Annotated in this window: 43 protein-coding genes and 7 tRNA genes (2 of these 50 cut by a window edge); 13 read left to right on the top strand and 37 right to left on the bottom strand. The window is 42.3% G+C overall.

The genetic code is table 11. The features are described 5' to 3' along the window. From DWY07_RS11990 to DWY07_RS11935, 12 genes are all read right to left on the bottom strand, one after another. Window positions 1-245, bottom strand: partial view of a hypothetical protein gene (locus DWY07_RS11990; protein WP_117808807.1) — the 5' end (the start) only. Its footprint begins 532 nt before the window's first position; 245 of the gene's 777 nt are visible here — the first part of the coding sequence; its start codon is at window positions 243-245; its stop codon lies beyond the left edge, outside the window. A gap of 493 nt (window positions 246-738) precedes the next feature. Then, complete coding sequence (locus DWY07_RS11985) at window positions 739-3294, bottom strand: ComEC/Rec2 family competence protein (RefSeq protein ID WP_242997371.1); 2556 nt, start codon at window positions 3292-3294, stop codon at window positions 739-741. Window positions 3295-3416: 122 nt separating this feature from the next. Beyond that, window positions 3417-4358, bottom strand: a complete 942-nt coding sequence (locus DWY07_RS11980; RefSeq protein WP_117823350.1) for a GerMN domain-containing protein — start codon at window positions 4356-4358, stop codon at window positions 3417-3419. Between the two features lie 11 nt (window positions 4359-4369). Then, entirely contained in the window at window positions 4370-5830 is a 1461-nt protein-coding gene (locus DWY07_RS11975) for an ATP-binding protein (protein WP_117823348.1), read from the bottom strand. A gap of 49 nt (window positions 5831-5879) precedes the next feature. After that, window positions 5880-6566 (bottom strand): response regulator transcription factor, encoded by a 687-nt coding sequence (locus DWY07_RS11970; protein ID WP_117808803.1) that lies wholly within the window; start codon window positions 6564-6566, stop codon window positions 5880-5882. A gap of 34 nt (window positions 6567-6600) precedes the next feature. Beyond that, entirely contained in the window at window positions 6601-7281 is a 681-nt protein-coding gene (locus tag DWY07_RS11965; RefSeq protein WP_117808802.1) for a helix-hairpin-helix domain-containing protein, read from the bottom strand. A 181-nt stretch (window positions 7282-7462) separates the two neighbouring features. Further along, window positions 7463-8353, bottom strand: a complete 891-nt coding sequence (argB, locus tag DWY07_RS11960) for an acetylglutamate kinase (RefSeq protein WP_044945251.1) — start codon at window positions 8351-8353, stop codon at window positions 7463-7465. A gap of 13 nt (window positions 8354-8366) precedes the next feature. Next, window positions 8367-9593 (bottom strand): bifunctional glutamate N-acetyltransferase/amino-acid acetyltransferase ArgJ, encoded by a 1227-nt coding sequence (gene argJ, locus DWY07_RS11955; RefSeq protein WP_117823346.1) that lies wholly within the window; start codon window positions 9591-9593, stop codon window positions 8367-8369. A 55-nt stretch (window positions 9594-9648) separates the two neighbouring features. Then, on the bottom strand, window positions 9649-10689 hold the full coding sequence (gene argC, locus DWY07_RS11950) for an N-acetyl-gamma-glutamyl-phosphate reductase (protein WP_008401314.1): 1041 nt from the start codon (window positions 10687-10689) through the stop codon (window positions 9649-9651). A gap of 398 nt (window positions 10690-11087) precedes the next feature. Continuing rightward, window positions 11088-12629, bottom strand: coding sequence for a sodium:solute symporter family protein (locus tag DWY07_RS11945; protein WP_117808799.1), 1542 nt, complete (start codon window positions 12627-12629; stop codon window positions 11088-11090). A 375-nt stretch (window positions 12630-13004) separates the two neighbouring features. Then, window positions 13005-13517 (bottom strand): shikimate kinase, encoded by a 513-nt coding sequence (locus DWY07_RS11940; protein ID WP_021943667.1) that lies wholly within the window; start codon window positions 13515-13517, stop codon window positions 13005-13007. A 126-nt stretch (window positions 13518-13643) separates the two neighbouring features. Then, window positions 13644-14588 carry an AEC family transporter gene (locus tag DWY07_RS11935; RefSeq protein ID WP_021943668.1) on the bottom strand — a complete coding sequence of 315 codons (945 nt, stop codon included), beginning with the start codon at window positions 14586-14588 and terminating at the stop codon, window positions 13644-13646. Window positions 14589-14939: 351 nt separating this feature from the next. Here DWY07_RS11935 and DWY07_RS11930 point away from each other — a divergent pair. The 7 genes from DWY07_RS11930 (at window position 14940) to DWY07_RS11900 (ending at window position 15731) form a co-directional block, all read left to right on the top strand. Next, window positions 14940-15014, top strand: a tRNA-Pro gene (locus tag DWY07_RS11930). A 39-nt stretch (window positions 15015-15053) separates the two neighbouring features. Then, window positions 15054-15124, top strand: a tRNA-Gly gene (locus tag DWY07_RS11925). 38 nt (window positions 15125-15162) lie between these two features. Then, a tRNA-Arg gene (locus DWY07_RS11920) sits at window positions 15163-15236 on the top strand. Window positions 15237-15294: 58 nt separating this feature from the next. Further along, window positions 15295-15368 (top strand) — tRNA-His (locus tag DWY07_RS11915). A gap of 31 nt (window positions 15369-15399) precedes the next feature. Further along, a tRNA-Gln gene (locus DWY07_RS11910) sits at window positions 15400-15471 on the top strand. A 19-nt stretch (window positions 15472-15490) separates the two neighbouring features. Continuing rightward, window positions 15491-15563: transfer RNA gene (locus tag DWY07_RS11905), tRNA-Lys, on the top strand. Window positions 15564-15649: 86 nt separating this feature from the next. Then, window positions 15650-15731: transfer RNA gene (locus DWY07_RS11900), tRNA-Leu, on the top strand. A 54-nt stretch (window positions 15732-15785) separates the two neighbouring features. Here the strand turns inward: DWY07_RS11900 and DWY07_RS11895 are convergent. From DWY07_RS11895 to DWY07_RS11830, 14 genes are all read right to left on the bottom strand, one after another. Then, window positions 15786-17774: a TIM-barrel domain-containing protein gene (locus DWY07_RS11895; protein WP_117823344.1), complete on the bottom strand. Its 1989-nt coding sequence runs from the start codon at window positions 17772-17774 to the stop codon at window positions 15786-15788. 151 nt (window positions 17775-17925) lie between these two features. Next, a complete protein-coding gene (locus DWY07_RS11890) occupies window positions 17926-18474 on the bottom strand; it encodes a transcription repressor NadR (protein WP_044945249.1) in 549 nt (182 codons plus the stop codon). Window positions 18475-18572: 98 nt separating this feature from the next. Continuing rightward, window positions 18573-19427 (bottom strand): carboxylating nicotinate-nucleotide diphosphorylase, encoded by an 855-nt coding sequence (nadC, locus tag DWY07_RS11885; RefSeq protein ID WP_117823343.1) that lies wholly within the window; start codon window positions 19425-19427, stop codon window positions 18573-18575. Between the two features lie 22 nt (window positions 19428-19449). Further along, window positions 19450-20751, bottom strand: a complete 1302-nt coding sequence (locus DWY07_RS11880; RefSeq protein ID WP_117823341.1) for an L-aspartate oxidase — start codon at window positions 20749-20751, stop codon at window positions 19450-19452. Between the two features lie 339 nt (window positions 20752-21090). Next, complete coding sequence (locus DWY07_RS11875; RefSeq protein WP_021943996.1) at window positions 21091-21387, bottom strand: hypothetical protein; 297 nt, start codon at window positions 21385-21387, stop codon at window positions 21091-21093. A 96-nt stretch (window positions 21388-21483) separates the two neighbouring features. Next, on the bottom strand, window positions 21484-23829 hold the full coding sequence (locus DWY07_RS11870; RefSeq protein ID WP_117823339.1) for a UvrD-helicase domain-containing protein: 2346 nt from the start codon (window positions 23827-23829) through the stop codon (window positions 21484-21486). Window positions 23830-23844: 15 nt separating this feature from the next. Then, complete coding sequence (locus DWY07_RS11865; protein WP_117785144.1) at window positions 23845-24831, bottom strand: SPFH domain-containing protein; 987 nt, start codon at window positions 24829-24831, stop codon at window positions 23845-23847. Window positions 24832-24841: 10 nt separating this feature from the next. Further along, complete coding sequence (locus DWY07_RS11860) at window positions 24842-25522, bottom strand: PspA/IM30 family protein (RefSeq protein WP_117808793.1); 681 nt, start codon at window positions 25520-25522, stop codon at window positions 24842-24844. A 146-nt stretch (window positions 25523-25668) separates the two neighbouring features. Beyond that, window positions 25669-26631, bottom strand: a complete 963-nt coding sequence (locus DWY07_RS11855; RefSeq protein ID WP_117808792.1) for a hypothetical protein — start codon at window positions 26629-26631, stop codon at window positions 25669-25671. A 40-nt stretch (window positions 26632-26671) separates the two neighbouring features. After that, window positions 26672-27352, bottom strand: coding sequence for a gamma-glutamyl-gamma-aminobutyrate hydrolase family protein (locus tag DWY07_RS11850; RefSeq protein ID WP_117808791.1), 681 nt, complete (start codon window positions 27350-27352; stop codon window positions 26672-26674). Window positions 27353-27356: 4 nt separating this feature from the next. Next, window positions 27357-29765, bottom strand: a complete 2409-nt coding sequence (locus DWY07_RS11845; RefSeq protein ID WP_117823337.1) for a PEP-utilizing enzyme — start codon at window positions 29763-29765, stop codon at window positions 27357-27359. A 179-nt stretch (window positions 29766-29944) separates the two neighbouring features. Next, window positions 29945-30487: a nitroreductase family protein gene (locus DWY07_RS11840; RefSeq protein ID WP_117823335.1), complete on the bottom strand. Its 543-nt coding sequence runs from the start codon at window positions 30485-30487 to the stop codon at window positions 29945-29947. Window positions 30488-30594: 107 nt separating this feature from the next. Beyond that, entirely contained in the window at window positions 30595-31680 is a 1086-nt protein-coding gene (locus DWY07_RS11835) for an N-acetylmuramoyl-L-alanine amidase (RefSeq protein ID WP_117823332.1), read from the bottom strand. A gap of 58 nt (window positions 31681-31738) precedes the next feature. Continuing rightward, on the bottom strand, window positions 31739-33118 hold the full coding sequence (locus DWY07_RS11830) for a M18 family aminopeptidase (protein ID WP_117823330.1): 1380 nt from the start codon (window positions 33116-33118) through the stop codon (window positions 31739-31741). Between the two features lie 134 nt (window positions 33119-33252). Here DWY07_RS11830 and DWY07_RS11825 point away from each other — a divergent pair, with 134 nt between their 5' ends. After that, window positions 33253-34347 carry a prephenate dehydrogenase gene (locus DWY07_RS11825; RefSeq protein WP_117808787.1) on the top strand — a complete coding sequence of 365 codons (1095 nt, stop codon included), beginning with the start codon at window positions 33253-33255 and terminating at the stop codon, window positions 34345-34347. Window positions 34348-34398: 51 nt separating this feature from the next. Further along, the gene (gene aroA, locus DWY07_RS11820; RefSeq protein ID WP_117823328.1) at window positions 34399-35670 is read left to right on the top strand and encodes a 3-phosphoshikimate 1-carboxyvinyltransferase; all 1272 of its coding nucleotides are present in this window, start codon (window positions 34399-34401) and stop codon (window positions 35668-35670) included. Window positions 35671-36293: 623 nt separating this feature from the next. Here aroA and queA read toward each other — a convergent pair. The 3 genes from queA to DWY07_RS11805 all read right to left on the bottom strand — a co-directional run bounded on the left by queA (window position 36294) and on the right by DWY07_RS11805 (window position 39654). Beyond that, window positions 36294-37319, bottom strand: coding sequence for a tRNA preQ1(34) S-adenosylmethionine ribosyltransferase-isomerase QueA (queA, locus tag DWY07_RS11815; protein ID WP_117823326.1), 1026 nt, complete (start codon window positions 37317-37319; stop codon window positions 36294-36296). 210 nt (window positions 37320-37529) lie between these two features. Further along, complete coding sequence (locus DWY07_RS11810) at window positions 37530-38522, bottom strand: hypothetical protein (RefSeq protein WP_117823324.1); 993 nt, start codon at window positions 38520-38522, stop codon at window positions 37530-37532. Between the two features lie 115 nt (window positions 38523-38637). Then, on the bottom strand, window positions 38638-39654 hold the full coding sequence (locus DWY07_RS11805; RefSeq protein WP_117823322.1) for a leucine-rich repeat domain-containing protein: 1017 nt from the start codon (window positions 39652-39654) through the stop codon (window positions 38638-38640). A gap of 349 nt (window positions 39655-40003) precedes the next feature. On the opposite strand from DWY07_RS11805, the gene DWY07_RS11800 reads away from it, so the two are divergent. Beyond that, on the top strand, window positions 40004-41056 hold the full coding sequence (locus DWY07_RS11800; protein ID WP_242997356.1) for a PD-(D/E)XK nuclease family transposase: 1053 nt from the start codon (window positions 40004-40006) through the stop codon (window positions 41054-41056). A 12-nt stretch (window positions 41057-41068) separates the two neighbouring features. On the opposite strand, the gene DWY07_RS11795 is transcribed toward DWY07_RS11800, so the two are convergent. The 6 genes from DWY07_RS11795 to DWY07_RS11770 all read right to left on the bottom strand — a co-directional run bounded on the left by DWY07_RS11795 (window position 41069) and on the right by DWY07_RS11770 (window position 48536). Next, window positions 41069-41398: a hypothetical protein gene (locus tag DWY07_RS11795; protein ID WP_117808746.1), complete on the bottom strand. Its 330-nt coding sequence runs from the start codon at window positions 41396-41398 to the stop codon at window positions 41069-41071. Between the two features lie 120 nt (window positions 41399-41518). Then, on the bottom strand, window positions 41519-43948 hold the full coding sequence (gene pheT / locus DWY07_RS11790) for a phenylalanine--tRNA ligase subunit beta (protein ID WP_117823320.1): 2430 nt from the start codon (window positions 43946-43948) through the stop codon (window positions 41519-41521). Window positions 43949-43972: 24 nt separating this feature from the next. Next, window positions 43973-44992 carry a phenylalanine--tRNA ligase subunit alpha gene (gene pheS / locus DWY07_RS11785; protein ID WP_117808748.1) on the bottom strand — a complete coding sequence of 340 codons (1020 nt, stop codon included), beginning with the start codon at window positions 44990-44992 and terminating at the stop codon, window positions 43973-43975. A 430-nt stretch (window positions 44993-45422) separates the two neighbouring features. Next, window positions 45423-45974, bottom strand: coding sequence for a prepilin-type N-terminal cleavage/methylation domain-containing protein (locus DWY07_RS11780; RefSeq protein ID WP_117823318.1), 552 nt, complete (start codon window positions 45972-45974; stop codon window positions 45423-45425). Between the two features lie 98 nt (window positions 45975-46072). Continuing rightward, complete coding sequence (locus DWY07_RS11775) at window positions 46073-46990, bottom strand: YihY/virulence factor BrkB family protein (protein ID WP_117785156.1); 918 nt, start codon at window positions 46988-46990, stop codon at window positions 46073-46075. Next, window positions 46980-48536: a SpoIID/LytB domain-containing protein gene (locus DWY07_RS11770; protein ID WP_117823316.1), complete on the bottom strand. Its 1557-nt coding sequence runs from the start codon at window positions 48534-48536 to the stop codon at window positions 46980-46982. The genes DWY07_RS11775 and DWY07_RS11770 overlap by 11 nt, the downstream gene beginning before the upstream one ends. Before the next feature lie 460 nt (window positions 48537-48996). On the opposite strand from DWY07_RS11770, the gene DWY07_RS11765 reads away from it, so the two are divergent. The 3 genes from DWY07_RS11765 to DWY07_RS11755 are packed head-to-tail and all read left to right on the top strand — an operon-like array spanning window position 48997 to window position 51871. Beyond that, complete coding sequence (locus tag DWY07_RS11765) at window positions 48997-49602, top strand: hypothetical protein (RefSeq protein WP_117823314.1); 606 nt, start codon at window positions 48997-48999, stop codon at window positions 49600-49602. Between the two features lie 39 nt (window positions 49603-49641). Continuing rightward, entirely contained in the window at window positions 49642-50589 is a 948-nt protein-coding gene (locus DWY07_RS11760; RefSeq protein ID WP_117808751.1) for a phosphatidylglycerol lysyltransferase domain-containing protein, read from the top strand. 46 nt (window positions 50590-50635) lie between these two features. Beyond that, window positions 50636-51871, top strand: a complete 1236-nt coding sequence (locus DWY07_RS11755) for a 6-phosphofructokinase (RefSeq protein ID WP_021944724.1) — start codon at window positions 50636-50638, stop codon at window positions 51869-51871. Between the two features lie 486 nt (window positions 51872-52357). Here DWY07_RS11755 and DWY07_RS11750 read toward each other — a convergent pair whose 3' ends face one another. Continuing rightward, window positions 52358-56560 carry an Ig-like domain-containing protein gene (locus DWY07_RS11750; protein WP_117823312.1) on the bottom strand — a complete coding sequence of 1401 codons (4203 nt, stop codon included), beginning with the start codon at window positions 56558-56560 and terminating at the stop codon, window positions 52358-52360. Window positions 56561-56790: 230 nt separating this feature from the next. Continuing rightward, on the bottom strand, window positions 56791-57671 hold the 3' portion of the coding sequence (locus tag DWY07_RS11745) for a glutamate synthase subunit beta (protein ID WP_117823311.1). The gene runs 688 nt beyond the window's last position; only the last 881 of its 1569 coding nucleotides appear in the window; the start codon falls outside the window, past its right edge; it ends in the stop codon at window positions 56791-56793.

Raw genomic sequence — 57671 nt, 5'->3', positions numbered from 1 at the left:
AGCTCGCACATTAAATCCTGTTTTCTTAACATATAATACTTTTTCATAGCAAGTTTTTCAGCCAAGAGTCTCTCTTTCTTTGGCAGATATATTGGCTTTCCTGCACTCTTCAAATACCACTTATATCCTTTTCCATTTTTGGCACATATTAATTCTTCTTTCGGAAATGTTTTCTCTAATATCTCTATCTTCTGTATTTCTTTTTTCAATTTGACGATTCTCTTTATTATTATATCTTTAATCATACGCATTCTCCTCGTTTCTTTTATGTTCTTTTTCTGCAATATTTTTATTGGTATAATTTCCATTTTTATTTGTTAATACCCCCTGAAAACACTTCTCCCATGGTATCAGGCTATTTCCCCACTTTGCATACCCTTCTGCTCATCCTGTTTGTGGTATATTGTCTAATTTTCTTTATCCATACCCTTGTTCAATCCGCTGTAGCGGGTATTATATTAGCTTGCTTTCTTCCATACCCTCGCCAATCTATTGTAGCGGGTATTATATTAGCTTGCTTTCTTCCATACCCCTTGCACCGCCATTAGCCTTGGTATAACAGTCCATTTTCTTGAATAATACCCAAAATTCTTCTTTCATCGATGGTATTATCCAAATCTTTTCTCTCATATACCCATTATTTCATTTGGGGCTTGGTATCAATCCTTAATTTTATCCTCCGTACCCTGAAATCTTCATGAACCGTTCCAGATGTGCGTTTGGTATCAATGCTTAATTTTATCCTCCGTACCCATGAAGCATAATTTTCCCTGCCCGTATCTGCAAAATTACAGCGCCGCTGCTGTCGGTGCGGTAAACCTCCGCACCAGCAGCCTGAAGTCTTGTCAATGTTTCTTCATGCGGATGTCCATACCGGTTCTTTTTCCCACAACTGATCACCGCATACTGTGGCTTTATGTATTGAAGAAACGCCTCCGAGGTTGCATATCTGGATCCATGATGTCCTACCTTTAAAATATCAACTGCGTCCAGTCTGCCAGTCTCTGCCATCTGCTGTTCTGCTATTTCCCCTGCATCGCCTGTAAACAGAAGATGAAAGGAATCGATACTTGCCTGCAGCACAAGAGAGGCTTCATTTGCATCTGCGTGAACATCCGATTCTCTCGGATATATACACGAGATCCGGAATGTCCCGGAAGCTCCTGTCTCCGGTTCAAAAAGTATGTCACCAGCATCCATATATATAACCTCCGTTCCATGTTGTGCTGCCAGCTCGATCAGTTCCTGCAGTCCTTCTCGGTCACCATACTTCGCCACAACAAGGTTTCGGATCCGGATTCCGGTATGCTCAAGTTCATATAGATCCAGAAGTCCGGATATATGATCCTGATCCCCATGTGTTACAAAGACATAATCCAGATCCACCATCCCGTAATACCGGAGAGCCGGAAGCAGAACATATTCTCCCACCTTTTCATTATCCGAAGATCCGCCATCGATCATAATATTGGTTCCCTGTTCCGTCCGGATCAGTATGCCATCCCCCTGCCCGACATCCAGAAAGGTAACCGTAAACGGACGATCCAGAGTACATCCTGCATACATACCAAACGCCAGCATGACAAGCATCCCTGCTACCCCATACCGGATTTTCCTGTGTTTCCATTCTTTTATCGTTTGTTGATTACAATCTTTCCATGCTGTCTGCTTTCTACGAATCCGGCATTTTATTTTTCTTACTGTCTTCTGACTCTGTGTGCTGTCAGAGCTGGAATCTCTATCTGTTCTCACCTCGACCATAAAATACAGGCCTAGTAGCAATGCAATATAATAAACTACGACCAGTTTCACCGGAATATGCCCGATATTGATATAGGCTCCTGGAAGTCGTTCCATTCCCTGACATAACATTTCATATAACCACAAAATCCCCTTCACCGGAATCGTAAGCCATCCAGCCGCCTGAAGTGAAATACAGCCACAGATAACGGTACCGATTCCTCCTGTCAGAACAATCGATACACACGGAACAACGATCAGATTTAATAAAATACCATACAATGGAAACTGGTAATAATAGTAGACGATCACCGGCAAGGTCGCCAGAAAGGTTGCCATGCTGACAGTAAGCGACTGCCGGATTTTCTCCCCTGCGCCAAATATGTGTTGTAACACCGTCCCTGCACCAAGCTTATTGATTAGGTCGGCACTTCCCCTTTTGCTAAATACCCGTTGTAACACCGGCACGATCACAGCTATCCCGATTATTGCTGCAAATGAAAGCTGAAATCCGGCATCTAATACAACATAAGGATTTATCACCGACATCCATACCCCGGCAATTCCTGTTGAGGTCAGAAGATCCACCGAACGCCCAATGGCTTTCCCAAATAACAGGAGCCCCATCATAATGATCGCCCGCATCGTTGATCCTGCAAGTCCGGTCATCTGTCCATACAGAATAACCAGAATACTGCATCCAATTCCCGCACTCCAGTAGGAAACTCCCCATTTTCGCATACGCCGATACAAGGTCATACCAATGATCGCAATATGTAATGCCGATATTGCAAGAATATGTGCAATACCATTCAACTGATACATCCGTTTCACATCACCGTCCATCCCCTGCCGTTCACCCAGAAGCATCGCCCGGATCACAGATGCATCCTCCTCGCCGTATAAGTTACCAATTACATCTGATATCCGTTTTCGGAGCTTCCGAAGCCCCGCCCGTATATGCGAGTACTGTTTTCCTGTTTTCTGCAGCTCTGCATCTGAAAGTATAAGAAAGATCCCCTGGCTCCTGTAGTATCGATATGCATCAAAGGCCCCCGGATTTCCCGCATGCCCCGGCTGTTCAAATCTGCCGGCAAATACTGCCTCCTGTCCCGGATACAAGGTTATACCTTTCTCCACATACACAAACAGCTTCATATTTTCATGAAACCCAGTCCATTCTTCACCGGACATTCCTCTTGCATCCACGATCTTAATAAAGACCTGCTGCCTGTTTTCCGTTTCCTTTATCTCGTATATCGTTCCGGAAATTGTTCCGGAACAACCGTTCAGCCGGGAAGCATATTGTTCCTGCTCATGCAATATGTTGATATTCATATACCCCATTCCGGCAAACAGCACATATATGAGAATTCCGACAGTTACTCTTACTGTTCGTTTTACATCCACACTCCGCTTTGTCTGTCTTCGCCTGTCCGACATCCGTATTTTTTCATCCCGGCCGGACTCTTCTTTCTGTTTTTGCTGTTTTTGCCTTTTTCCCTGTTTTTGCCCTTTTTCTCCCGTAAACAGAAAAAAGGCTGCAACTATCATTGCAGCCAAAGTAAACCACCTGCTGCCAGCAATCGCCTCCGCCTCTCCAAGCATAAATGCACATGCGGCCCAAAATAGTGGTCTTTTTATTTTCTTTTCCTCCGCTATCTGTCAGTACCTGTCTAATTACACATTGAATAATTCGCTGTGTATGTCTCTGAGAAATCCAAATTCTCTCCATATACTAGATCCTGACTGCCTTCTACCTCAAATACAACACCATCCACATCTGACAGCTCTGTCAGAGAATCAACCAGCGAATAAATGATCACTTTGTCATCATAATCACCGACATGATCCAAAAAGGTCTTGCTGAAATTAACATAACACACCCGATCCAACACATAGATATCAAGAATATCTACATCTTTATCGATCGGACTCTTCCATTCCTGGGAATTCCGAAGTGCTTCCATGATCTGTTCCTCCGGTGCTTTGTAAGACAACGCATCAATCTCCGTCGTCTGCTTATCCAGCCGTTTTCCGGTATTATCCGGCGTATAGATCGTCACAGAATAAGAAGCCTCCATAAAATTATCACCGATCGTTGAAAATGATTCCGCATTGTAAACACTTGTATCTACCTTCTTCTCTCCAATCAGATCCGACAATTCAAATGAAACCCCTGAAATACCATTTACCTGACACAGGGTTTTTGTAAATGCCATTTTACACAACAGGATCTGATAATTCTCTGCGGTATCATAATCCAGATTGAACATGATCGTTACCAGTCCTTTTCCATCATAAGAATATCGCTGATAGGTCATTCCATCTGCAACCGGAATCTTATAAAGCTGCTCGTCTTCTGTTGATATCAACAGATTCATCAGCTTATCTATCACATTTTCCGTTGATTCCAACTGATCGATCTTCGTATCATAGACAGAAAACTCTGTCCATTTCTGATTCATATAATATACGGAATATGTCTGCATCCCGGCATCCGTACCGGTATCTGTTCTCTGAATCTCCGCATGTCCACTTTTCCCACATCCGGTCATAGACAGCAGCGCCACAACTAACAGCATCCCGCTTATAATATGCATGATCCGTTTCTCCATCTTCTGCTCCTTTATTTCACATAGTTCATCGGAACACGTACTGTAAATGTAGTTCCCTTTCCAGGCTCACTGTACACATTTATAATACCCTTATGCATAACGATAATATTCTTTGAGATTGCAAGTCCAAGACCGGTCCCTCCGGTATCCCTGCTTCTCGCCTTATCTACTCTGTAGAAACGTTCGAATATATGCTCTACACAATCCTCCGGAATACCAACACCGGAATCGGCAACCTTAATATACAGATTCTTATGATCGGCATTCAGGGATACGCGGATCCATCCGCCATCCACATTATATTTGATTCCATTTTCGATCAGATTGGAGATTGCCAGCGTAAACTTCACCTTATCAATATCAGCTTCCACTTCCCGGAAGCTTTCAAATGTGATCTCAATGCTTCTCTTTTCTGCCAGAGGCGTCAACCGTTTCAGAATAACCTCCATCAGCTCATTGATATCCACCCGCTCGATATTCAGGCTGTCTGATCCCTTATCTGTCTTGACCAGCGTCAGCAGATCACTGATGATCTGCGCTTCACGGTCAATCTCTAAAACAATATCGTTCATGAATTCCCGGTACATCTCAACCGGAACATTATCCTGCATCAAGATCGATTCTGATAAAACCTTCATTGAAGTAATCGGTGTTTTCAGCTCATGTGATACATTTGATACAAATTCCTGCCGGGATTCCTCCAACAACTGCGATTTGGCAAATATCCCATTCATATTGTCAACAACGCTCCCAGCTTCTCGCCATAAACCATCCGATGAAATCTGTCCCAGAAATCCATCCTTCATATTTACAAGTTGACTCTTGATCTTTCTGGTATCACGAACCGCCATATAAGAAATGAAAAATGCTGTCAGCACCCCGATCACCATAAAAATACAGATCAAGATATTGGCACGGTATGACAAATATCCTCTTTCGTTTTCCATGCTTTCCAGACTGACTGCGATCACAGCTACATCATCAATATAACCTTCCCGGTTCACCACAGGAAACATATACTCAATGTAGGACTGTTCCCGTACCAGCCGTTCGTCTCTGTCTCCCTTCATGATCTCATAGATATCATTATTCATGATATAGGTATCCTTCAACAGACGAAAGCTGTCATAGGCTACCCTGTAATCAGTATCTACGATCATAACTCTGGCAGACAGGCTGTACGCCAGAGTGTTCATACCATGAAAAGTCTTGCTTGTACCTTCTGTTTCCGAATTAATATCATTGATCAGATATTCCAGATTTTTTGCGTTTTCCTGCAACAGTGTTTCACAATCACTATATCTCTGATTCAACATCAACTGCAGCAGAACCGTTTTCATACTGATTGAGATCAGATAAAAACCTGCCATGATCATTACAAAGATAACAACCTGAAGACTGATCCTCCGCCTGCTGTTTTTCCAGATATTTTTATTCTTATTTTCTACATTTTCATCTTTACTTTTTTCCATTCCAAAAAAATCCAGTAAGATAGGAATGCTTTACGCATTCCCTGTCTCATCATCCTTTAAAATAGTAGCCAACGCCCCATTTTGTATGAATATACACCGGCTCACCCGGATTCTCCTCAATCTTCTCACGAAGTCTTCTTACATGAACATCCACAGTTCTGGCATCTCCCGGATATGTACTGCCCCAGATCGTATCTAACAGTTCATTTCTGGAATAAACCTTATTCGGATGCGCCATCAGAAGCTCCAGCAAATCGAATTCTTTTGCTGTCAGATTCAGTTCCTTTCCATGAACAAATACACGGCGGCTATCCAATTCTACCTTCATGCCATTGATTTCTAAAATATTTACCGGTTTTACAGGCTCTGCCTTTTTTCCGCTTCTTCTTAAGATAGCTTTGATCCTTGCCTTTACCTCCAGTATGTTAAATGGTTTGGTGATATAATCATCTGCACCATATTCAAGACCCATGATCTTATCCATATCCTCACCCTTGGCCGTCAGCATAATGATCGGAACATTGGAAAATTCACGCACCATCTGACATACTTCAATTCCGGTATAAACCGGGATCATGATGTCTAACAGAACGATATCATAATCATTGTTTTTGATCTTCTCAAACGCCTCTCCGCCATCATATGCCACGTCTACTTCCATATCATCCTGTTCCAGACTGAATTTCAGGCCTTTCACGATCAGTTTCTCATCATCTACGACCAATACCTTTTTCATACCAGATTTCCACCTTTCCTTTGTTTCTATATCTCTACCGACCCACGCAAATATCGTTTTTTATCTTCTGAAATAAATTCTCTCCGATACCATTCACATTCATAATATCTTCTGTTTTTTCAAATGCACCCTGTGTCTCTCTGTAAGTTATGATATTCTCCGCCTTTGCTTCACCAATCCCGGACAATGACATCAGTTCCTCTTTCCCGGCAGTATTGATATTCACTGCTCCCGCTTCCATTGTCTGTCCGTTCGTTTCTGTTTCCGGATCCTGCCAGCGTTCCGGCTGCTCCTGCACCTCTTTCTCCGTCGGAAAATAAATCCTCTGTCCATCCTCGATAAAGTCTGCAAGATTTACCACCTGCTCCGCAGCATTCTCTGCAAATCCGCCTGCTGCAAGAAGTGCATCATTGATCCTTGCACCTATCGGGAGTTCATATACTCCTTCTTGTTTTACTGCCCCACAGACAAATACACAGATTCCTGTGTCTTTTATAGCTTCTGTGTCTATTATGGCTTCTGTGTCTTCCTGATCTCTTTCTGTAACAGTACCTGCCACGGCGTCTTCGGCATATGCCGTATCATTCTGTGAACCGGTATTCTGCTCTGTCGTCTCAAGTATCATGCCATTTTTCCGGCATCCGACCAGAGTAATCCCGGACAACAACATCCATCCGGCAAGTCCTGCATATAACAGTTTTTTCTTTATTATCATACCTGCATACCTCCTTGATATGCCGGTACACTCATGCACACCCCCATTTTAACGAACTTCGATTCCTTTTACAATAGCAAAATAGAAAAAGACCAGTCCTGCGGCATCCGATTTTCTCGTTATCGGTGCACAGCTCCGGTCTTTTTCTGTTTTACTTTTAACTTTTCATTGAATGTGCTTCTTAGAATAATGGCTCTTTTAAGATTGCAGTACCAATACCCTTCTGAGTAAAGAACTCAAGAAGCAGGCAATGCTTCAGGCGGCCATCCAAAATATGAACTCTTGATACACCATTTTCCATGGCTGTGATACAGTTATTAAGCTTTGGAAGCATACCACCGCCGACAACACCTTTCTCAATGATATCCTTTGCCTCGTGGATGTCCATTTCTGAGATCAGGGTAGACTTATCTGTCGGATCGATAAATACACCTTCAATATCTGTTAAGAATACCAGCTTTTCCGCCTTTAATGCTGTTGCAACAGCACATGCAGCATCATCAGCATTAATATTATAATCCTCATATTCTTCACTGACACCGATAGGAGCGATAACAGGTATAAAATCCTGATCGACCAGTGCATCGATCACCTCTGTATCAACCTTTGTGATCTCGCCTACATAACCGATATCTTTTCCGCCCGGCAGACGCTTCTTAACGGTGAACAATCCACCATCCTTTCCACTGATACCCACAGCCTTTAAACCAACCTTCTGCATCATGCTGACAAGACTCTTATTTACCTTGGATAATACCATCTCAGCAATCTCCATTGTCTCACCGTCTGTTACACGAAGTCCATTGATAAATTCAGGCTCTTTTCCAATCTTCTCTACCCATTTGCTGATCTCCTTACCGCCACCATGCACGATAACCGGTTTCAGTCCAACCAGCTTTAATAATGCAACATCTTCAATCACATTATATTTCAGATTCTCATCCAACATAGCACTTCCGCCATATTTTACAACAATTGTTTTCCCCTGAAATTTCTTGATATAAGGCAAAGCCTCGATCAGTGTCTGTGCTTTTGATATTACCTGATCTACTGTATAATCTCCCTTTACCATCTTATTTACTTCCTCACTTTCTATACTCTGCATTTATCTTGATATATTCATATGTAAGGTCACAGCCCCACGCGGAAGCTGTCTCTGTACCGGCATGCATATCCGCATGAAAACATACCTGATCCGGCGACAGGATCTCCGTCGCTCTTTCTTCATCATAATCGGTACAGACCCCGTTTTCAACTATTTTTAAGGAACCGGCCTCACTGGATATTATGATATCTACCTTATATGGGTCAAATGCGATCCCGCTCTGTCCCATCGCGCACACCAGACGTCCCCAGTTCGCATCCGAGCCGTATACGGCGCATTTTACAAGGTTTGAGGTCACCACGGATTTTGCAAGCTTCCTTGCGCCCTCCTTGGATTCCGCCCCTGCTACCTGTACCTGAAACATCCTCGTCGTTCCCTCTCCGTCCGCTGCGATCAGCTTCACGAAGTAGGTGTTGATATATCGAAGCGCCTCCACAAATGCCGGATAATCCGCATCCGTTTCAAGCAGCTCATCATTTTCTGCCATGCCATTTGCAAATATCATAACAGTGTCATTCGTTGAAGTATCCCCATCGACAGATAACATATTATAAGTGTCTATGACATCATTTCTCAGTGTTTTCTGCAATAACTCCTGACTGATATTCAGATCCGTTGTCAGGAATCCAAGCACCGTTCCAAGATTCGGATTAATCATACCGGAACCTTTGCACATGCCTCCGACGGTAATTGTCTTCCCTTTGATCTGCAGCTTTACCGCGATCTCTTTCTTATATACATCGGTCGTCATAATGGCTTCCGCCGCATGACTTCCACTTTCCAAATCATCGGAAAGCATCCCTGAAAGTTCGCGGATTCCATGCGCGATCGTCTCCATCGGAAGCCTTATACCTATTACTCCGGTCGAAGCAACCGCAACCTGATCAACCGGTACCTGAAGTTCTGCTGCCACAAGCTCTGCCATATGCGCCACATCAACATCTCCTGCTTCTCCGGTACACGCATTTGCCACTCCACTGTTTACAACCAGTGCCTGACATAAGCCGATATCGTCACATAATGCTTTGTCCCACATAACAGGTGCAGCCTTGACTACATTCTGTGTAAATACTCCAGCTGTCTTCGCCGGACACTTGCTGACTAGTAATGCCATGTCTTTTTTCTTTTTATTTTTTCTTACTCCAGCGTGCATACCTGCTGCCAGAAATCCGATTGGAGCTGTCACTCCGCCGGAAATGATCTCCATACCGATCACCGCCTTATATCATCTGTTCTTCCACGATATCCGATGCCGTTACTCTTTATGGGAATACCGGAGCCATCAGCAGTCCTTCTTCTTCCGGAAGTCCAAACATAATATTCATATTCTGAACTGCCTGACCGGCTGCTCCCTTTACCAGATTATCAAGTGCTCCCATTGCAATGATACGTCCGGTTCTTTCATCAATCTTAAAGTTGACATCTACATAATTGCTGCCCTCTACCCAACGTGTCTCCGGACATACATCCTTGTCAAGAACACGGACAAATCTCTCGTTTGCATAATATTTGTCATATGCAGCACGAACAGTATCGTAATCTACCTTTTCTTTTAATGAAGCATATGCCGTAACCAGAATACCACGATTCATCGGAACCAGATGTGGTGTGAAATTGATCATGATCGGACTGCCGTATGCATATCCCAGCTGTTCTTCGATCTCCGGTGTATGGCGATGAGTCGTTACTCCATATGCCTTAATGCTTTCATTTACCTCACAGAACAGGTTCGGGATCTTTGCTCCTCGTCCTGCTCCTGATGTACCGGACTTAGCATCTACAATGATCGTATTCGGATCGATCAGCTTCTCTTTTACAAGCGGATATAAGGAAAGAATGGAGCAGGTTGTATAACAGCCCGGATTTGCCAGAAGTCTGCATCCCTTTACCTTATCTCTGTTGATCTCACACAGACCATATACGGCCTCGTCGATAAATTCCGGACTCTTATGCTCGATCTTGTACCACTTCTCGTAAGTAGCAACATCCTTAATTCTGAAATCCGCACTCAGATCAATGATCTTAACCTTTGATAAAATATCCTCATTTACAAGAGAAGAACATAAGCCCTGTGGAGTTGCCGTGAAAATAACATCTACCTTCTCAGCCAGCTCATCCATATTCTCGCCCAGACAGGTTGCATCCACGATCTGAAACATATTTCCAAATACTTCGTAATATTTCTTATCTATAAAACTTCTGGAACCATACCAGACAATTTCCACATCCTTATGTCCAAGAAGAATTCTTACTATTTCCTGACCGGCATATCCGGTTGAACCAATAATTCCTGCCTTTATCATATCTTACTCCAATCTGCTGCAACCGGTCATTTTCCGTTACAGCCATCGTCCTATTTGTATTTCTACACATTCACTTATCTTACTCTCTGCATTTTCTTCCGTCAACCGCTTTCATAGGAAAATACAGTTCGTATAATCTTCCATGATTATACAGTTATTATGCATAATATTCAAGCATTAATTAATAAATATACAAAAAATTATTTTGATATTTATTTTTTTATTCCATTTTTAATATGTCCGTATACTTTCTTTCTGTTTTGAAAACTGATTTTACATTCAAAAAACTCTTGTACAAACACATTTTTACGCATTTCACACAAATGTTAAAGCCGGCAGGACAGAATGTTTTTCTGTCTGCCGGCTTTATGCATATTATGTATATTTTATGTATAATATTAATCCAATGCTTCCTTCTGAGGTACGGTTACTGTCGCTTCATAGCAGGAGAAGACCTCCTCTACGCGCTCCTGATCCGGTTTCTTTGTGATCAGACTGACGATCGGAACAAGGATCAATCCACCGATCATCGCTGCTGCACCACAGTTTACAGGTGACTGTAACGCCTGTGGAAAACTAAATAACTGCCATGTATTACTGATAAAGTTCAGTGTCATGATGCCTACGCCCCAGATAAAACTAACAAGGCAGGCTGCCACTGTCGTGCGTTTCCAGTACAGACCATATAAAAACGGAGCTAGACAGGCACCTGCGATCGCACCCCATGAAATACCCATAAGCTGTGCGATAAATGCCACCTTGCTGGAATACTGAATGACTGCAATGACCGCCGATAATGCGATAAATACTACCAGCATGATCCGCATTGTAAGGACCTGCTTCTTCTCTGACATTTTCGGTGCGATCGATGCTTTGATAAAGTCGATCGTAAGTGTGGAGCTTGAGGTCAGAACCAATGAAGATAAGGTAGACATCGAAGCAGATAATACAAGGATAACCACCAGTCCCATCAATACTTCCGGAAGATTCTCAAGCAGGTGTGGAATGATCGCATCAAATCCTTCTGTTGCTACATCCGTCTCGGTCAGACGTCCAAAACCACCAAGGAAATAACATCCTCCGGCTACGATCGTTGCAAATAAAGTAGATACGATCGTTCCAGTCTTGATTGATTTCTCATCTTTGATCGCATAAAATTTTTGGATCATCTGAGGAAGGCCCCATGTTCCAAGTGAGGTTAATATGACAACACATACCAGATTGAAGATATCCGGTCCAAGGAAGGATGCAAATACACCCGGTGTATCCGAAACCGCCGGATCATTTACACGAGCCAGCTTGTCTAACGCACCTGTAAGTCCGCCTCTCTCGTTTAATACTGCATAGATAACTGCTACTATACCAACCAGCATGATCAGTCCCTGAATAAAGTCATTGATCGCTGTCGCCATATACCCGCCAACAATTACATAGATACCGGTAAGAACTGCCATAGCAACAACACAGATCTTGTAATCAATGTCGAACGCCATTCCAAACAATCTGGAAAGACCGTTATACAATGAAGCCGTATATGGGATCAAGAATATGAATATGATCCAGGAAGAAATGATCTTCATGGATTTGCTGTTATATCTTCTCTCAAAGAATTCCGGCATTGTTCTGGAATCCAGCTTCTGCGTGATCAGTCTGGTTCTTCTGCCAAGCACTACCCATGCAAGCAGAGACCCAAGGATTGCATTTCCAATTCCGATCCATGTGGATGCAATTCCGTATTTCCATCCAAACTGTCCTGCATATCCAATAAAAATAACTGCCGAAAAATAGGACGTACCATATGCAAATGCTGTAAGCCATGGGCCTACGCTTCTTCCTCCCAGTACAAATCCGTTCACATCTGTGGCCTGTTTTCTTGCATAAAATCCTACACCGATCATTATGCCAAAGAATACAACAAGCATAATCACTTTAATAACCATGTCGACCTCCCGTCACTTCTCATTTTTGTATTCGCAGAATTTTACAGTCAACTTTCCACCAACAATAGCGCATCTTATAATTTCTGATTTTCGAATTCTGACATAATCCGGCTCATTTTGCTTTATTGCGTTGAAGTCAAGCGACTTTAAAGTTCTACGTTTTAAACCACAAAATAGATTATATTGGATACATCCATTTTCGTCAATATAAAAAACGACTTCCTTGCAGATATTTTTTCAGCTTTCGCCAAATATTTCATTCTGCTGTTCAGAAGTCGTTTTTCCAATCTGTTTTTAGCACTTCATAAACCTGCTGCATAGATCCAAATTCATATCATTACTTTGGATCTATGCTGTTTGCGCTCGATCTTCACATTAATGTGTCTTCTCATATGCCAACACTTTTTCTGCAATCGTATCCATGAGTTCTTCTACGGAAAGTCCCTCGGCTTTTACCGTGATCTGTGCATATTTTTCATACAATAAGATTCTCTCGTTATAAAGATCCTTTAAAGTCTGACCATCCTTTAACACTACGCCACGCCGTTTTACATTTTCCAGTCTGGAAGCGATCACTCCATATGGAAGCTCGATATATACTACAATATCATTTTTTACATAATGCTGCATGGCTTCATCACAGTATACGACACTTCCTCCGGTTGCAATAACCGTATTCTTTAAGTCAATTTCTTTGTTTACATCATTTTCTATCTGAAGGAACCCATCATCTCCATATTCTGCGATCAGCTCACGAAGCAGCTTACCATGCTTCTTCTGGATCAACACATCTGCATCTACAAAATCAAATCCAAGAACCTTGGCAAGTACCACACCGATCGTACTCTTTCCACAACCAGGCATTCCGATCAAAACTATATTTTTCATCTTCTTTCTCCATTCTCTGTATTTTAATTTTCTATATTATCCTAATCTTTTCATTTGTTCTCTGTATTCATTACTTCTAATTTAATCCCATTTCTGTTTATTCAAGGATTTTTATTATTACTTGTGTCATATACATCCCATAACGCGAAGGACATATACCCATACCGTTATCGTGATTGATGAAAACAGGGTTGTCAGCACGATCGTATTTGATGACAGGACTTCATCATTATTCATATTCTTAGCCATGATATAACAGGTTACCGTGGACGGTGAGCCTGTCATGATCAGGATTGCTGCCAATTCACTCGGTGCAAACCCAAGCTTAACCGCAATCGGCATATAGATCAAAGGAAATACGACTAGCTTCATAAGAGCTGCTGTAACCGCAGGCTTCATTTTCTCCAGTGCTGCTTTTGTATTAAAACCTGCTCCTATGGCGATCAATGCGATCGGAGTCGCCGTCTGTGCGATATAATTGATCGTCTTCATCGGTATCGCAGGAATCGGAATATTCAATAATGAAAACGGAACTCCGAGCACGATGCCGATTATGATCGGATTCTTTAAAATATTAATGCATGCCGTTTTGATTCCGTCTGCACCATGGATATTATCTCTGCCCCCAAAGGTCAGCATAATAACGGACAGGATATTGAACAATGGTACCGCCGCAACGATCATAAGCGGAGCCATCCCTGAGCTTCCACAGATATTTTCTACAAAGGCAATTCCAAGCACCGCCGCGCTTCCTCTTGCCGATGCCTGCGCAAACGCTCCGACCATCGTCTTATCCCGGCAATATATCTTTGCAAAGCACCATGCACATGCAAACATAATAAAAGTTCCGAAGAAACAAAACGCCACAAATTTCATATTTACGTCTTTTAATACCGAGGTTGTTGCGATATCCCGAAACAAAAGCACCGGAAGGGATACCTTAAACACATATTTATTTGCTATATTTGCAAATTCATCATTGATCAGCCCAATCCGTTTCAGAAACCACCCCAACAGAATCACCAGAAAGATCGGCACTGTCGCATTTATACTAAATAAAAAATCACTCATTCCATTCTCTCTTTTCTTAATTAAACTGTCGCAGCCCTTACTATAGCACAGCTTGTTACCCGATTCAATTTTTATCCGATTTTTTTAAAAGATCTATATGCAACAGATACATACCTGCCAGATCTCGAAAACTTTAAATTAATGCTAAAATGTATGAGATTATCATCAGTCCATATATAATATTCAAAAAAATAAATACTGGAAAGTGGCTTAAAACCTAAGGAAATCCGCTTTGTCAAAAAAAATGCAAAAAAAAATAAAATTTATTGTTGACATCAAAGGGGTGTTTATGTATAATATGTCTTGCGTCAGAGATATGACGAACATAAAAAAACGACAAACACTTTGTTCCGGGGTGTGGCTCAGCTTGGCTAGAGCGCTTGATTTGGGATCAAGAGGTCGCAGGTTCGAATCCTGTCACCCCGACTTAGATAATCATAAATCTAAACACTGTTAAGCAATCATGCGGGTGTAGTTCAATGGTAGAACACTAGCCTTCCAAGCTAGATACGTGGGTTCGATTCCCATCACCCGCTCTTTATTTTCGCTAATATTTATAGCGGGAATTTAAAATGTGTCCGTAGCTCAGCTGGATAGAGCAACGGCCTTCTAAGCCGTGGGTCGGGGGTTCGAATCCCTTCGGGCACATTTATTTGTTTCATTCTGTGGCACTACTGCTGTTCCATATGGATGTTTCACTTATATGGTGGGTATGGCGCAGTTGGCTAGCGCGCCAGATTGTGGCTCTGGAGGCCGAGGGTTCGAGTCCCTCTATCCACCCTTTTCTTTATCGCATATTAAGCGATGCTTTTGGGTTATCGCCAAGCGGTAAGGCACAGGACTTTGACTCCTGCATTCGCTGGTTCGAATCCAGCTAGCCCAGTCAAAAACTTAATTTATATGGGCCATTAGCTCAGGCGGTAGAGCACTTGACTTTTAATCAAGTTGTCCGGGGTTCGAGTCCCCGATGGCTCATTAAAATTTCAGATATAATTTTATATCTGATTTTTTTATATCTACTCTTCTATTATTTTATTCTATTATATTATAGAAGAAACTCTGCGGATATGGCGGAATTGGCAGACGCGCTAGATTTAGGTTCTAGTGTCAACAGACGTGCAGGTTCAACTCCTGTTATCCGCATCAAAAAAGGCAATCATAATCGATTGCCTTTTTCTTTTATCTGATATTCTGTTACTAATTATTCAAAATTACACAGGACATCTCCATATTATACTCTCTTGTAAATCCATCATCATCATACAACTGATAACTGCTTCCCGCATACCCAAGTAACTGTAGCTTCTTCGTATCAATATCCGCAACGCACTCGGCAAAGTCAGCAAGAGGAATGCATTTTCCTTTCCGAATAAATAAAATCACTTCATTCAACGGCACTTCTACAAAATGATGTCCTTTTTTCATCTCGGTCTGTTCAATATCACCCTCAGCCTTGAAACGGACAAGCATCATATCCTCCGGCAGATAAACATATCTTCCGATTGCATTCTGTGTATATACCGGTGCGATCATGATCTCATTACCAAGCATAAGCTGGTCTTCTACATTTACCGCCATACGATCTTCCGGATATTCAAATGCAAGCGGTTTGAACATCATTTCATCATTTAAAGCAGCCTTCATATATTCACTGTAAATATATGGAAGCAACCGATAACGAACACCTATGATATGTCTGAAATCTTCAATCTGCTCAAACTGATAGCACTCCTGCTCTCTTGTGCCAAGGCATGCATGATTACGCATCAGCGGTGTAAATACACCAAGCGCGAGCCATCTGAGCAAAAGATCTCTGGTCGTATTACAGCCAAATCCACCCAGATCTGCCCCTGTATATAAGAAACCACACATATTTAATGATGGAAGCATTTTCAGATTTAACAGGATATGGGACCACCAGGATTTATTATCTCCGGTCCAGATACCGCCATAACGATGCATTCCGATATAAGATGATCTGGAAAACAACAGGCATCTTTTCTCCGGACAGATCTCTCGAAGTGCTTCACCTGCTGCCCGTGTCATATTATAACCGAAAAGGTTATGTACCTGATCATGACGCACCATCTTTCCATTCACATTATGATACATCGAAGCATAGTCTTTGGCATTATTAGCCAGATCTACTACCATATCCCGGATTCCCCAGACATCATCCACGGATTCATCTTTATCAATAAATTCCCGCATTGCCTCTTTCACATCACAAACGCCTTCCGGTGTATAAAAAATTGCCGGTTCATTCATATCATTCCAGAAGCCTTCAATTCCTGCATCTGTAAGAAGCTTATATTTTCCGCCAAACCATTTTCTTGCTTCCGGATTCAATACATCCGGAAAATGTGTGTATCCCGGCCATACAGCTGCAACAAAATCACTTCCGTCCTCTCTTTTACAGAAATAATTGTTTGCTACGCCTTCTTCATACACATCATATCCTTCTTCAATCTTCACTCCCGCATCAATAATCGGGATCAAGCGTATATTTTCTTTTTTCAACTCTTCTACATATTCAGAAAAATCACCAAATGCTTCATTTATCGTAAAGTCTTTATAATGATCCATATAATCGATATCCATGTATACCATATCGATCGGTATATGATTTTCTCTGTATTTCTTCACAACATAAGCAAAATCTTCCGGTGTCTTATAACCCCAACGGCTCTGTCCAAAACCGAAAGCAAACTTTGGAGCAATATAACTTTTTCCTATCATTTGTCTGAATTGTTTTACAATATCATATATACTTTCGCCTGTGATCACATAAAGATCCAAATCTGCTTTATCGCAGAAAATATGAAGTTCATCCATCTTAGTATATCCGATATCAAATACCAGCGAAGACGGATAATCTATGTACAATCCAAATGTTCTCTCGCCGGATATAATAACAAAATTATGAGATGCATATAAAGAATAAACATCCTCATGATGATTCGGAATATCTGTATTATTGCTTATATATTTATATCCTCTTTTGTTGATTCCACGATTTGCTTCACCAAGTCCATATACTGCATCCTCTGCTTTCATATCATAAAGAAATGAAAAGCCATCATCCAGATTTACTGTTCCAACTTCAGGCATACCTTCCGATGCCTCAAATGACGCAACAACCGATTCTGTAAAAAACGGATTACCATATGTGTATTTTTTTATCATTCTCATTTCCTCTTTTTCTTTTTATTTGGTATATAATTTATTATACCTGATAATGTTATTATATTATCTTTCCATTCGTTTTTCTTACATTATTTTTATAAATTTGTTGCATAATATTGACTTATTAATTTCTTCCCCTCGTCATCCTATGTCATTCACTTTTTTCCCAAAAATCAACCGGTTCGAAATCCAGCAGTTTCGCAAGAAAACCACATTCCTCCAGATCCTTCTGAATATTATCCAGGATATCTTCTGAATCTGCCTGTACCGTGTGATAATGGTAATTGTCGGTTATCTTAAGAAGCGGCGATGATTTTCCACTGCTCAAGGTCTTTACATATTCATAAATATCTTTTCTGGTTTTTATGTTCATCGGAGCTTTTACAACTCCATAAATCTTATGATATACAAATACATCCAGAATCCTGCCGCCATTATCTACGATGATCTGTAATTCTTTCTCTATCTCTTCCGCAGTATGACGCACCTTGAATATTCGTTCACATTTTCCCGGCTTTAATAACACATATCCCCGGTTTGTTGAAACAATATTATTGTCAGCCGCACGAAGCAGGGCAATATCCTGTACGATCACCTGCCTACTCACACTGAGCCTCTTTGCCATCTCCGCCCCCGCAATCGGCTCTTTACTCTTCGCAAGCATCGACAACAGTTTTTCCCGTCTTTCAACTCCTGTCATGTTCTTCCTCCCAATCTTATCATCCATTAGCCCATTCTATTTCTCATGTAAACCTTCCCTGCACCCAAAGGCACCAGAAATTTTGTTACAATATTCAGTTAGATTCTATGAAGATTTTTCAGAGAAATATCCATGATCGGAGCGGAATGTGTCAGTGCTCCACTTGATATATAATCAACACCAAGGTTCTTCAAGCGCTCGATATTTTCTGCTGTTACATTACCTGATACCTCGATCTCTGCCTTGCCATCAATGATGCCGATCGCTTCTTTTAACATTTCATCTGACATATTATCCAGCATGATAATATCCGCTCCGGCTTCAACAGCCTCCTTTACCATATCCAGATTCTCAACCTCGACTTCGATCTTTCTGACAAACGGTGCATATTCCTTTGCCATACGGATTGCCTCTTTCACTCCGCCTGCTGCGCCTATATGGTTATCCTTCAGAAGGACTCCGTCCGAAAGATTATATCTGTGATTATGCCCACCGCCGACACGAACTGCATATTTTTCAAAAATACGATTATTCGGGGTTGTCTTTCTGGTATCAAGCAACTGGATCCTGCTTCCTGCAAGAAGTCCTGCAACCTTATATGTGTACGTAGCAATACCGCTCATCCTCTGCAGATAATTCAGTGCTGTCCGTTCTCCCGATAACAATACACGGATATCCCCGGTTACAACTCCCATCAACTGTCCTGCCTTTACCTCATCGCCATCCTTGCAGTAGAGTTCTGTCACGGTTGTATCATCTAATAATTCAAATACTCTCTTAAACACCTGTAAACCACAGATGATTCCATCCTGCTTGCAGATTAACTCTACCTTTCCCATGCATGCCTCCGGCATAACGGAATTTGTTGATACATCCTCACTTGTAATATCTTCTTTTAATGCTCCAAGAATAAATGGATCTACATTTAATTTTAAAGTAATCTGATCGTACATAATATCCTCCTGAATGATTTTTCTATGCTTCCTGTCTGTGCAGGTCTTCTTCGTTTTCCCTTGCAATCTCAGCCTTAAGCAGTGCTTTATATTCTGTTGCCAGCTTCTTCTTGTCTGTATAATCGTCTTCTCTGTAAGAGATTTCTTCTATCTTTGTCCGGTCGAACTGCTCAGTCATTTCCTTTGCGGCCCGCTTGGCAAATACCAGGCTCTCAAGAAGCGAATTACTTGCCAGTCGATTCTTGCCATGAACTCCGTTACATGCAGTCTCTCCGATCGCATACAACTGATCCATCGATGTCTTACTGGACAAATCCACCTTGATACCGCCCATGAAATAATGCTGTGCCGGCACAACCGGTATGCATTCTGTATACACATCATATCCCATTTCTTTGCAATGCTCAACGATATTCGGGAAATGTTCTTCTAATTCTTTTCTATCAATCACAGTCATATCTTCCCAGACATAATCTGTCCCGTCCTTCTCCATCTGTTTGCGAATCTCGATTGTCAGCAGATCTCTCGGAAGAAGTTCATTTACAAACCGCTCATGATTCTTGTTATAGAGCAGCGCCCCCTCGCCACGAACCGATTCCGATATCAGAAAACTCCTGTCTTCCGGCTCTTTGCTATATAAGGTTGTCGGATGAATCTGGACATAGTTCACATGCTCTGTCTCAATCCCATGCTTTAATGCGATCGCAACGGCATCTCCGGTCAGGTGTCTGAAATTAGTCGAATGTCTGTAAATACCACCAATTCCCCCACAAGCAAGCATGGTATAGTTTGCCATGATCGGGAAAATCTTATTCTCCGCATCCCTTGCCACCACACCGTAACAGCAATTATCCTTACACAGGATATCCACCATGGTTACATGTTCGTAGATCGTCACATTCGAAAGCTTCTCTACATTGCGGAGCAGGGTACTTGTGATCTCTTTTCCTGTTACATCCTCATGAAAAATGATACGGTGATGGCTATGTGCTCCTTCCTTTGTATAGCTAAGACTGCCATCCGGCTCCCGATGAAAGTCTGCCCCATACTTTACAAGGTCATTTACGATATCAACTGACGAACGTATCATCACCTCTACACTCTTTGGATTATTCTCATAATGTCCTGCTTTCATGGTGTCTTCAAAATAACTGTCATAGTCATCTTCTGATTTCAGCATACACATGCCACCCTGTGCCAGGAAGGAATCACTGTGTTCTACGATATCCTTTGTTATGATCGTTATCTGTTTATCACTGGGGAGATTCAATGCAGCATATAAACCTGCGCATCCACTTCCAACAATTAAAATATCTGTCTTCATATTGTTTCTCCAACTATATTTATTCGTTTTTCTTCTTGTATAAAAAAGCGTTGCCTTAGTATACCACGTTCTGTTGTGCATGACAATATAGTATTTTACACCACTTTACATGTGTCTTGTCAGTTATAAAATAAGAAGTAAGATTTGGCATCGAAGCACATGTACCTTTATTCCGCAAGACGCTTCCGCTCTGTTTCTCCCTTTTCCACAAAATTTCCACTAACTATAAATGAATACTTTTCATATATCTTTTTAGATAAAAATAACCGAATTAGCTCTTTATAATTCAAAAAACTAATCCGGTTATTTTACTCACTTTGATTCAGCTCAAATTTTTGATTATTCAGCGTCTGCTACAGGCTCTGCTGCCGGTGCTTCTGCTGTCTCGGCAGGCTGCTCTGCCGGTGCTTCTTCCTCGTCATCATCGTCATCATCGAAGAAGTCGTCATCAAAATCATCATCAAAATCATCATCAAAATCATCAAGAAAATCAGGTGTCAGGTATGAATATACTGCATATGCAATACCTGCGATCGCTGCTACTGCACCGATGATCGCAAGGATCACAAATACAACACCTTTTGCCTTTTCTTCTGTTGGTTCGCTTTTTACTAAGATTACATCATTATTTTTCATTATAAACTACCACCCTTTCATTTAGTTTCTGTATGCCGTCATTATAGCATACTCTTTTTTCTATTTCTATATTATCTTGGAATTATTATAATTTCTTTATTCTTCCAGACGCTTTAATTTTGCAAAGGAAGCAAACATTTTTCTTGTACCGCCACGATCGAAATCTACCGTCACCTCATAATCTCTGCCGCCCTTTACAAGCTGCGTTACAGTTCCATTTCCAAATTTCATATGACGCACCCGATCACCTTCTCCATAGTCGAGAACCAGTTCCCGGTTCACGGTAAATTCTTTGCCAAATGATGGTTTGGTCGATGGTGTTATACTGATCGGCTCTTTCTTTGCCTTACTGTAGCTGCTGTATGGATTCGATGAAGAATATCCGGAACCTGTTTGCGACGATTTTCCATGATATGAGCCTTTTCCATATCCTGACTGTCCGCTGCTACCATACCTATTTCCGGTATATCCGGTGTCTGCAAACTGCCGTTCTTCCATCCGTTTTACATGCCTTGTAATATCACCGGAATCCTGGAACAGCAGCGGCGGAATCTCTTTAATAAATCTGGAGATGTCATTGCAGTTTCTACTTCCATGCAGCATACGGTTTCTTGCACAGGACAGATATAGCTTCTTCATCGCTCTTGTAATTCCTACATAGCAAAGTCTGCGTTCTTCTTCCAGCGCATCTTCATCATCCGAATTGATCGCCATCGCACTTGGAAAGATTCGCTCTTCCATGCCACATAAGAATACATATGGGAACTCCAGTCCCTTTGAACCATGGATCGTCATTAATTTAACCATATTATCATCATCGGACATTTTATCGGTCTCCGAAACCAGCGCGATATCCTCCAGAAAATCTGCCAATGTTGCTTCCTCATAATCGGTTTCAAACTGAACCACACGGTTTCTTAACTCATCGATATTCTCAAGTCTCGCCATCGATTCATCCGTGTGCTCCGCTATCAGTTCATCTTCATATCCGGTATCCTCCAGAATACGGTCAAATAATGTACTGAGTGGTTCCTGCTCCTCTATTATCCCCCGAAATCCATCGATCAATTCCACAAAGCTGGAAATTTTTGCAACCGAACGCTGTAATCCCGGAACTTGCTCTATGATCTGCATGGCTTCCATCAGTGTCATATCATTTGCAGTGGCAAATGCGGCCACCTTATCAACGGTAGCATCACCGATTCCACGCTTTGGTACATTGATGATTCGTCTGAGATAGGTATCGTCTGTAGAGTTATTTACAACCTTCAGATATGCCATTATATCTTTAATTTCTTTTCGTTCATAGAAATTCTGACCACCGTAGACCCGATGTGGTATTCCTCGCATAACCAGCTTCTCACCAAGGATACGAGACTGTGCATTCGTACGATATAGTAAAGCAATGTCTTTATACTGTGCACCATTTGCTGTCAGACGGATGATCTCATTTACGACACGATCCGCCTCCATGTATTCATCCTCACTCTGATTAAATACAAGCTTCTCGCCATCTCCCTGATCTGTCCAGAGGGCTTTATCCTTTCTTCCTTCGTTATGCTTGATCACCGCATTTGCAGCCGCCAGAATATTTCCACAGGAACGATAATTCTGTTCCAGCTTCACGACCTTCGCATCCGGATATTCCTTTTCAAAATTCAAAATATTCGTAATATTGGCACCACGGAATTTGTAGATTGACTGGTCATCATCACCAACGACACAAAGGTTTCTGTATTTGGAAGCAAGCTGCTTCACCATCAGAAACTGTATGTGGTTTGTATCCTGATACTCATCCACCATAATATAACGAAATCTGTCCTGATATAATTCCAGTACATCCGGATTATGTTCAAACAGCTCAACCACCTTGTAGATCAGATCATCAAAATCAAATGCATTGAATTTACGGAGTCGCTTCATATACTCGGAATATACGGTTGCCGTCTGTGTCTTCACAAAATCTGTCGCATTCATCTTCGCATACTGATCCGGTGAAATATACCGTTCCTTTGCATTTGATATCTCCGCCAGGAACATCTTCTCCGGATACTTCTTCGGATCGATCTTCAATTCCTTCAGAATATTCTTGACCGCAGATTTCTGGTCATCCGAATCATAGATATTAAAATTTGTTGCATAACCGAGCCTGTCTGAAAACCGTCGCAGAATCCGTACACATAACGAATGAAAGGTGCTGACCCATACTCGTTCAGCACCCTCTCCAACAATGTTATTTACTCTGTCTCTCATTTCGGCTGCGGCTTTATTTGTAAATGTTATCGCAAGGATATTATATGGATTCACTCCGATCTCATCCATCAGATACGCTACTCGGTGGGTGATTACTCTGGTCTTTCCTGATCCGGCACCTGCCAGTATCAGAAGCGGTCCATCGACATGTCTGCATGCCAAATCCTGCATGTCATTTAATCCAGCCATCGCTTTTGTACTCCTTTATATCAGCTTTGTTCCGCAGTTACCACAGAACTTTGCTCCATTTGTAGGGGTTCCGCAGTTCGGGCAGAACTTAGGAGCCGTACCATTTCCGGTTGGAGCTGCCTGCTGATTCATCTGTCCGTTCATGTTGTTCTGCAGATTACCGGTCATCTGATTTGCCATCATCATACCCATCTGCATTCCCATCATACCGCTGGCAACATCTGCCATATTTGTTCCGCCTTTTCCGTTGGAATTTGCAAGTGCATCTACCATCTTCACCTGCTGGAACCGACCCATATCACCAAGCATCGTATACTCAGCAGCCTGATCTGCACGTTTTGATATATTCTCAGGATATGTAAATTCGCTGATTCTGAAATCCGTCATGGTCAGACCGATCTTGATCAGTTCCATATCCAGATCTTCTAAAATACCCTTCGCAATATCCGTTGCATTTGCCATCAGATTGAATACGTCACCGCCGACCTTTGTGATCCATTTGATCAACAGTCCATCTAAGATTCCCTTAATACGGTCTCTGACATCATCCACTGTAAAGATTGCCTTTACCCCGGCGATTCTCTCGATCAACACATTGTAATCATCGATCTTGAATGAAAACTTACCATTTGACCGTACCGGAAGTCCGCCCGGAAGTCCCGGAGCCTGTAAACGGATCGGTGAACTGGTTCCCCAGTTACAGGTAAACTCTTTCGTATTGATGAACAGAACCTCTGCACGAAGTCCTGAGTTGAAACCAAACTTAAATCCCTTTAATGTAGAAAGGAATGGAATGATATCCGAATCAATCGTATAACTTCCTGATTCTGTGAAGATACCTTCTACCGCACCGTTATACAGGAAGATTGCATCCTGTCCCGGTTTAATGATAAGTCTGGAATCTTTCTTTATCTCTCGATTTGTCCATTTCCAGAAGAGCAGGTCATCTCTGTATTCTTCCCACTCAACTACATTGGCAAACTGATTTGAAAATAATCCCATCTGTTTCCTCCTATGAAAGTCCCATCTTTGCCTTTAATGCTGCAAGTTCATCTGAAACTGCTGATGATGGTTCTGCATCGTATTTACTCATCAGATCATCTGTCTCATCCTTGCCGCTGGCATTTAATTCTGCCATTGCATTTGCCTTGTCAAGCATCGCATCAGCCTTTGCTTCCATTCTGTCAAATGCTGAGATCGTTCCGGCTGTATCCGTTACGCTTCCCATCATCTTATTCATCTTCTCCTGCGTCTTTGCAACCTGAACCTTCGCCTTGATGGCGTCCTTTCTGTTGTTCAGATCCATGATATCCTTTGTCAGCTTATCATGCATCTCTTTCATCTTAGCCGCATTTCCTGCTGCCATATCATATGACTGCTGTAAAGACGTTCTCTTGGATGCTAACTGGTTCTTCTTCTCTAAGAACTTCATGGCATCTGCTTCATTTCCTGCAAGGAGTGCCTTCTCTGCATAGTTCTGCATCTTGGCAATATCTGCATCGCAGTCATCGAGTGCACGTTTGCATCTGGTCTCATCTGCCATAACAGTTGCTGTCTCTGATTTTACGTTTCTAAGATCTTCCTGTAAGTCTCTGAGATACTGGTCGATCATCTTCTCCGGATCCTCTGCCTTATCAAGCATAGCGTTGATGTTTGCTGACATAATGTCTTTAAATCTTTTTAAAATCCCCATAAATAATTACCTCCTGTATATATTTACACTTTATGGTTTCTTGTTTTTCGTGCTCACAAACCCATAATATCATAACAGGCGTACGCTCCGCAACGCCTGAATCATGAATTAAATGTAAAGTATCACGCTTCTGTTCTTAGGTGGCTTTAAAGTTCATCGTCAAGGCTCTTATGGATGTTTCCACCGATCCGGAACTCCGGAATCTTCTTAGAAGATCCTTCTGCTGTCTTTCCTGCAACCCCTGCATCCGTAATTGATTCCTCTAACGGCACAGGTGTCCGATCCTCAAATAATGACTTTTTCTTTTCTTCCTTTAATTCATTCGCAATCTCAAATGCTGAATCCACAACCTCATCATGCAAAATATCATCATGAAGCTTCACCGGCTGTCTGGATGGTTTTACCTTGATCGGATCTTCCTTCTTATCCTCAAAATCAAATTCCCACTGAACCATCTCATTTTCTTCTGCCTGCTTCTTCGTCTTCTGTTCTTCTTCCTCAAACCGGTTCTTCTCATAGTACAGTTCATTTGCAAGGAGCTGGCTGATCTCTAAGATATCGGCATACCGTTCCTGCTTTTTCATATCCAGAAGTCCATCCATCAGCTCTCGCTTATTCTGCTCAATGACATCGGATTTCTGTCTGAGGGAATCCAGCACACGGTCGGTTTCCTCGCTGATCATATTATATGCCTGACGTACCGATTCATTGATCTCCATAAGCATCTCATTCGTATAAATGATCGATGCCGCATAGATCTCATTTGCTGTCCGAAGTGCCATCTTATCTTTCTTGTTCAGATCCTTTACCTGCCTCTGGACATAGAGCGGATTCGGCTTGCTCATTCGGATCCGGCTTGCAGATTCTTCTGCCTCTACGATAATGTCCTCGGCTTCTTTATTCGCATCCTTTATGATCTTGCCACGCTTATCCGTGATCTCATGATACGCTTTTAATTCTATATCTATCGTCTTTTTCAGATCTTCTATCATTTCCAGCATTTCTTCTTTATTTACAAGAACCTTTCCTGCTGCAAATGGAACATTCTGTCCGTCCTCAATCAATACCTGCATCTTATCAAGCAGTTGTTTTGCTTTTCCTTTTTCCATGTCTATTACTTCCTCCAACTATGGCTTTATAGGATTTTATTTACAGATCCGGTTTCTTATCATCTCTTGGAATACCTAAGAAATCCTGGATCAGATGTCTGCTGAAAAGCCTTCCTTCTTCACTTTCAAAATACCGCTCCGGGTGCCACTGAAACGCAAGAATACTCATGGTTGGTGACACAAATGCCTCAACCGATCCATTTTCTTCATCTACAACCAACGGATAAAACATTGTTGAAAGGTTTTCCAGATATACACAATCACTGTGAAAATTATTTATCTTTATATATCGATCCGATTTACAGATTTTTGCCATATGGTCAACACCTCGCGGTCTTGGCACTACAAACGGTGCAGAATATGAGATCTTTCCTCCAAAAAGAGCATTCAGATGCTGCATACCTCTGCATACCCCGATGATCGGTATCTCATTCTCCACACAGTACATAATGAGCCGTTCCTCCATCGCATCCCGATGCGGCTGCAGCTCTGCCTTATGCGGTTCTACATAATATTTCGGGTGAAGCGTACCGCCACCCGTTACGATCAGTACGTCAATCGGATCTTCAAATAAGGCTTCAAAATCTCTGGTGAAATTCGACACCGGATGAAGTCTTATTCCCATGCTTTCATAAAATTCCGTATAGGCAGCTTCCAGAACATCCGTGGATTTTCCATACATATTCTGACCTTCGCGTTGTGTTATCAGTGCGTGAAGCATACGCCTATTCCTCCTTCAGCATCTTTCCATTTTTACAATCAAGTGTCAGTTTGTCAAGTCCTGTTACATAATTATAAATAACGTCGCCACATCCAATAGCCGCCGGAATATTGAATTCCGCACATCGAATCGCCATATGGGATGCAACACCACCATACTTCGTAATAAAGCCCCGGATTCCTTTTGCAAAGATCCAGTCATAGCCGGGGTCTGCTTTCGGGATCACTACGATCTTATCTGCAACATCAACCGCTCCGGCATCATCACGCTTCGATTCCTCATCCTCCAATACGACAACTGCTCCGGTCACGATCTCCGAGGTAATAAAATTCGGCCTAGCCTCTACCATCTCGATATATTCCAACTGTTGCTTATTGCAGATCACATCCGGCAGGATCAGGTCAGAAGCATCTGTATATGCTTTCCGGTTCTCTGTGATCACCTGTTCCCATATCCTTCGGATCTCCGTTTCTGGTTTATGATACACTGCAATTATATCATCTACTGTGAGATATGCCATATCTTCTTTTGAAAAATTCAACATTTCTCCAATATTGATCAGAATATCGATTGCCAAGCTTAAGGATTTTGTAAATTCAAATTTAAAATATTCCCGTTCTTCCATGGAATCCTTTAAGAATTCCACAAATTTCTTTGCATCAACATCAAAGCCGATATCGGAAAGTGCCTGTTCTACCTTCTCCGGATCAAGCGGTGTATGCTTTAACCGTTCAATCCTCTGTCTCTGCTTCTTTGCTGTCTCACTTGCCTTGGAGCTGTCAAAATCCTGTTCCGCATACGTCTCACAGGTGATATCGTAAGTGCCGGAACGAAGATGCCCGTATTTCTCATCAAAGGCTGCCCTGGTAATCCGTTCTTCTGCAAAATCCTGAAAATCCGAATCGTACTCCGATGCTACTGTGTAGATTGACATCATAAAGTCATCAATCTCACGGCTCGTAAAATATCCCTTTGCACTAAGCGACCTGCAAAGAGCCTTTGAGATAAATGCAAGTCTTGCCTGTCTTGCAAATTTCGGTGTTCCGTACTGTTTGATACTCTCGATCAATTCTATAAAATAACGGATGGAAGTATTCACATCTTTTGCTGCCATCAGCCAGTTATTCCTGATATTCTCCCGATGCACCTTCAGCCCATTTAATGAACGGATATCCTGCATCCGATTCTGCCTGAAATTACAGATTACATGATCCGTCAGACGAAACAGACTGCCCGACAGATCCTGAATCTCTCCCTTCGTAAATCCATACTCTAATAATTCCTGTAACCGATCCTCCGTTGTAAAATCATAATTGGAAAATACTACCTCAAATTCAATCTTATCATGTGCTGTTATATCCGATAAAATCTTCCGGTCGTAAAATGCCAAAAGTTTTTTCACCATGTCCTCATCTAAATCCGCAGGCATCAGACACAGAAATGACTTCCGCAAGGATATATATGGTTTATTTCCGACCCTGTACATCAGATCACCGTCCACCACACGATATCCTATAGTGGTAAGTCCTTGATTCCATGCAGCCTTCGTTATGATCTCTCTGTAAAGGGAGAAATCAAGCGGATGCGGATTTACCCCTATGATCTCTGCCGGATTCCAGAATGCCATATCGGATAAGATTGCCTGTTTCTCATACAACAGATCACTGAGTTTTTGATACTGCTGTTTTGTCTCGTTTATCAATTCTCCAAATATACGATCATTCTTTGCTCTGTCTTCTTTGTAGTCAGATGGATTTTCCAGCTTCTTAATACAGGCCGCAAGCGGACGCACCTGAAAGATCGTAACTGTCAGATCTGCTCCAACTGCAAATTCCACATCGAGTGGATACTCCGGAAAGATGTCTTCTAATTCCCTCATGGCTGTGACCAGAACACCCCAGTGCTCCGGGAGAGATGAACTCTCTGCTGTCCTTGCAATATAGATCGTCTTTCCTCCGCTTCCACTGGTTACCGCATCGGTCGAATCTTCATCATATGAGATTGCATAATACAGTCTTCCTAATTTGATCTCTCTGGAGAAGATAACTCCGCTGCTGATGATAGATTTCGTCTGCGTCTGGATCAACACCTGTTCATTCCTGATATCTGGCAGATCTTTTTTATAGGAATCAAATACTGTCTCAACCGCATGACATACAGCATCGCGATCATCAGCGTCGACATCCAATATACTGTCATAATGACCCGCATTTGATGTCTCGGAGGAATCTTCATTGGAACAGGAGCTTCGAACAACAATCGTCTGTCCTTTAAACTGTGATTGAATATCGGCAAGGATCTGTTTCCGGTTCTCACCATACATTTTCCCGGTTACGATCATAAGGTCTTCTATTCTCGATTTTGTTATTCTGTTTTTCAAATAATCTAATGTATCTGCTTTTGTCAAAACCATGAAAAAAATCACCTTCTACAACAAAACTGCACCTTAGCAGACCATATCATCTATACTAAAGTGCAGTATATTTTTTCTCTTTCGAGACACTATTCGTTTTGTTGGCTATTCCGACAGACTTTTGTTTCTTCCAAATCTATCTTCTGTCAGTATTCATTATATAATGAATAAAATAGCTCTTACTGGATCGTTAATAGATCATCAACTGATTTTCTTGGCGGCATCCCCGGTGCAAATACCGGATATCCCATTGCGATAACAGTGGCAACTGTCTGTCCTTCCGGCACACCTACGATCTCTCCAACTTTCTTATCATCAAATACTCCAAGGATAACCGTTCCGATTCCCTTCTCATGTGCTGCAAGACAGAATGTCTGGGCTGCGATACCAGCATCGAACATCTCCCATCCGGCACCTTTGCTTGTACTGAAGCTTCCATCTCTCTCATATCCACAAATACCGTTCTTCTGTGTCACAACCATCAACTGATGTGCTCTGGAAACTGTCTTCTCATTTAATGCAAATCCCATCACGCCTTCTTCTGCGATCTTCTTGATCTTCTCCGGATCAGAAACACTGATGTAACGGATCGTCTGTGTATTCTTCCAGGATGGTGAATAGGATGCGAGTTCTACCAACTCACGGATCACTTCATCCGGAATGATATCCTCTTTGAATTTTCTTACCGACCTTCTTGTCTTAATACATTCTAATGCTTCCATGTTATATCCTCCTGTATTTTTATAAATATCTTTTGTATCTTCTTACATATATCGCAAGTATAACTCACTCAATGTATTCAATAAATCATCTCATTATCTGTTACAGATCACTTACCTGCAAAATATGCATCTATACCATCTGCAATTCCCTTTGCAAGCAGGTTCTGATAATCTGATGTTACAAGCTTCTGGTCTTCTTCTGAATTCGTCATATAACCAATCTCAACGATCGTAACCGGAACCTTACACCAGTTAATTCCACTCATGGAATCTGTCTCCCAGACGCCTTCGCTGTTTGCCCCTGTTGCTGCTGCCATTCCGCTTAATACATCGGCAGACAACCGTTTACAGGAATCATAGATATCTGCATTGTATGGATTGTCCTTTGTCTGGCATACCGTCATAACACCGCTCGCATTTGTATCTGTAGAACCATTGGCATGGATCCTTATAAATGCATCTGCATTGTCACTATTTGCAAGTTCGGCTCTTGCCGCATTACTGATATCGACATCATTGGATGTACGGATCATCTTCACAGTATAGCCTCTTGCCTCTAATGCACTCTGAAGCTTTAACGCTACCTCAAGATTCAGTTCATATTCCTCTGTACCGGTTGTAACACCTGTATTACCGGCTGAGACTTTTGCTTTCTTATCTTCCGCACCGGGACCTACCGGCTCTGTATCCGTATTCGGCGTTGCCTGATGACCTGCATCAATACAGATCAGCTTGCCTTCGCCAACATTGCTTGTCTCCTGTGTTGATTCTTCTGTGCTGCTGTCATCACCACTGGATGCTGCTCCTTCTGCCTTTACAAATTCCGAATAAACATAATAGGTTTCACCTGTAATGGATACCTTGCTCCATTCATCGTTATACCCGATCCGGTCAAGCTCTACACCATCTGCAAGCTGCATCGCAGGATCTCCGTCTGTCGATGGTGCTGTTCTGACATTTACATAATCAGTCGTCGTCACCTTGTCATTTACGATCGTGAATCCTTCTTCATCCACCTGTGCTTCTGTCGTCGCTTCTGTTGTATCCTCTGTGGATGCTACATCTTCAGAAGCTTCTGTTGAACTCTCGGTAGTCGTCTTTTTTCCTGCATCCTTTTTCCCACAGGCTGCAAGTACAAATGCTGAAAGAATGATCATCATACATATAAGTATTGTTCTGTAAACCTTCTTCATAAGTAACCTCCGTCCATATTTCTATACACCTAATGTCTATTATCGCATAAATATGGCTCTATTTCAACCAAAAAGCGATAAGGAGCCGTTTCATCGACTCATAGTCTGACAAATGTGCCATTTCACATGCTGAATGCATAGCGAGTACCGGCATTCCCATATCGACTGCCTTTACCGGAAGATAGGATGAAACGATCGGACCCAGCGTGGTTCCACCCGGCATTCCTGTCTTATTGACCGTACGCTGAAACGGAATTCCTCCATCCTCACAGAGCACCTGAATTACTGCAGCAGCCTCGCTGTCTGTCACATATCGCTGAGATGCGCTGCTCTTTAAGACAACCCCATTTCCAAGCAGTACCCGGTTGACCGGATCGGATTTCTCCTGATAATTCGGATGTGTTCCATGTGCCACATCAAGAGAGATCAAAAATATCTCCGGAAGCAGCTCCTGTATGGTGCATCTCTCTCCGCTGTCTTTTAAGATACGTTCCGTTATCATCCGAAGCAGTCCGGAATCTGCTCCCTGTTTGGACAGACTTCCGATCTCCTCGTTATCGAAGAATACTCCAATACTGAGATTCGTATCAGATCCATCTGCTTCCGAAATTCTTTCATCTGGCGATGCAGCTTCTGTTCCCTTACCTTTTTCTTCTTGCCACTTATTGCCGGTCTGTGTAAGAGATTCCAGAATAGCACTAACGGAAGATACATTATCAATTCTCGGTGATGTAAATAAGCCACTGTCTCCGATCATTTGGCAGGAATCACAATTATATAAATACAGATCATAGTCTAATATATCCGCCTTATCGATCTGAAGTTTTTCTGCAACCTCATCTAAAAAGCTATGCGGCTCATCCTTCTTCCAAAGCCCAAATACCGGGATCAGTTCTTTCTGAGGATCTAATTTTGTCTCTGAATCTCCTCGTTTCAGATGCGGTGCAAGACTCGGTATGATCGCAACCGGCTTCTCCGAATCATATAATCGTACCTCCGGATGAAATGCATCACTGCCTTTTACCACTACCTTGCCGGCAAGTCCCAGTGGACGGTCAAACCATGTCTTCATTAACAGTCCGCCATAGGTCTCTATATTCAACATATGATATCCGCCTTTTTCCATATCGGCTGACGGCTTTAACTTCAGCATCGGAAAATCCGTATGGCTGGTTGCTATCCGGATATGCTGCAGCTGCTTTGGCAGATGAAATGCGATCATTACAGAACTGTATGGTCTGACGTAATAATCTGCTCCTGCCTGAAGCTTCCATTTATCCTCTAACTTAAGCTCGGAAAATCCGTGTTCTTTCAGATATTCTTCTCCGTGCTTTACAACATGGAACTGGGTCATTCCGTTTTCTAACATATATTTTAATAAACCTTCCTGTTCCGGTTTTCCTGATGTGCGGTCAACTTCTGTTTTTCTTTTTTCCATATGCTCTGTTCTCCTGTCTTTTTACTCTGTTTTCCATTGTACACCTTTTTAGTTTTTCTTGCTATTTTGTTTTTATGTGTATATAATGTTGTTACACGCTTTAACGCGTTAAATCTCAAAAAGGAGAAACAGCTATGAATGCATTTAAAATTGGTTTTATCGGTCTTGGTCTGATCGGTGGATCGGTGGCAAAATCTATTCACCGTATTTTCCCAAACTATACGATCATCGGCTATGATGTCAACACTGCGACCTTAAAAGAAGCGCAGGAGGATGGCACCTTAGATCATTATACAACAAATATCAGTGACATCGCAGACTGTGATTATATCTTTCTGTGTGCGCCGGTTCATTATAATATTGAATATCTGAAAACTTTAAAACCACTGATCTCTGATTCCTGTATCCTGTCTGATGTTGGCAGTGTCAAATCCGATATCTACGATGCTGTAAAGGAACTGGAACTTGGTTCTCATTTCATCGGTGGTCATCCAATGGTCGGATCGGAACGCTCCGGCTACGATGCAGCAACCGACCGTCTGATCGAGAATGCTTATTATTTCATTACTCCATCTCCGGATGCTCCGGCAGACCGCGTGGAGGAATTTATGACATTTATCGGCGATCTGGGTGCTATCCCGATCCGGTATTCCCCGGACGAGCATGATAAGATCACTTCCTATATCAGCCATGTACCGCATGTGATCGCAGCGTCTCTGGTCAATCTGGTACGGCATGCCGATTCTCCGGACGGAATCTTTAAATCTCTGGCAGCCGGAGGTTTTAAAGATATCACACGAATCGCATCCTCAAATCCGGTGGTTTGGGAGCACATTCTCCTCAGCAATCCGAAGAACATCGTGAATGGATTGAAGGAATATATTGAGCTTCTAAATAAAATGATTTATGATATTGAAAGAAATGACGCAAAGGACATCAATGCTTTCTTTGAGTCATCCAGAGAATACCGAGATTCAATCCCGAACAATACAAGCGGTGTTATCCGTATGCAGTATGAACTCTTTGTCGATATCCCGGATGAACCGGGCGCTCTGGCAAAGGTTACGGTACTGCTTGCTGATGCAGGCATCAATCTGAAGAACTTCGGAATCTCCCATAATCGTGAAGACGAGGAAGGCGTTCTACGTTTATCCTTCTACGATACGGATGCATGCCGGAAAGCATTTGACCTTCTTGCAGATGCCGGATACCGTTTATATAACAGATAAGACTACATAAAAAGGAAATGGACGATATAGCTTCCAGACAGGTAACACATTATGATATTTTCCAAAAGAACAGGATTAAAAGGAACCCTTACGATTCCCGGAGATAAATCCATCTCCCACCGTTCGATCATGCTTGGATCACTGGCAGATGGTATAACCGAAGTACATGGATTCTTAAACGGTGCCGACTGCATTTCTTCTATGAACTGCTTCCGCGAAATGGGTGTAACGATCGACCACAATGGGGATACCGTTATCATTCACGGTAAAGGGCTTCATGGTTTGCAGGCTCCGAAAGAAACTCTCGATGTTGGCAACAGCGGAACAACTACCAGACTGATGTCCGGAATTCTTGCGGCACAGAATTTCAAGAGCCGCGTGATCGGTGATGCATCGATCTGCCGCCGCCCAATGAAACGAATCATGACCCCGCTCTCTCTGATGGGCGCTGATATCGTCAGTGAAAATGGAAATGACTGTGTGCCGCTTCTGATCACCGGAAAGCCATTACATGGCATCCGCTACGATTCACCGGTTGCTTCGGCACAAGTCAAATCTTGTATTCTTCTTGCCGGTCTATATGCCGCCGGCGAAACCAGTGTAACCGAACCATATGTATCCAGAAATCATACGGAGCTGATGTTTGATGCTTTCGGTGTCGATATCAAGACCTCCGGCACAACCGCAATTGTAAAACCTGCGGATAAATTATACGGTCAGAAGATCATGATCCCGGGAGACATCTCCTCGGCGGCTTACTTTATCGCAGCCGGACTTATCACACCGGATTCCTGTATCACGATCAAGAATGTGGGTATCAACAATACCCGTGATGGAATATTAGAAGTTGTAAAAATGATGGGCGGTACGATCACCTACGACCGACTGGATCAGCCGGGTGAACCTGCTGCAGACATCACAGTACAGACCTCAGATTTAAAAGGCTGTGTGATCGAAGGCTCCCTGATTCCGAAGCTGATCGACGAGATTCCGATCATCGCCATCATGGCATGCTTTGCAAAGGGACAAACCGTTATCAAAGATGCACAGGAACTGAAGGTGAAGGAATCAAACCGGATCGATGTTATGGTGAAGAACCTTTCCGCTATGGGCGCAGATATTAGCGCTACCGATGATGGCATGATCATCCATGGCGGCAAGCCGCTTCACGGCGCTGTCATCGACAGCCACCTCGACCACCGCATCGCCATGAGCTTTGCCATTGCCGGACTTAACGCCGACGGCGACACAGAGATTCTTGGCAGCGACTGCGTAAACATCTCCTACCCGACCTTCTATCAGGATCTCGCCGGGCTGAGATAAATAAGCCTCGAACGCTGGGATGAATGTATCAACATTTCTGATAGGGAATTACAAAAAAATCCTGCTACCCTGCTATGTCAAAAGACAAGCAAGTTTTCTATTCGGTTCGCACATTTATTAGTCAGCAGTCGCCAAAACTCACCCTTCCGGGTTCAAACATGGGCTTGGTGCTGACAATTCGTGCAAACCTCATAACGAAAACTTCGCTTATGTCTTTTGTACATAGCAGGGCAGCAGGATTTTTAATGTAATTTTCTTATATAAAATATCAATTTAACTCATCCCAGCGTCCGACGGTTTCAAATCGCTGCAATACAGAAGTTCTGTAAAATACATTGTGACTCATCTGATTGGCGAATTAATTTTGACCTGAAGCTGTGCATAAAAATATTGCCGGGTTGTTATATACACAAGACATTAGTTGTATTTTCGTTATGAGGTTTGCACTAGCTGTCAGCATCAAGCCCATGTCTGAACCCATAAGGGTGAGTTTGGGCGACTGCTGACAAATCAGCGTGCAAACCGAATAGAAAATATACTTGTCTTTGTATATAACAATCCCGGCAGTATTTATGTGCAGCTCAGGTCATAACTAAATATCAACCAGATGAGCGCAAGGTATTTTACAGAATCAACATGGCATCGCCGAAGGAAAAGAAACGATAGCGTTCTTCCACGGCTACCTTATAGGCTTCGAGAATCTTCTCGCGGCTGTAAAGAGCTGATACCAACATCAGCAACGTGGATTCCGGCAGATGGAAGTTCGTGATCAATCCATCGATGGCTTTGAACTTATAACCCGGATAAATGAAGATATCTGTCCAACCGCTACAGGCACGAAGCATACCATTCTCATCGGCTACTGTTTCCAGCGTTCTCGTACTGGTCGTTCCAACTGCAATGATTCGACCGCCATTTTTCTTTGTCTCATTGATCGTCTCTGCTGCTTTCTCATCGATCACATAGAATTCCGAATGCATATGATGATCCAGAATGTTATCTTCTTTTACCGGACGGAATGTTCCAAGTCCGACATGAAGCGTCACATGTGCGATCTTGATACCTTTTCCCTTAATCTCCTCTAAAAGCTCCTTTGTAAAATGAAGTCCGGCTGTCGGTGCTGCCGCAGAACCTTCATGCTCTGCATAGACCGTCTGATAACGGTTCTTGTCTTCCAGTTTATGTGTGATATATGGCGGAAGCGGCATCTGTCCAAGTTCATCCAAAATCTCCTCAAAGATTCCCTCATATTCAAACCGAACGATACGATTTCCTTCTTCCACAATATCAATGACTTCACCAACCAGTTTACCACCACCAAAGATGATCCTTGCACCAACTCTGGCTTTCTTTCCCGGTTTTACAAGTGTCTCCCAGGTACAGTCATCCAAGCGCTTCAATAACAGTACCTCGATAGCTGCCCCGGTTCCTTCTTTCTCGCCGATCAGTCTGGCAGGAATAACCTTTGTATCATTAATAACCAGACAGTCGCCTTCTTTCAGATATGATATTACATCATAAAAATGTTTATGTTCGATGGTTCCTTCTTCTCTGTTTAAAACCATTAATCTCGAATTATCACGCTTTAAGAGTGGGTCCTGTGCGATCAACTCCTGAGGCAGATCATAGTAAAAATCTGATAACTGCATTTTCTTATCCTCCTTAAAACTCAACTATGATAATGCCACGTTTTATGTCTAAATGCAAGGAAGAAAAACAAAGAATAAAGCAGGCAGCAGATAACAAAACAAGTGCCAGGTACAAATAAACAAAATTCTATTTATACCTGACACCCATCTTTTCAAATGCAGCATTATCCTTCTACTAAAATATACATATTACCTGTTCTGCCTATGTCTTTATCCTATAATTGCCTTAATTTCAGCTTCGCTCATATCGGTTACATCCATGATCTGCTCTAAGGAGTAGCCTTTCTTATGCATTTTCAAGATAATATCGGCTCTTTCTTCCGTTCTTCCAATGACCTTGCCTTGTGCTTCACCCTTGACTATTCCAGCGGCTTCGCCCTTGGCATATCCCATCTCTTCTACGCCTTCACTCAGATTACACATAACGCTCACCTCTTCCTTTATACCATTTCTGTCTACCGGTATGTTATACTCCTGTTTCATAAGCTTTAATTTTTGTTCTGCCGTCATTGTCTGTGACAATAGCGTTCCAAGCAATCGATGCAATTCATATTGTTCTTCCTTTGGCGGAATCTCCTTTGCCAGCCCGATCATCACAATGTTAGGGATATCCAGATTGCCTTTCCAGTCCTGTTCGCCAAGTAAATCATCCTTTACCATATGAATATGACTCAGACTGTTCTCTTTCATATTCATACAGATCCAGATGGAATACACCTGTTTGATCTCGTTATAATCAGAACCCGTAAATTCCCGCTCTTTCTGGGATGACACCAGTCTTGCAGTGTAAAAGATTGCCCGATTTAAGATATGATATTTTGTCGGTTCATTTTTCTGGGCCTCCAGATTGATGATCATTTTTGCCAGTCCATCCCGCATCCGTACATAGAAGATAATATCAAAATATATCTTTCCTTCATCAATCTCAGAATTCTCAGTATTCAACCCGACAATTCGTTCACCGGTTCTGGCATCCACCGTATCTTTGTTCGTTAATCCGGGTTCAACCGGAATCTGGCTGATATACGGTTCCCCTTCGATCAATGATGCAACCGTATCTGCATCCATACCTTTAAATTCATCTACTACCCTGATCAGTATATGCGCCAGTATGATCTTCTGTCCAAGCAGCCGCTTGGCACTAGCATCATACTGTGCTTTCTGATCAGTAGCCTTGGAGGAATATACAATTTCGTTATTCATGTTCCCTCTCCTTTGCCGATAGAACAGAATAACATGCATATTTTAGCTTTGTATATTGCCTCCGTCTCTCCAAGTTTGATTGTAACGGATATTAGAAAGGAAAACAAGTTTATAATTATTTAATCTTCCATGTCTTTACATATCCGATGGATTTCTTTTTCAACTGTTTCTTTAAAGCTGTCTTTGCTTTCTTTGTGCCTTTCACAGTAATGGTTGCTTTCTTATTAATGCCCTTGAACGCATTCTTACTGATGGTCTTAAGCTTTCCTGCTGTAACTGTGATCTTCTTCAGATTCTTACAACCGGAGAATGCTTCTTTACCGATCTTCGTTACATTACTTCCGATCGTGACCGTTGTCAGCTTCTTGTTACCCTTGAATGCTTTATCGGAAACCGCAGTTACCTTATAAGTAACACCTTTCACTTTTACCGTTGCAGGAATGGTCAGCTTCTTGGCTTTCTTATCAGTAAACTTCGTAATTGTAACAGTCGGATTCTTCTTCGAAGATGAAGTTACCTTTACCTGGAGCTTCTTAGATGAAATGGTAAGAGTTGTGCCTTTCTTCGCCGGAGTTCCAGACGCGGGTGTTGCGTTTTTTCCAATTAATTTGACTGGTATATTATTCTCTATGGCATATTTATGCACTGCGGAATTCTTATAACAGGAGATCGCAAGACTATCGCAGCCACGAAACACATCATAGTCTATGCTTGTTACACTTTTTGGAATCGTTATACTCTTTAAACCGCTACAGTCCCCAAATGCACCCAATCCTATACTGGTCACACTGTCTGGGATTGTTATACTTGTTAAACCACTACAACCCATAAATGCATACGCCTCTATACTGGTCACTCCTTTCGGGAGCATTATACTTTTTAAGCCTCTACAACCTGAAAATGCATTCCATCCTATACTTGTTACCTTCTTGCCTCCAATCTTTCCCGGAATCACAAGCTTTGTCTTATTCCCTGTATACCTGGTAATAGTAATTCCACTTTCATTTTCTTCATATGTTAGATTGCCATATGATTCTGCTTGCGATGTCATACCGATTCCTCCACACAGCAATACACACAGAACCAGTCCCAAGCCTGCATAGATCAGGCTTTTTATCTTCTTTTGTATCATTTTTCTTTCATCCTCCTTGCTCATTCCTTGCAAATTTCTACAGTATCTTTACTTATTATCGGTCGACCCGTCCTTTTACCTCTCACCTCTCATTGCGCTTCATATTTATTCATCAATATCCCTGCTCTATTTTTTCTAACCGGTACAGGCTGAAAAAACGGCATAAATATTAAAAAAAAAAAAAAGAGTCGTCAATATGCCAGAGGAAATTAATAAAAATATTCTGTAAAAGTGCAAGTTATTACATCCAGACATGCTGTTTGTTACATCAACCGTTTTTTCATTCCTTTTTCTGGTATGGTTATGTTGTCGACAAAACAGGCGCCGGATATTACGAGGAATTAAATTTATGTACAATGAAAATGAAAAAAGAAACATTGCTGTCTCACAGAAAGGCAATGCTATACAGCCTGCCGCATTAAACATCCATCAGCTTTTCCCATCCCGAACCAAAGATGAATGTCTGGTAGAATTAAAAAAGAATCCATCCGTTTACCGGACATATCTGAATTGGCCTGACAAATGGAAAAACCGTTTTCTGGAATTCATGGAAGGTAAGAAAAGTCTGCCTCTGACCTATGATCCATTTTTCAAGAAACTATTCAATCCAGATATATACCCGGAACGGTTATCACGACTGATCAGCAGTATCATCGGCACAAAAGTAACCGTAAAATGTATCCTGTCAAATGAGGACAGCATGCTGCCATCAACCTCTCTCCTGCTTCTGGATATCATTGTTCAGTTAGAAGATGGTTCGATCGCAAATGTGGAGATCCAGAAAATCCCATACACCTTTCCGGATGAGCGGATGTCCTGCTACTCTGCTGATCTTCTACTTCGCCAGTACACCAGAGTAAAAGGGGAAAGAGGAAGTACATTCACCTATCAGGATCTGAAAACCGTTTATACGATCGTGATGTTTGAAAACAGTCCAAAAGAATGTAAAGATCCCGAATTATCCGATATCTATCTGCATCATGGAAAGGCTGCATTTGATACCGGGATCAACTTCCATCTTCTGCAGGAATACTATGTCGTTGCACTTGACGTCTTCCAAAAAAGTAAGTATTCTAAAGATATCAACGAACTTAACGCATGGTTATCCCTGTTAACGGCAACTACCCTGGATGACCTTGTAGCACTGATATCCGACTATCCGTGGATGGAAGCCATCTGCATGGATATGTCAGAATATCTGTATCACCCGGAGGAGGTTGTTACCATGTTTTCTGAAGCATTACGAAAATTGGATGAAAATACCGTCAATTACATGATCGATGAATTGAAAAAAGAACGGGATGAAGCGATTACTGCTTTATCTGAGAAAGATGCAGCTCTGTCTGAAAAGGATGCAGAGATTGCGGCGTTAAAGACTCAGCTGGCATCGTTAAATAAATAGCAGCTCTTACTCTCATAGAATATAACAAAAACCCCTGTCCATTTCCGAATCTATGATGGAATAGATTTGGAAATGGACAGGGGTTTTCCCTTTGCATGCTCTTCCATCCAGTAATACATGATTCACGATTACCAGCTTGTCTGAACGCTCCGTCTGCTTTACCACCATCCATAATGTATAACAGCCATCTGCTGTTATATATTCCTGCTCCGTTGTATCTTCCGTCTCTGCACAGACCTTCGTCACAGATCCCATACCACTGACAAAGCCTGCTCCGAACTGCCCTGCTGCCACGACCAAAGCCATAGCTACCGCCATCATTCGTAACCTTCTTTTTCCCATCTTCTCTCCTTCTTCTCCCTGTAACAAAAAACATCTAACTGTCTGATATAACAAACCGGAGAATACTTGTATAACAAATATTCTCCGATTCATAATACCAGAATTATTCCAACCTGTAAATTAGGCTCTGAGTTCGATGCCCAGCTTTCCTAATTCTTTTACAAGCTTCTCAATGATCTTATCGACTTCACCAGCCTCTAAGGTTCTGTCTTTTGCACGGAATGTCATCGTGTAAGCAACAGACTTCTTACCGGCTGCGATCTGCTCGCCTTCATATACATCAAAGAGCTTATAGCTTTCAAGCAGCTTGCCGCCACACTTCTTGATCAGTTCTTCTACCTGACCGACAAAGATGCTCTTGTCCATAACCATACTTAAGTCTCTGGTACTTCCAGGGAACTTTGCGATACCCTCATACTTGATATCGAAGGACGACAGTGCTACGACATTTGGCATATCAAGAACTGCTACATATATCTCACCCTTTAAATTATAGTTATCACAGGTTTCCGGATGAAGCTGACCGAGATAACCAACAACGGTATCGTCCTTTACGATATTTGCCTGACGACCCGGATGCAAGAACGGATGCTCTGTTGTAGGAACATAGGTACAGATATTCTTCATACCAAGGTTATCGAATAACTCCTCGATCACACCCTTTAAGTTGAAGAAATCACCCTCGCCGTACATACCGATCGTGAGCTTCATACGTTCTTCCGGAAGCTCTGTCAGTGGAAGCTGCTTTGGAAGATATACATTTCCGAACTCGTACAGACGTGCAACCTTATTCTTACGATTGAAGTTCGTTGCAAGAGAAGTCAGCATACCATTTAAGGATACCGTTCTCATGATACTAAAATCCTCACCCAGCGGATTTGCGATCGTAATCGCCTTTCTGTAAATGGAATCGGCAGGAAGCAGTAATTTGTCAAATACCTTCGGGCTTTCAAATGAATAGCACATACCACCGGAGAATCCGTTTCCTTCCAAAATGTTTCTTGCAATGTCATAGATTCTATGGCTGTATGGCTTCTTACCTACGGTAGCTTCACCCTTTGGAAGTGACATCGGAATCTTATCATATCCATAGAAACGGGCAACTTCTTCTGCCAGATCTGCCATGCAGTTTAAATCCTGACGGAAGGTTGGAACAGTAAGTGTCTTTGCTGCTTCATCATATGTTAATTCCAGCTTACCAAATATATCAAGCATGGTCTTTTCATCAATATCGGTACCAAGAAGCTTGTTGATCTTTTCAGGCTCAAACGGAAGCACCTTAGGCTGTACAGGATCCGGATATACATCAACCATACCGCCAACAACTTCACCTGCACCCATTTCTTCGATCAGCTGGCATGCACGGTTAATTGCTTCTTCTGCAAGATTTGGATCAAGTCCCTTTGTAAACTTGAATGCAGCATCTGTTGCAAGTCCGAGTCTTCTGGATGACAGACGGATATTGGTTCCATCGAAACAGGCTGCTTCAAATAATAAGGTCTGGATATCATCCGTTACCATGGAGTTCTCACCACCCATGATACCTGCGATACCAACTTCTTTTTCTCCGTCACAGATCATCAGAACATCCTTATCCAGCTTTCTTTCCTGACCGTCAAGCGTCACAAATGTATCGCCATCCTTTGCGCGTCTGACAACGATCTTATTTCCTGCAATTGTGGACAGATCATACGCATGCATTGGTTGTCCATATTCTTCCATTACATAGTTTGTGATATCAACCAGATTGTTGATCGAACGGATTCCCTGTGAAGCAAGTCTCTCTCTCATCCATTTTGGTGATGGGCCGATCTTTAAGTTCTTTACAACTCTTGCGCAGTAACGCTTACACAGATCTGTGTCCTGAACGTCTACAGATACATAGTTATTTACATCTTCATCATTTCCTGTTTTCTTGATCACCGGTGGGTAGAATGGCTTGTCAAATGTAACAGCAGCCTCTCTTGCCATACCAATCATGGAAAAGCAGTCTACACGGTTTGATGTAATCTCATATTCTACAACAACATCATCCAGTCCCAGTGCCTTTACCGCATCATCACCCGGCTTTACATCTGCTTCCGCAGGGAATACATAGACACCGTTTTCCGGTGCTTCCGGATACAGTTCTCTGGATGATCCAAGCTCCTCAATCGCACACATCATACCATAAGATGGCACGCCACGAAGTTTTCCCTTCTTGATCTTGATTCCATCAGCAGGAAGCTCTCCGCCATCGTGTCCGCCTGCTACTTTACCGCCGTCAAGTACGGTAGGAACCAGATCTCCTTCTTTTACATTTGGTGCTCCGGTTACGATCTGAAGCAGCTCATCTGCTCCGATATCGACCTGACATACAACCAGTTTGTCAGCATCCGGGTGCTTTTCTATCTTAACGATCTTACCAACTACGATCTTTTCAAGATTCTTGTCTTTCTTCTCAAAACCTTCTACATGTGAACCGGAAAGTGTCATTGCATCGACAAATTCCTGTGCCTCTACGTCAAGATCAGGCACATATACTTTTATCCATGAAAGTGGTGTATTCATTTTTCTATCTCCTTTTCCTGTTTTTTAGAACTGCTGTAAGAAACGTACATCGTTTTCGTAAAGAAGACGCATATCGTCGATTTCGTATTTTAACAGTGCTACACGCTCCAGACCGATACCAAATGCAAATCCTGAATATTCCTCCGGATCAATGCCACAGTCATGAAGTACCTTTGGATGAACCATACCACAGCCAAGGATCTCGATCCAGCCGCTTCCCTTACATACACGACAGCCCTTTCCGCCACATTTGAAACAGGTTACATCCATCTCTGCTGATGGCTCTGTGAATGGGAAATGATGTGGACGGAACTTAACCTTTGTGTTTTCACCGAAGAATTCCTTTGCCCACTGCTGTAAGGTTCCCTTTAAGTCAGCCATCGTAATGTTCTTATCGATAACCAGACCTTCTACCTGATGGAAGGATGGTGAATGTGTTGCATCTACTTCATCAGCTCTGAATACTCGTCCCGGTGAAAGAATACGGATCGGAAGGTTGCCCTTCTCCATGATTCTTGCCTGTACCGGAGATGTCTGTGTACGGAGCAGGATATCCTTTGTGATATAGAAGGTATCCTGTTCATCCTTTGCAGGATGATTTGCAGGGATATTTAATAATTCGAAATTATATTTATCATATTCAACTTCAGGGCCTTCTACGATCTCGTAGCCCATACCGATGAAGACACGTTCCAGATCTTCAAGAGCGATCTGATTCGGATGTCTGTGTCCATCGATTTTCTTGATTCCCGGAAGGGTAACGTCGATCGTTTCGCGCTTCATCTTCTCTGCACGAAGTGACTGATTGATCTTCTTTGACTTTTCCTCTAAGGCTGTCTCAATTGCCTGTCGTGCCTCATTTACCATCTGTCCAACCTTTGGTCGGTCTTCAGGTGCTACATCTTTCATACCCTTTAATACCTGGGTCAGTTCACCTTTTTTTCCGAGTACAGATACCTTTACATCATTTAAGGATGTCAGCACATCTGCTTCATTGATCTTGGCAAGTGCTGCTGCTTTGATTGCCTCTAATCTGTCTTTCATCTTTCATTCTCCTTATTTATATTTTCTCAATATTTGTGAATAAACATGCGGAATACTCCTACTTGGGATACACCCTCCTGCCTCCCGGCCCGATGATGTACACAAAAAAAGCCCCAGTCCACAAAGGGACGGAGCAACCGCGATACCACCCTGATTCTGACATCCGGTCTTCCCGGTGCTGTCAGCACTCATTCTATGTTATAACGGTCATAACCCGTTATCTCCTACTCTTCCGTTTAAAGAATTCTCAGAGATAAAACTCGGATGTGAAATTAAATGAAATATGGTGCTCAATCAGGCTTCCAGCCGATGACCCGATCTCTCTGTCAGACATATCCCATCTTTTGCATCTTCAACGTCTTCTCTTCCATCCACATCATAGGCAAGATGGTTAAAACTATACTTAAATATAGCACATTTTTAATATGTGTCAATAACTTTCTGCGATCACCCATTCGCCTTTCGATGCAGAATAAACGATCTTCGCTTTTAATTCTCCACGATTATCGGAAAGCAGGATCTGTGAACTTGCTCCTGTTGCCGGATCAGATGCAACTACCTTGCCATTTTCGGATAATGCGATCTGAAGTGGTGTATCTCCATTCATATATAAGGTGACACTTCCCATTCCCATCGAACGGAACATCTCGGAAAAATACTTTGCCTTATCGGCGGCACTGGCCATATCTGCATATCCGGAACCATTTGCACAGATCAGTGTACCATTACCGGAACCATCCTCTGTAGAACCTTTATAGGTCACGGCACGGATCGCATAGCCATCTTCCTCTGCATCAACCACCATATTAACAACGGATTTCTCAATCTCTGATGCCGTATCAAGATATACCTGCAGTCTGGGTTTTTTTACATATTTGATAAGTGCCGGTGCGAGTGCACCTGCAAGAATTGCCATGATCGCGATCACAATGATCAGCTCTACAAGTGAAAAACCTGAATTCTTCCATGTTCTTCTTTTCATATTAAACTTTCCTCCATTTATTGAACGATTTCCCCTCGTCTCATATACGCTTAGTATATTTCTCTCCTGTCGTTTTTTCAACTATTTTTTATAAAATTTTAATCTTTTTTTGTTCTTTTTTTATGAAGGTCTGTGTGGATTTTCCGGAATACAGCCCAGATTTCATCACGGAAGAACAGATTCAACTCTGCCCCCAAAAGCAGGATATACATACAGATATACAGCCAGAGCATTGCGATGACCATGCCTCCAAGATTGCCATACATATACGTATTGATTCCAAAATAAGTAAGGTAGGATGAAAATGCCGCTGATAACAATACCCAGCAGACAGTTGTGAATACCGCCCCCGGTATTGCTGTCTTCAAACGCAGATGATTATCCGGCAGACGACAATAGATCAGTAAAATAACTGCAAATACCAGCACCGGCGCAGTTAACAGTCTGGAATAAAAGAAGATCTTCTCGGAATAATCCACCCAGTTTGTCTTTGCAAGAATATCTTCCATGATCGTATTTCCAAGAACATATACTCCGACCAGTGCGATCAGCATCACGCAGAATATCAGCGTATATAATGCATTTGTCAGTCTTCGTAATATATAATTCTTGGTATCCTTCGTCCGATCCATAAAATTGAGTCCTCGTTCGATCGCCATCGTTCCTTTTGCCGCCGACCAGACTGCTACGACTGCTGACACGATCATCGTCGTTCCAACCTGCGTACTGTAGATTTCATCGACCATAAAGCTGAGTGTCTCTGCCATCTTTCCCGGTATCATCTCCGCTACCAGCTCTATAAACTCCGCCTGTGTTACCGGAAGAAAACGAATGCCGATCAGGAGCATCATTGCAAATGGAAAAAAAGAAAGCAACAGAAAGAAAGCCGCCTGTGCCGCAAACGCAGACAACTGATTATCCTTGTTGATCCTCATTGCTCCCTGAACCATCCGTACAACTGTAAGATTCTGGATCCATTCGATTTTCTCTTTCACCCGGTTTACTTTATTCTTCATTTGTTTTATTTCCCGTTTTTCTCAATTTCTCAAGTTCTGTTCCATTATAATAATGAGACAGGATCTCCTCATATCCATATCCTGCTTCTGCCAGATCATTTGCCCCGTTCTGGCTCATGCCGACTCCGTGACCAAAGCCGCCACCATGCAATTGATAATTTCCCTCTTTATCCTGCGTAATATAAAAATACGCACTTGGCAGCAGATCAAAACCTGATGTTTCACTTCCATCCTGTTTCCGGATCACAACATCCGGCGAACAGAGAAGTTCACGTATCTCCATCTGTCCTTCAATCGTAACAGAACTCTGTTTCCCGTATAATACCATATTCCGGGCAATTCCGCTATTTCCTCTTTTCGTGATCCGGACTTTCTCAATCTCTCCGGTCTGATCTGTGATATCTGCACCCGCAAGTGTCTGTATCTGATCTGCCGTCAGCGTAACCTGCCAGCGGTAAAATGGTTCTTCTTTCTCAATACTGTTCACATAGACCGTCTGATCGATAAATGCACGGAATACCTCTTCCGTTGACAATCTGCCATCCCCTATCTGAAAATATCCATGATCGAGCATAACAGTTGCATCTCCTAACCGTTTCCGATCCGCCTCTGTATAAATCTCCAACTGATCATTCAGATAATCTAACTTCTCTCCACCCCAGACGTCATCATTCCGGCATGTCGTTCCACAGGAGGTTGAAAAGAAATATGCATTTACCACATCCCCGTCATTGGTCAGGATCTGTCCCTCGGTTTCCTGTACTGCATGAATCGTTTCCTCTGTTTCAAATACATTGTTATATACCTGACTGGCAGTTGTGTCATCCAGATCCGCCCCATATTCTTCAAATGCACCATCCTGGATCCTTCTAACTGCATAGCTTCTTGCACATACCGCCTGTGCCTTCAGCGCCTCTTTCTCATATGAGGAAGGCATCTCACTGGAAACAACCGCATACAGGTATTCCTCAAACGCCAGTTCGTTTACAATACAGTATTTATTTTCCTGTTTTTTTATCTGCAGCTTTCCCCGATAGGACGGTGCTCCTTCTGATTTATGAAGACTCTCTACTGTCAGTTTTCCCTGTTTTTCCGGAATGATCGTTAAGGAAACCGGATCTGCGTCCCCGGTAAGCTCTGCCAGATCAATCTCCGTTCCTTTCTTATAGCTTGTTTCTGTTTGCCCGCAGATAACACGAAGGTCCGAATCACTGCTCACCCGGACTTCTGACTGCCAGTAGCTTCCGTCATCGGACAACAGAACACGGATCGTATCTGGCATGTTCTGCTCCGACAAAACAGGAAGCTCCGCTGTATGATCGGTCTGCATGGTTTCCCGTGCCTGTTTATCTGCCTGACTGTCCGACTCTTTTACAACACCGGCACCTGCTGAATCCCGAAGATTTGATAATATGGAAATATCGGTCTGCTTATATTCATCCGGTATTTCTTCTTTTTCTTTTATAGCATATTTTCCTGCATAAATGATCAAAACGACCAACAGGATCATCACACAAAAGGTTAAAAATTTTAAAAAATTTTTCATAAAATTCCAGTTCCTGTGACATAATTTATTTATACATGTGCTCTGCTGCACATATATATCGAAAGAAAAAGCAGCATCATAGATGCTGCTCTCTTTATCATTTGTTGAAAACTGAAATGCGTTCCTGCATTTTGAGTCCTAGCCAATGCTAGGTGGGCAACCGCAACTGAATCTCTGCCTTCCACGTTTGAAGAGGCCTGACATCGCAAACAGCAATATAGGAATCCCTTTTATTCAAATGTAGGTTCAAAATCGCAAGAAGCTTAGTACATCTCAGCTTTAACGTAATTATACTATAGGCATACTACTCATGCAAGACCTAAAATTTGGTTATTGCCTTCATTTTTTCAAATAGAAGAATTGAAAAGGAATGGCACTCTGTAGTATAATGTGTTGTAGGTATGAATTTTTTTATTGCATTTTATGCAGATCCAATCAATAATATGGCAGGTAATGAACTATGATCAAATCGATTCTGACAGTTGTTTTTGGCATATTACTTCTTCTTGCATTTATCGCTCTGATCGTCTGGTCTGTCCAGGTATCAAAGGAAAAAATCGCAAACAAACGAAGCCGCCGGACAACTGCTGTGAAAAAGAAATATGAAGAGGCACTGGAAGGTGACACAGAGGCCGATATGGGTTACTGGTATAACAAAGAGGATATGGAAGATGGCGATGCGATCACCCGTCTACGCTGCGAACATCATTTCAACAAACTGGAAGAATGTATCAATGATCTGGTTGTGGAAATGTATGACTGCGGTCTGGTGCGAACCGAAGAGCTCTATATGATCGCATACGGAATTGAAGCCCTGACACCGGACTCTCCTGTATTCCATATAACAGGCGTATCCTCGGATGATGACGATGCTCCAGTCACCTCGCTTCCTCCGGTATCGACAGATGCACAGCGCAAGATCTATGAACGCTGGACCAGCTATGTAAATGCATTGCTGCAGCTTGTTGAGATCAGGACTTCAGAGGACAATAAAAAAGCGATCATTGACGGCCTTATGACCTACGGTCGTAAGAATCTGTTAACCCTGCTCTATAGTCCTGAATAAAAATATAGTAGAAGAATTAAGAATTAGAAAGACATATACATGGAACTTATAAAACCAACTTTATCGCAACTTGACATTTTAACTCCGTATCTGAGAGGTACCAGTATCAGAGACTGTGGTTTCTGTCCTGGAAATGCCATCTTATGGGCAGAGGAATACCATGTATCCTATACAATCCTCTCTGGTATGCTTGTATTTATATCAGAAGAAGGCGGAAAACCTTCTTCTTTTACGTTTCCGCTCGGCAAAGGCAAAGATTTTGTGAAAGATCTTCAGGATCCTGTCTATCTTCAGAATGCAAAAGCCGTATTTGAAGAAATCTGTGCCTGGTTTCAGTCAAAGGGTGTAACCCCCAGTGTCCACTGTGCGACACTGGAAATGTATGAAATCATCTCCGGCTGGTACGGCAAAAACTTCTCTTATACTCTGGATCCAGGTGATTTTGACTATATCTACACAGTAGAAAAGCTGACCGGTCTGCATGGAAAGAAGCTGCATGGCAAACGGAATCATATCAACAGCTTTCTGCGTAATTACCCGGATTATGAATACTATACAATCACAGATGAGCACATCGATGCCTGTCTTGCAGTCGCCAGATACTGGGTGGAAAAACACGATGTCCTGCAGCCGGATCTTGCAGAAGAACATGCTTATGAATATAATATCATCCGGAAAGCTCTTGCAAACAGGAAAAAACTTCAGATGACCGGAGGAATCATCTACGTCAATCACATCCCGTCTGCATTTACCTTAGGGGAACCGCTGACCGCAGATACCTTTGACGTACATTTTGAGAAAGCAGATGACAGTATTGACGGCATCTATCCTATGATCAATCAGTCATTTGTCACGCATGAGCTTCAGGCTTATACCTATGTAAACCGCGAAGAGGATCTCGGACTTCCCGGACTTCGTAAGTCTAAGATGTCCTACGTTCCGGATATCCTCTATAAAAAAGGAATCATTCAGTTAGCTGAAATCTGACAGCACTACTGAGTAATTGATAGAACAAAAGAATGGAGAGACAAAAATGAAAAAAGAAAATTGTATCGTAGCTCAATCCGGCGGTCCTACCGCTGCAATCAACGCTTCTTTAGCCGGTGTGATCGATGGAGTTCGAAAATCCGGTAGTTTTACAAGAATCTATGGTTCTTTGCATGGTATTACCGGTGTTCTGGAAAATAATATGATGGATATGTCACTGATGGCACTCTCCCATTTTCCTATGTTGAATACACTGGAGCTTACACCAGCCATGTATCTTGGCTCCTGTCGTTACAAGCTCCCGGATTATACCGAGGATCCCGCTCCATATAAGCAGATATTTGAACGTTTTGAAGAATATGGAATCAGTGCATTCTTCTATATCGGTGGAAATGACTCCATGGATACAGTTTTAAAGCTCAGCAACTATGCCAAATCCATCCAGTCAGATGTTAAGATCATCGGAGTACCAAAGACGATCGACAACGATCTGTTTGCAACCGACCATACACCGGGCTTTGGCTCTGCTGCCAAATATGTGGCTTCCACCGTATTAGAGATTGCACATGATGCTTATATCTATAAGATTCCGGCAGTTATCATCATCGAAATTATGGGTCGGGATGCCGGCTGGCTGACTGCATCTTCCGCTCTGGCCAGAACAACCTACAGTCAGGCTCCGGATCTGATCTATCTTCCGGAGGTTGCATTTTCAAAAGAACAGTTCTTAGCCGATGTTAAAGATAAACTTACAAAACAGAAAACGGTTATTGTTGCTGTTTCGGAGGGTATTCACGATGCTGACGGCAACTACATCAGCTCAGATTCTGCTGTTGCAGACAAATTCGGTCATGCACAGTTAAGCGGTGCCGGCAAGGCTCTGGAATATCTGGTTCGTGATGAAATCGGTGTTAAAGTACGTTCCATCGAGCTGAATGTATTACAGCGTTGTGCCGGTCATATTGCATCCAGAACCGATATTACAGAATCTTTTTCTCTTGGCCAGGCAGCAGTCAAATATGCTGCTGAAGGCAAGACCGGTATCATGGCTGCGATCGAACGAATCTCAAACGATCCGTATCAGTGGGTGATCAAATCCGCCGATGTTGCTGATATTGCAAACGAAGCAAAATCCGTTCCGGTTGAATGGATCAATGAAGCAGGAAATGATGTCACAGACGAAATGATCGACTATCTTCGTCCTCTGATCATCGGTGAGGTTTCATTACAGTATAAAGATGGACTTCCTGTATATCTTCCGGTCGATCACTTATTACATTAATTGCCTGTACATCAAAAAATACAATCAAAAATCCATGCGTCCGGTGAATTCATCAAGATAAACAATGCGCATGGATTTTTTTGTATAAAACGCACAACGTATGAAAATATGTCAAAAAAAACTTACTTTTAATTTGCAAATCGTTGTTTTTATGGTCATAATTTGTTCATAATTTATCGTTATTATATAGACAGTTCTTAATTCATAATTTTTTTCTTTGTTGTTGAAGATATTAGATAAGCCCTTTTCTTTTGAGAAGGGCTTATTTAATTTATACGGACTGCGCATATTTTCTATAGCTCTGTCCTTTCTTTCACGAATATTTATTTCGCCTCAAGGATCTCATGCACAATATGCCCAATAGATTCAAAAGCCTAAGATAACAAAAGCAGGATATCCTCACTCCTTATCGGAGGTATTGGATATCCTGCTTTTTACTGTTCCCATGCTCCGGAAATACCGGTCATGTTCACCAAATCCTTATATTTATTTTACTGTTACAATACATTTTGCAGTTTTCTTGCTGCCATCCTTTGCCTTCACAGTAATTGTTACTTTGCCCTTCTTCTTAGCTGTTACAAGACCGGATGCAGATACAGTTGCAACCTTCTTATTTGAAGATGTCCACTTTACTGTCTTATTACCTGCTGACTTTGGTCCTACAGTAGCTTTTAACAAATATGTTCCCTTCTTCTTGATCGTAACCTTTTTCTTATTCAGTTTGATCGTCTTAACCGGATTTGCAACGGTTACAGAACAGGTTGCGTAAACATTGCTTCCATCCTTCGCAGTACATGTAATCGTTACACGACCTGCTTTCTTAGCAGTTACAACACCCTTTGAGCTTACTGTTGCAATCTTTTTGTCTGAAGACTTCCAGGTTACAGCCTTGCTGGTTGCATTCTTTGGTCCAACCTTTGCTTTTAAGGTATATTTCTTACCCTTTAAGATTGTTCTCTGTGTCTGATTCAGTTTGATGGTCTGTACCGGATTTACAACCGTAACACTACAGGTTGCGAATACGCCGCTTCCATCCTTTGCTTTACATGTAATAACTGCCTTTCCTGCTGCCATTGCAGTAACCTGACCATAAGATGTTACCTGTGCAACCTTTGCATTTGAGGAGCTCCACTCTACAGTAGCCATATTCGCATTTTCCGGTAATACCGTCTGTGTTAAGGACTGTTTATTGCCCACAAATAATTTCATTGTCGTTGCATCTAACTTGATTGATGTAACTCTCTGCTTAACCGTTACACGGCAGGTTGTCTTAGCACCCATTCCGTCTGCAGCACTACATGTGATTACGGCTGTACCTCTTCCAACCGCTGTGATCATACCCTTCTGATCTACTTTTGCGATCTTCTCATCGGAAGATGACCATACAACCTTCTTATTACCTGCATTTGCCGGTAATACAGATGCTGCGATCGAAGCTTTTTCGCCTGCATTGATCTCAACTGCTGTCTTATCCAGTGTGATATTTGTGATCTGCTGTACAACTGTGACTTTAATTTCTTTTTCAATATTACTTCCATCCTGTGTTGTACATCTTATCGTTGTTGTTCCCGGTGCAACACCGCGGATTCTTCCGATCGTATATGAGATTCCATCTACTGTCATTGTTCCACCCGAAACGGTTGCAATGGATGTATCATCCGATGACCAGGACAGTGTCTTTTTGGTTGCTGTATCCGGTGTTACCTTTGCTTTTACAACCGTATCTTTATCAATATATGCGACTACATTTGTCTGATCAACGGTAATATCTTTTGCAAGTTCATTAATTGTAAGATTAAACTGTGACTGTTTACCGCTTCCATCAAGAGCCTTGCAGTAAATGATTACTTTACCCTGCTTTAATGCAGTGATCGTTCCATCAGCAGCAATTGCTGCAATGTTCTCATCCGAAGATGACCACTCTACATCCGGATTACTTGCATCTGCAGGCATAACATTTGCTGTTACTTTCATCTTCTCTCCGGAATTCATAACAGTTCCTTCTCTTACAATCTGGATTCCGGTTACTCTCTGTATAACTGTGATCTTGCACTCGGTTGATATACCATCTGCAATCGTACAGGTAATAATGGCTTCTCCCGGTGCTACTGCACTTACAATACCCGTGGTTGTTCCTACGGTTGCTATCTCCGGATTACTGCTGCTGTATTTCGGTTTAAATAAAGATGTATCTTCTGCCTGGATCTTTGCAACAAGTGTTACTCTTCTTTCCTCTGCAGTTGCTCCCTTGATCAGGGTATATTCTGTGTGATTTAAGGTTACACCATTTGCACTTGTATATACTGTGATCTCTGCTCTTGCATATATTCCCTGATTTGCCTTCAGCTTACAGAATATAGTAGCAGTTCCTTCAGAAATTGCTGTTACCTTACCATTCTGGTCAACCTGCGCTACGGTTTCATCACTGGATGACCATACAAGTTCTTTGTTTGTTGCGGTATCCGGTGTTACTGTTGCTGTGAATGTCTTAGATACACCTGTGAACATCGTTGTCTTCTGTTCTGACAGTGTTACACCTTCGCCCATCTGGGAAACATTTACCTTTAACACTGTATCTACACCTGAATCCTTTGAAATACAATGTAAGTATACTGTACCTGCTCCCTTTGCTGTCAACACGCCTGCATTGGTACAAGTTGCAACTTTATAATTTGATGCGCTGTCTTTATCTGCTGTTGTTGTAACCTTATAAGTAACGCCTGAATACTCTTTGTCTGCTACGCCTTCATCTGTATAGCAGGTTGCTGTAAGTGTTTTTGTTTTCAGGTCATCGCCAACCCAGCTTCCTGCTACCAGGTCGATCGTATCACCATCATTATATTCAACATTCTGTTTGTCTTTTAATACAACCTTTGTTACCGGCTTATGACAGCTGATCGTCATATAAGCTCTTGCTTTGTTATTGATATTTACATAAAGGGTTGCTGTTCCTGCGCCAACACAGGTAAGCGTGCCATCATTATCTACCTTGAATACCTTTGGATCACTGGAGCTCCAGGAAATGATATCCTTGGAATATTCGTTCTCCTTCTTATCCTTTGCAACTAATGTTGTGGTATCACCGACACGAAGGCTTAACTCTGCATTTCCGCTATTCACAATGCTGCCATTTGAGGTATACCATACAATTAAGGATAATGGATTATCAACAATTAATTTAAACTTTGCTGTCTGTTTTCCAAGTCCGATATAGTAACTGTATTCAACATTCTGTGTCTTTTCATTGGTAACGTCTGTATATAAGGTGTATCCCTGAAGTGTTGCATTCTTGATCAGATTATTACCATTCTGATCCGTCGTACGGATACATGCATATCCGATCGTATCATCCTTACGGTCTACACCGGAATACTCTGACTGATATCCATCGGCTACCAAATCCGCCATATTAAAGATGTAGTTTGGCTCTGACAGAGAAATATGTCTGCTGTTATTTGTACAGGAGAACTCACCCTCCAACAGTCCAGGACAGGAAGATACATCGATTGCAACCAAAGCATTATTATCCAGCTTCAATGTAGTTAAACCTGTATTATTCTTAACGTCAATTCTCTGTAACCGGTTATTCGAAAGATCCAGCTCTGTCAGTGCTGTGTTTTTGCTCACATCGATATCCATGAGCTGGTTGGAATTCAGATCCAGCTTCTCCAGTAACGGATTCTTTGTAACATCGATCGTGCTTAACTGCATAGCTCCAAGATTCAGATATTTCAGGACCGCATTCTTGCTGACATCCACAGACTGGATACTGTTATTGGACAGGTTCAATGTTTCCAGACTGGATTCTTTGGACACATCGATCGACTTGATCTTATTTCCTGCTACACTCAGTGTCAGTAGTGACGTTGCTCCATCCATATTTAATACATCTATGGAGTTATCATCTGCGATCAGTGTCTTAAGGCCGGTATCACCTGTAACATCCAGTTCTTTGATCGCACCCTGACCACCCGACAACATATGGGAACAATCAACATAGGCTAATTTTGTATGATCCGCACTGTTGCTTGATATATCTAACGTCTGCAGCTTTGTCATGCTCTGACAGTGCAGGAATTCCAGATTCGTGTTCTTGCTCAGATCCAGTACCGACAAAGCGTTGTAACCAACATTCAACCGCACAAGTGCCGGCAGCTTTGACAGATCGATTGAAGTCAACTGGTTTCCATATACATTTAATTCTTTCAGAGCTGCATAAGTCGTCTGGAATGTGATATCTGTGATCTGATTATAGGAAAGATTAACAGAAGCAAGCTGTTCTGCTTTCTTTGGTAATGTAAATGTCGTCAACTGGTCGCTCGATGCATTAATAGATTTCAGATTCTCCAGATCCGCTACATCCAGACTTCCAATTGCCTGACCGGAACAGTCCAGATATTCCAGTGACGTAAATACATCCACGCCTGCAAGACTTGATATCTTCTTTGAATATGTACTGATACTTACATTCAGTGATGTTACCGCATCAATTTCTTTTTCTGACAACGTGCCATCTTTATTTGTATCAAAATTCGATGATACATATGACCGAAAGTTCGCGTCGGTAAATGTCGAATTGATATCTACATCTCCCGTTGCAGCGACAGCTACCGGACCAATTCCGGCAAACGACTGGAATACCAGCGCAAACCCTAGTGCCGCTGAGATAAATTTCTTACCTTTTCTCATAGTTTACTCTCCTTCTTTTTACTCATCTGCCTGATTTTGTTCTGTTAAAACATCGTTCCGGGCAGAGTTCACCTAGATAACATCTATTTTAAACGTCCCCGGTTTTTCTGTCAATAAGTATAAAAGAAAACCCAAAAAATTAGAAAATTTGCACATATTTAACAGAAGAAACTGCCATGCAGACATCCTCACTCCGGACATCTGCATAACAGTTTCTTCTATAAATATATTTAGCTGTTCAGGTTTGTATATCCAACCAACATCGAATCTACTGCAACAGCAGCTTCTCTACCTTCATGGATCGCCCATACGACCAGCGACTGGCCTCTGTGCATATCACCTGCAACAAATACCTTTGGCACATTTGTTACATAGGACTTCGGACATGCAGTCTTCACATTCGTACGTTCATTTAATTCTACGCCAAAGCTGTCTGCTACATACTTCTGGCTGCCAAGAAATCCGGCTGCGATCAGAACGACTTCACAGTCGATCACATACCCACTGTCCGGTACCTCTGTCATATTCATACGGCCGGTCTTTGGATCCTTCTGCCAGTCAAGTTTTACGCACTTGGCCCCCTTCACATTACCATCCTTATCCTTTAAGAACTCCTTAACGGTCGTCTCATAGATACGAGGATCGTGTCCGTATACTGCAATTGCTTCCTGCTGACCATAATCGGTCTTGCAGACTCTCGGCCACTCCGGCCATGGGTTATTCTCTGCTCTCTGATCCGGAAGCTTCGGCATCATCTCAAGCTGGGTAACACTCTTTGCTCCTTCTCTGACGGCAGTTCCCACACAGTCATTACCGGTATCACCGCCGCCGATAACCAGAACATTTTTACCCTTGCAGTTCACGAACTGCTTATCTGCAAACTTTGAATTTACAAGACTCTTTGTCGTTGTCTTTAAGAAATCAACCGCAAAATAGATTCCCTTCGCATCTCTGCCTGCTGCCTTGATATCTCTTGGATTGGATGCGCCGCAGGCAAGTACAACTGCATCATATTCCTTTAACAGATCTTCTGCCTTTACATACTTCTGATTTGGATTCTTCAGATATCCTGTGATCGGGTCATCCTTTGGATACGGTGACTTTGCTGTGG

The organism is Clostridium sp. AF23-6LB, from assembly GCF_003461085.1.
Classification (GTDB): Bacteria; Bacillota; Clostridia; order Lachnospirales; family Lachnospiraceae; genus Coprococcus; species Coprococcus ammoniilyticus.
This window is presented reverse-complemented; position numbering and strand designations above follow the sequence as displayed.

Coding starts and splice junctions, on each gene's coding strand:
- DWY07_RS11985 (WP_242997371.1), bottom strand. CDS start 3,294: ATGATAGTTGCAGCCTTTTTTCTGTTTACGGGAGAAAAAGGGCAAAAA.
- DWY07_RS11980 (WP_117823350.1), bottom strand. CDS start 4,358: ATGGAGAAACGGATCATGCATATTATAAGCGGGATGCTGTTAGTTGTG.
- DWY07_RS11975 (WP_117823348.1), bottom strand. CDS start 5,830: ATGGAAAAAAGTAAAGATGAAAATGTAGAAAATAAGAATAAAAATATC.
- DWY07_RS11970 (WP_117808803.1), bottom strand. CDS start 6,566: ATGAAAAAGGTATTGGTCGTAGATGATGAGAAACTGATCGTGAAAGGC.
- DWY07_RS11965 (WP_117808802.1), bottom strand. CDS start 7,281: ATGATAATAAAGAAAAAACTGTTATATGCAGGACTTGCCGGATGGATG.
- argB (WP_044945251.1), bottom strand. CDS start 8,353: ATGGTAAAGGGAGATTATACAGTAGATCAGGTAATATCAAAAGCACAG.
- argJ (WP_117823346.1), bottom strand. CDS start 9,593: ATGGAGATCATTTCCGGCGGAGTGACAGCTCCAATCGGATTTCTGGCA.
- argC (WP_008401314.1), bottom strand. CDS start 10,689: ATGATAAAGGCAGGAATTATTGGTTCAACCGGATATGCCGGTCAGGAA.
- DWY07_RS11945 (WP_117808799.1), bottom strand. CDS start 12,629: ATGGTTATTAAAGTGATTATGCTTGTTGTATTCTTTGGCATAATGATC.
- DWY07_RS11940 (WP_021943667.1), bottom strand. CDS start 13,517: ATGAAAAATATAGTTTTGATCGGAATGCCTGGTTGTGGAAAGAGTACG.
- DWY07_RS11935 (WP_021943668.1), bottom strand. CDS start 14,588: ATGAGTGATTTTTTATTTAGTATAAATGCGACAGTGCCGATCTTTCTG.
- DWY07_RS11895 (WP_117823344.1), bottom strand. CDS start 17,774: ATGATAAAAAAATACACATATGGTAATCCGTTTTTTACAGAATCGGTT.
- DWY07_RS11890 (WP_044945249.1), bottom strand. CDS start 18,474: ATGACAGGAGTTGAAAGACGGGAAAAACTGTTGTCGATGCTTGCGAAG.
- nadC (WP_117823343.1), bottom strand. CDS start 19,427: ATGTACGATCAGATTACTTTAAAATTAAATGTAGATCCATTTATTCTT.
- DWY07_RS11880 (WP_117823341.1), bottom strand. CDS start 20,751: ATGAAGACAGATATTTTAATTGTTGGAAGTGGATGCGCAGGTTTATAT.
- DWY07_RS11875 (WP_021943996.1), bottom strand. CDS start 21,387: ATGAAAAATAATGATGTAATCTTAGTAAAAAGCGAACCAACAGAAGAA.
- DWY07_RS11870 (WP_117823339.1), bottom strand. CDS start 23,829: ATGGCTGGATTAAATGACATGCAGGATTTGGCATGCAGACATGTCGAT.
- DWY07_RS11865 (WP_117785144.1), bottom strand. CDS start 24,831: ATGGGATTATTTTCAAATCAGTTTGCCAATGTAGTTGAGTGGGAAGAA.
- DWY07_RS11860 (WP_117808793.1), bottom strand. CDS start 25,522: ATGGGGATTTTAAAAAGATTTAAAGACATTATGTCAGCAAACATCAAC.
- DWY07_RS11855 (WP_117808792.1), bottom strand. CDS start 26,631: ATGGAAAAAGGAAAAGCAAAACAACTGCTTGATAAGATGCAGGTATTG.
- DWY07_RS11850 (WP_117808791.1), bottom strand. CDS start 27,352: ATGCTTCACGCACTGATAACACAACGCGAAGGTCAGAATATGTATGGA.
- DWY07_RS11845 (WP_117823337.1), bottom strand. CDS start 29,765: ATGGTTTTGACAAAAGCAGATACATTAGATTATTTGAAAAACAGAATA.
- DWY07_RS11840 (WP_117823335.1), bottom strand. CDS start 30,487: ATGGAAGCATTAGAATGTATTAAGACAAGAAGGTCGGTAAGAAAATTC.
- DWY07_RS11835 (WP_117823332.1), bottom strand. CDS start 31,680: ATGAAGAAGGTTTACAGAACAATACTTATATGTATGATGATCATTCTT.
- DWY07_RS11830 (WP_117823330.1), bottom strand. CDS start 33,118: ATGGAAAAAAGAAAAACAGAAGTTGACCGCACATCAGGAAAACCGGAA.
- DWY07_RS11825 (WP_117808787.1), top strand. CDS start 33,253: ATGAATGCATTTAAAATTGGTTTTATCGGTCTTGGTCTGATCGGTGGA.
- aroA (WP_117823328.1), top strand. CDS start 34,399: ATGATATTTTCCAAAAGAACAGGATTAAAAGGAACCCTTACGATTCCC.
- queA (WP_117823326.1), bottom strand. CDS start 37,319: ATGCAGTTATCAGATTTTTACTATGATCTGCCTCAGGAGTTGATCGCA.
- DWY07_RS11810 (WP_117823324.1), bottom strand. CDS start 38,522: ATGAATAACGAAATTGTATATTCCTCCAAGGCTACTGATCAGAAAGCA.
- DWY07_RS11805 (WP_117823322.1), bottom strand. CDS start 39,654: ATGATACAAAAGAAGATAAAAAGCCTGATCTATGCAGGCTTGGGACTG.
- DWY07_RS11800 (WP_242997356.1), top strand. CDS start 40,004: ATGTACAATGAAAATGAAAAAAGAAACATTGCTGTCTCACAGAAAGGC.
- DWY07_RS11795 (WP_117808746.1), bottom strand. CDS start 41,398: ATGGGAAAAAGAAGGTTACGAATGATGGCGGTAGCTATGGCTTTGGTC.
- pheT (WP_117823320.1), bottom strand. CDS start 43,948: ATGAATACACCACTTTCATGGATAAAAGTATATGTGCCTGATCTTGAC.
- pheS (WP_117808748.1), bottom strand. CDS start 44,992: ATGAAAGACAGATTAGAGGCAATCAAAGCAGCAGCACTTGCCAAGATC.
- DWY07_RS11780 (WP_117823318.1), bottom strand. CDS start 45,974: ATGAAAAGAAGAACATGGAAGAATTCAGGTTTTTCACTTGTAGAGCTG.
- DWY07_RS11775 (WP_117785156.1), bottom strand. CDS start 46,990: ATGAAGAATAAAGTAAACCGGGTGAAAGAGAAAATCGAATGGATCCAG.
- DWY07_RS11770 (WP_117823316.1), bottom strand. CDS start 48,536: ATGAAAAATTTTTTAAAATTTTTAACCTTTTGTGTGATGATCCTGTTG.
- DWY07_RS11765 (WP_117823314.1), top strand. CDS start 48,997: ATGATCAAATCGATTCTGACAGTTGTTTTTGGCATATTACTTCTTCTT.
- DWY07_RS11760 (WP_117808751.1), top strand. CDS start 49,642: ATGGAACTTATAAAACCAACTTTATCGCAACTTGACATTTTAACTCCG.
- DWY07_RS11755 (WP_021944724.1), top strand. CDS start 50,636: ATGAAAAAAGAAAATTGTATCGTAGCTCAATCCGGCGGTCCTACCGCT.
- DWY07_RS11750 (WP_117823312.1), bottom strand. CDS start 56,560: ATGAGAAAAGGTAAGAAATTTATCTCAGCGGCACTAGGGTTTGCGCTG.